We start from the raw sequence: 57,671 nt of genomic DNA, 5'->3' as shown, positions 1-57,671 counted from the left end.
TAAGATAAACCATTGGATTTCTGTCGTACAAATTAAAATAAACCGCTTTTGTAGCTCCAGCAGTCTGCATCGTTATCTGCATCAATTTCTTAATAAGATTATCCAAAACAATCTCTTTGGAAATAACATTATAAGCTTTGAATATAATTTCCCGATCTAAGGCAAGATTTTGTTCCAATACCTTTTTTTCAACGCTTTCGTTTAGGAAACATAGGTGAAGTCGGCTCGAAAAACGACTTTTTAAATCAGACACTTTAGACAATGCTCCCCATTTGGAATATAAATTGATCGCGTATCCTAAGTAATGATTTCCAAGGGAAAAATTTCCAACTTGATAATGAAACTCTGCGGCCATTTCGCTCGATAAGGCCTGAAATGAAATAAAACCTGATTCTTGAAAAAGTTTAATCGCTCTTTCATAACCTACAATCGTATCGTAAATTTTTCCGCGTGTTCTTTTTTTTTCTGCACTAAGAAGTTCAAGAAGTCCCATAAAATTTTCTGGACAATCTTTACTCCATTTGTTAAAGTAAGAAAATATAATATTCAGTTTTCTTAAATATTTAACTCTTTGAAAAAAACTAAATTCATGAAAATTAGCTAAAATGACAATTCCATAATAAAACCAGTATTCGGCAAAAGGAATCAAACCAAAAGCGTTCCGAATCAACTTTTCACACTTTACAGCAAATATCATAGCTTTTTGATATTTTCCTGAAAAATAATAAAGTTTAGTAAGATCATGATAATAATAGGAAAGCGCAGTGTAATTTTTATCTTCCGCTATTTTTTTTTCAAAATCTTGGTATTGAAATTCAGAATCCTCCAGAGAATCGTAAGAAAAAGTTTTTCCAGCAAGCGCTTTGATAAACTGATGAGAACTTTTTGAAATTACAGACGCGAAATCGTCTCTTGTAATCTTAAAATATTTTTCCGCATTATCTATATCCGTTAAAAGTTCGTTTATAGAATACGAAGCAAAAATTTTTTTCTGGATCTTAGCTTGAAGACTAAAACCGGCAAAAAAAACATCCCCGTTTTGTAAAGCTCCTTTATGAACTTCGTCTAACAGATCTATATCGAAAGAAATATGTCTTATCCAATGACAGATATAGGCAGAATATACGTATTTCACTTTCCACTTAACAAGATCGAACGGAATTTTTTTGTTTAGATCCATTGCAAGTTTAGAATACCGCACCGCTTGATTCAAATCCTTTAGAACCTGATTAACTATCATACCGTAACCGCTGTACACAATTGCGCTACTTTTAGAGACTCCCTTTGTTAAAGATATATTAAATATTTTTAATACAATAAGAGCAAATAAATTTTGATCGTATGTAAAAGCCGAAGGACCCAGCTCAGCAAAAAGATCTATCAAAGCCTCATATTCAGGTTCTAAGTTTTTCTTTACACAAATAAGTTCCAGATCGGACTTTTTTATAGATAAAATTATAGAAATTAATAATTCTTTAAAAAGCGCCAAAACAACTCTACACCAAAAGGAAGGAATATAAATTTTAAACCGCCTCATTCCGCGTAAACCCGCTAAAACCGCCTCTTCTATCCTATTCATTTTAGAATACAAACGCACCAGAATTGTCTCTTTACGAACATATTGTAAATCTGTTATATTTTTATTTCCTAATAATATCAAAAGAGATTCTACCCTTTCGTAATTACCTAAAAGATATTCTGTTTCAGCAGTTTCTAAAATTACGTCCGCATATAATTCAAAATTTTCGACGGAAGCCTTCTTATCCAAAAAATTCAAGGCAAAATTCAAATATTGAAGAGAACTTTCGTATGATCCTGAATTTTTAGCTTGAAGACCCGCTTGATAATTTAAAATTGTAAGATTATTTTTTATAGATTCTTCTTTGATCGTATCAATTGTATAATTAAGATGTTCTACAATTTGAAAAAGAATTTTGTCTTTTGATTGTGGTCCATAAATTGTAAGTAAGGTTATTCCTATGTGTTGGTGAATTTCCTTTCGTTTCGATTCTTCTAATAAATCATAAACAGCTTGTTGAATTTTATCGTGTGAAAAACTAAAAATTCGTTCCGAAAATAAACTTTCTTCAAAAAGAAAATGATTCTGACTAAAATAAATATTTAAAAAACCTTCCCTTACGGCTGACCAAAGTAATTGATCTAATTTTAAAGTATCAAAAAAACTTAATTTAGATAAAAACTCTAAAGTAAATTTTTTTCCTAAACAAGAACATACACCCAAAAGTTCCTGAAGCTCTGGAGAAAGTGCTTTAATCCTAACACAAAGTAGATCTACTACATTCTCCGAAATTGAAAGCCTTTCTATCTTTTCAAGATCCCATTTCCAAAGTCTAGATTTGAATTGATATGTGATGAAACGTTTTTTTTGGCAAATTCCGAGAAATTGTATAATCGCCAAAGGATTTCCAGACGTTTTTTTAAAAAAAATAGAAGTTACAGATTTCAACTGTTCTTCCCGTCCAGGAACCAAATCCTGAATGAGTCTATAAACGTTTTTTTCATCTAAGAAACCAAGCTTAATTCGTTTTATTTTGACCTTGCTGTTCTCGATATTTTTTAATACACTGGAAAAAGAATTTGAAAGCCCGGCTTCATCAGATCTAAAAGATAGAATACATAAGAAGTTTTTAATTTTCGAATGTACTAAAATGCTTTCTATAAATCTGAGAGTTGCAGAATCAGCCCATTGTAAATCGTCTAAACAAAGAACGAACGGCCTACTTATTTCAGTAAGGACTTTAATAAAATTACTGAGTGTATGGTAAAAACGATTCTGATTTTCATCTGTAGGAAGTTTGGGCAACTCTGGCTGAGAGCCCAAAATAAATTCTAACTCCGGAAACTGATTTAAAAGAATTTTTCCATTATTTCCTATATGTTGAGAAATTAGTTCTTTAAACTCTTGAATTTCTTTTTCATCTTTGGAAAGTAAAATCGAAACTAAATCCTGTAAAGAATGAATCAATCCTCCAAACGGCATTGAGGTTTCGTATTGATTGAATTTTCCTTGGACAAAAATCCCACCCCTATCTGAAATACTTTTTAAAAAGGATTTTAACAGCGCAGACTTTCCTGAACCTGAACAACCAGTAATAAAAACAACTCTAGTTTCTCCTTGAAACGCTTTATCCAAAGAGGATTTTAAAACGAAAATCTCTTTTTCTCTTCCATATAAATTATAAGAATCTAATATAATTTCAGGGTTATCTTTTGAACCGGGAACAAATTCAGAATTGATTTTTCTATTTTGAAAATCTTTAAAACAAAGTTCTAGATCATATATCAATCCTTGAATAGACGCATAACGTAGATCGGAATCTTTTTCGAGCAATTTTGAAACGATAATAGAAATTGAAACAGGAAAATCATTTCTAATTGTATGAATAGGAACAGGTTTTCTAGTAAGATGAGAGTGTAAAATTTCGTTTTTATCTTTAGATACAAATGGAGCAGCTCCAATTGCCATCTCGTAGAAAATAATTCCCAAAGAATAAAAATCAGTCCGAAGATCCAAAACGCGAGAAATTCTGCCGGTCAATTCAGGTGCTATATAAGGAAGAATCTCAAAGGGTAGATTAGGCGTGTTAGAAGGAGAAACCTCCTTACCCGAAAAAGTAGCGGATGAAAAATCCGCAATCCTTATCATCCCAGTATTTGTTTGAATCCAAATATTCCCCGGACGTAATGCTTTGTGTAAAATTCTTTTTTCATGGATTTCTTGAAGTGCAAAAGAGATTTCTAAAGCGATTTCGAAAAACTTTTGAACGGAATCTATTCCATTAGGAAAAAGTCCCACAAATGGAATTAAATTACAATCCTCTAATACAAGAATCGGAACGCCCCCATGTCGTATTAATTCAAGAGAATTTTGAGTTTTTGATCCTTTTACAAAATTTGAAATTCTAAAATCGTGATAGATCCCTTGAACATCCGTCATAGTTGGATTTTTTTGAGAAATTGTTTTGATAAGAACTTTTTTCCCAAATCTTTGATCAAATGCCCTATATATTATAAATTTATAATCTTCAGAAAAAAAATCTAACGTTTCAAAACCGGGAATTTTCATTCTTCCTATTTAAAAAAATACGAGTTCAAAATAAAAACCTGAAAGTATAAAATAAGAAGCAACAAATTTAAATAAAGTATATTTATGCTTTTTGATAAATACGTTGACTTATTACCTAAGTGTTTTAAATTAAAAATATTCAATTTTTATAAAATATAGACAATAAACCGAATTATAGTTGATTACCCCTTTAAGAAAACTTAGGGTCGAATGATTTAAAATACTTAGAGAAAACATCTAGCTGCTTCGATGCCACTTACGACAGTACTTTCTACACATCCGGCGTTTAACACCGAATTTTTAATCCAATCCCCAGTGATCACAAGATTAGAATATCCGTTTTTTCCGGCTGAAAGCCTGTATTTTGTAGAACCTTTTACAGATAAAACATATCTTTCCGTTGGCTGAATATTTAGACGAAGATATTGGGATTCGATTTTTTCTACCCCCTTTTTGCTCTTATCCGAATTCAACAATAAATCCCAATTGAATCCGTAAACTTGTGTAGAATTAGGCCAAAGATTTTTCGCATTCTCTTCTAAAAATTGAACAACTCTTTTTTTTAATTCTTCCATTTGCTTTGGTATATCTGGATCGACTAAAGGATCGATAGGGGTAATTCCCAAAGGAGAAGGTCCACAAAAATAGGCAATATGATTAGGTGAAAGAGAATCAGACCAAGATTCCCTGCTGATCAAATGACTCATATCACACCAAGTATCAAAAGGTTCCACATATGATCCCAACACAGGAGGTTCGTTTTTCCAATACTTCCATCCTAGACCTGCAATATCAGGATACATCCAAAGTTGAAACGCATCCGTTAGACACGTTTGAACCGATCCTATCATTTGATTCCAATTGGAACTTTCTTCTAAAATTTTTGTACACAAAAACGGAATGGCGCCAATAGAAATTCCAAATACAACTCGATCAAAATCTTTTCCATATTCCAAAACGATTTCTTCTTTGTCCGGCCATTCAGACCAATAATTTTCTAGATCTATATAATATTTTTTTAATTCTTTTCCTTCTAGAATCTGATCATAAAGAGGCTCACTCGGCCAACAAGCAAGTCCCTTTACATCAATTAAAGGAAAATATTCATCTTTTTTTAAGTTCACCTGTTTGCCAATTTTTACGGTTTGAATCCAGGATTGCCCATCCGAACTTCCTGGAATCAATTCCTTCACTTTATGAAAAAATTTGATTTGAACTCCGCGTTGTTTCAATACTTCATATATAGGAGTAAAAATCACGTCTCCCATTCCAGCTTGCATTCTATATGCAACGGCGCCTTTATAGGTGAATAACATTCTCAAAGCGCCCTTAAGAGCCGTTCCGGCGGCAAAAGTATATTGACTTCTTCCCGCAAACACAAGACCGTAAATCCCTTGCACGATCGCAGAATTGATCGTAAGTTCACTCGCTCCATGAAGTTTTAACCATTCTCTATAATCAAAGTCGTCTATACTTTCAAAACCATTTTTAAAAACCTTGTCTTGAATCATTCCTTTAATATTAGTAAAACTGAAATCGACCAGAATCCAAAACCTTCTTACTTCCGTATTCGATTTAATTTTTTTCTCTATCTTTATCCAAAGGCCACCAACAAATTGATCTATAAGTTTTAGAAGACGATCATGCGGAAAATCTTCATTCAATTGATCCAAAAGTTTTTTTAAAGTGAGAATGATTTTTCCAATCACGTCCAAACTCACCTCTTCTGCGGAGTTTTCAGACCACTTTAAAATTTCCTTCCAAATTTTATAATCATCCTCACATTCATTTTCGGGAAAAATATACTGCTTACGATTATTATAATATTCATTTAAATAGTCTAAAATCATCGAAGGATAAACTGAGGGGTCCGGAAGTTTAGTCGTATCACCTGGAATCTGATCGTTCATTGGAAAATGGAATGGCCAGGGTTGATAACTGCCGTTAACGAATTCTTCAAGTACAAAAAAATTGGCCGGTTTAAAGGCCTCTTCCCAAGTAGACAATGGACTGGTAAGAGGTCTTGAAAGTTCTTCGTAACATTTCCTGATCAATTGAAAAGCGTGATCGTAAAATCCAAACCAAATATGTAATCCGTGTTCTTCAATCCGATTAAATACGTCTTGATTTCTGCCACTTGCACCTTTCCCGCCCAATCTCCAACCCAATTGGTAAATTATAATATCATAATGTTCTTTCCAATTTGGTTTAGAAGTAATCTCGTAAGCGGTAACGAGAGATCCTAATCCTCCGCCGAGTATAATTACTTTTTCTTTTTTATTCTTCATAAACACACCTAATAATGATTAAATGATATTTTAAAATTTTATTATTACTCACAAATTGTCTCAAAACCAGTTCCACCTAAGTATGATATTCTCCTTGAAATAAAATTCTAGGTGTTTTGATGAATAATTCTTCCTAAAGAAAAATCAAAATCAAAATCGCACCAAATTCCAAATTGAATCGGTATCGAAGTACTTTTTAAACCGAAGTCTGAAACAAAAGGAAAGTATGGATTACTTAAAACATCTAAAATGTAATTCCCTTCCAAATACCCGCCTTTACGAAAACAAGTAACATTGCTACTCGCTTCTATAATTGCTTGATAACAGGCCAATGTAGGATCAGCCGCATCTCTAAATTGTTTTAAAAAAACCATTATAATTTCTGAATGAAATAAATTATCCCAGAGATTGACCGTAATATTAGCGTTAGGAATTTTGATTTTAGAAGGATCATCGAAAAGGGTTTCAGCAAAATAATTTCCGAGTTTAGAAAATTCGTCGTATGATTCCTTTGTTCTAGATTCCCCAGGAGGACAACTAAGAGTAAGTATTCTTTGAGAAATAGCCTGACGGCCTTTACCACGAGGAGTAATCGCATCCACAGAAAAGTATTCTGGAGGAACTTTAAGAGAAGGAATTTGGAATTGGCCTTGAATTTTATGAAAACCATAAATTTCTCTTCCAGTTGCCATAGCGGTAGAAATGTCCACAAAGAGATAGGGTTGATAAAAACGGATTCCATGAGCTTCTTTTTCAAAAAGGGGAATCCAAAAACCTACGTCCGTTTCCTCTACCCAACCACAATCATTACCCGGAACAAGATACCGTTGCCTTGCAAATACTAAAAACAAATAATCGCTAAATGCGTGATAGTGCGCCCTTCCACTTACAGGAACATTTAGTTCCCGATCCGCAATCGATTGAAGTGCATTCCAATTTCCTTGTATACAAAAAGCATAAAATTCAACTTGTTTCATCTGATAAGGAGGAGGAAGCTCTTGTTCCCCTCCTCGTGTTATATAATCCATCTTCTATTTTTCCTTTTTGAGGCTTAAGATTTTCTGAAATTATTATGCAATGTAAATAACAAAAATTAATTTAATCCGAAGTTTATTTTTTATTCATCATTAATTTAAAAATGAAAACAAAAAATGTATTTAGATATTTACAATTTTTATCATAAATAAAAACAAATACACATCTCCAAAGGAACGTTAACGTCACTTAGGTGACACTTTAAACAACTTAATTATTCAAAAATAATAAATATATTTTAATATTATATAATTTATTAAAATTATAATTCAATTATACTAACACTCAAAATAACTTATTTAAGGCCATACAACCGAACGCTCAAATCTTCACTTCCGAATAAAAATTCGCAGTATCTTATTATGTAAGGACTTGTGAGATAACAAAATTTTGAATAGAACATGCGCTTGGTGATAAAAAATTCTTTTCTTAAAAAGTGATAAAATATCAGAAGTAAGACTTTAAATCGGTTTCATAAATATTATTTTACATTTTATTAATTTCGAAATCGATTTGTTACGTAAGTTTTGTCTTGAATTTTTTTCTATTTCAAGAATAAACGATTTTCAAGTTTGCTTTAATATTTACGTACAAAAAATATATGCAAAAATCATTTTATATAAACGATTTTATGTTCATATACGTTTTAATAAAACTATTCATTTCTACAAAATAGAGCGCCTAGATGTTGCGCCACTTCAAATAAGTTCGATAGAATTTAATGTGAAAGCGTAAGAAACCCAGCAGAACACTCTCTTAAACTTAGAGTCTCACCTTATGGGCGTTAAACAGATCCAGTTCTATAATAAATTGTAACTAAAGACAATATATCGCATTATGCTTCTTTCATGCAATTTATTGACTGGAGTTAAAAACGGGTTCGAATTCGCCTGGTTTTTTTTCTCTGAATTCACAGGATTGATGTGTAAATTATTAGATTGGGTTATTTATTATGTAGTCATAACTTTATAAATGAGTTTTTAGATTGAATTTCTACTAAACTTTTAAATCAATTCTCTGAAAATTTATCCCCTAGACATCCAGTTACTTAGCCGTAAAACTAAAGAGTTTATAGTTTTATATTCTTGACTTTAAAAAGTGGACCATTTTATGATGAATCGCTTTTTGCGAACCTGTTTCTCCTGATAAATTGCGGCCCATTCGCGCTCAAGCGAATAACTACCGTTTGTCGATTGAACCGTTTCGCTTAACATTTATACAGTATGTTGTCAACAGGTTCGCGATAATTATGTCTAAAAAGTCTAATAAAGCTTTCCCTAATGCATCAATTAGGGCCTGTGGTACCGCTGTTTCTTCCTTGGTTTAAAAAGGAAGTGGATTGAAACACAATTTAGTACTGCAAACGTATTCCCTTGCGTAAAAGTTTCTTCCTTGGTTTAAAAAGGAAGTGGATTGAAACAAAACCGATTTCCATCGTAACACCGTTTCCAGAAGTTTCTTCCTTGGTTTAAAAAGGAAGTGGATTGAAACTCGTTTTGATACGTCCGAAATTGGTAATTCTACGTTTCTTCCTTGGTTTAAAAAGGAAGTGGATTGAAACTAAGAATCCATAAAATAAACGTAAAGGATCCGGGTTTCTTCCTTGGTTTAAAAAGGAAGTGGATTGAAACTAATGTGATTCGATTACTCATCTAAAAAGACAGTAGTTTCTTCCTTGGTTTAAAAAGGAAGTGGATTGAAACAGTTACATTTAAAACCAAAGAAGGAGCCGTAAATTGTTTCTTCCTTGGTTTAAAAAGGAAGTGGATTGAAACCTTAGCGATTCTGACGGCGAGATCGATCTCGAATTGTTTCTTCCTTGGTTTAAAAAGGAAGTGGATTGAAACTTTGAGATGAGTTTCGTTTAAAATTTCCAGAATTTATCTGTAAAAATCATGGCTTACTTTAAACTTCTGTATTCAAAAGCTGGAAAGAATACTTTAGAAAATCAAGATATAATTGATTACAAACTATTTTAAAAAACCCTAGAATAATCTACATTTTAAGTAAAGATAAAGTATTTTCGAGATGGCTTTTACTAGTTCCTACAAAATTAGATACTCATAAATGTTATGATAAAGTGTCGGTTAATGTGTTTTCGGTTAAATCCAATGCGAAAGCGATTGAGGCGGGATCAACAAATTGAATTCAGGATTAAATTTTGTTTTCGAGCGAACCCTCAATTTGTTGATCGGAGCTGAAAGCGCGGTCCGGCAGAGCCGGATTCGCCCCGGTTTTCTTTCTCTGAATTTCACACTATTGAAGTGTAAAAGATTGAGTATTTTATTATATAGTTCTGAGTAGTATTTCTAAAAATTCTGTTTTACCATTTAGCCCTCTGAACACAGAGCAAAGTGAGAATTATGAATTTCTCTTATTGACTTAAGAGTTTCTTTCTTTATCTTTAAAAAAGAACTTCAGACGAACAACATGAAATTTTTTATCAGTTCCGAAATCGACGGACGTTTTAATCAAAACGTTCCAGACAAATTCCGCCGAATTAGAAAAAGTGTAGAATCGATTCTAAACAAACATTTCTTAGACAAGGACTACGGAGCCAACATTCAATCCATTGGCGTAATTCCTATAATAATCCGTACAGATCTTAAAGAATTTTACAAAGAACGTAGACTCTATCAGAAAAAACAAAAATCTGTAGACTACAGACTTTATATTGATTTTGAAAATTTCGAAAAAGCGAATGACAAGACTGCGATCAATCTTTTAGTTCAAAACATTTTAGTAGTTGTTCAAGATCTGGGGCGAAAAGTTAGTTCTTTTGATGCGACAAGTGTAGAAAACGAGATTAGAAATTTATTTCCGCCCATATAACATCTATTAGCGTTTTTATTTTAAAGTTTTTAGTGTCTAAGTCAAGTCTCCTTGTTTTTTAAAATCCGAGTTTGTAATAGTTCCCACATCGGCTTGATACCAAATAACTACTTATTTCCTAAATTTGCGGGAACTGCAGCATTCCGGAAAATTTATCCATAAAGCTCTGATTTGCAAAAATCCCCACAAATTACGTCTCTTAAAGAAATGGATTGATTTTTAAATGTAAATTTTACTACGCCAACGATCATCAAAAGCAGATATTAAAACAATCAAAAATAAATAATTTATAATTCCTGAATATATAAAAATACTAATCTTACTTCAAGCTTAAACTAAACGTATCAAAAACATTCATTTAGATTTTACTATAAAAACACAATGATTTGTATTTAACCATCCGTTTTAGGTAATTTATTATCTATAACAACCGGTTCCTTATCAACAACCGTGATACCATTTTTTTTATCCACCGTTCCACCTTCCACCATCACTTGTAAAGAGCGAAGTCCCGGTTTGCCACTGGATAACCATTTTTGAAAGTTAGAAATTTTTTGGACACAATAATGAAAACCTCGATCCGTAGAAATCTCTGAACCGGGAGACCAAGGAAATAAATCTTTACGTACCGAAATCGTTCTTACCACAAGAGAATTTTCTGCAATTGGAAGATTGAGAATTGAATTTTTAAAATCTTGAGGATAAGCGAAATATTCTTCCGCATTACTAAAATAAATGACCCCTACCTTGTGACCTATCTTTTTTAAAGTGCTCCCAATACCGGTTAACGTAACATTTCCTAAAAGATTCCCTCGAACTGGTAAAATTTTTCCTTCAATAGCCAACTTTCGAATATAAGAATATTGTTCATCGTCTGTCTGAAACATCTTATAATTATATTTCTTAGAAAGCATCAAATTGGTTCTATGGCGTTTTCGAATAAATGGAGCTGCTTGTTTATAAACCTTTTTGTAAACTTCCGGATCCGAAAAAGAAACCTGGATCAATTCAAGCGCTTCTTTTTCACCCTCTTTTCCCCAAAGACGAATAAAATCTTCTTTTTTGTCACCTTTTTGTAGAAAAAGAATCGTGATCGTATTTGCGTGAACTACGATCTGAGTAAAATCCATAAGATAAATAAAATCCGACTTAGCCCAAGCAGCAATCGTAAGATTTTGTTCAGAACCAACTCCAACATAAACATTTCTTAAATTTTGAACGTGAGGAATAAGAAGATCTAAACGATCTTCATTAGAAACCGTAGTGTCGCCCACGTCCCACTTGGTGGGAACGAGAGTTTCTTGAGGAGTTTCTTTAAGTTTAGAAATTATATCTTCTCCATTTAAAGAACCATTTTGATTTTCTTGAACTTTTTTAGATCCAGAACAAAACAAAAAAACGAAAGAAAAAAACATAAGAACAACATAAATTCCTAATTTAGAATAATTAAACATATTATTTATTTACATCCTTTGCACAGCGAAACCCAAAATGGTGATATTCTGGAAAATTTTCTGGAATATGAGATCTTCTTTTAGAACCTCTCGCATAACGAGCGGGCCACCACCAAGAACCACTTTTTAAAACCTTTTTCTTATAACCGGGACAAACTTCCTTTCCGTCACAAGGACCTTTCGGATCTTTTCCTCTACAAAAATCGCCACAAGTCTTAAAGGAAGTGGAATACCAATCCGCAGTCCATTCCCAAGAATTTCCTGCCATATCATACAATCCGTAAACTCCGGGAGCCCTTGTGCCTACGTTTGCAGTCGGCATTAAATGAGGTTTTTCAGTCTTTTTAGAAACACATCCTTTAATGTCCCCTACTTCAATGATCGCCCTTTCACAAGTTGCCGGTTCATTTCCCCAGGGATACAAATTTCCGTCGGGTCCTCTGGCAGCCTTTTCCCACTCTGCTTCCGTTGGAAGTCTTTTACCAGCCCATTCACAAAACTCTTTAGCAGTATACCAACTAATCCCTGTTACAGGTTGTTTAGGACCTAAGTAAGGTTTACCATAACGTGGACCAATATAATTACACTTTCCAGTTTTTAAACATTCTTGGCATTTACCTGCATTTTTACACTTATCAAATTCTTCGTTCGTGACTTCGTATATATCCATATAAAAGTCACTTACATAAACCTTTTCTTCTGGTTTTTCGTCTGCGTCGTAAACATTACTTCCGCGGATAAATTCTCCGGCGGGAATACATTTCATTCCTGAAATTTCTTTTCCTCCACAAGGCGAAGAATCCGCAGACAACTTACACATCCATCCACAGTAGGCGATCGAAATCATCGCCGACCAAAAAAGAAAATTTTGAATTTTCGATTTCATATAAGGTCCTAACCACAAAGATATAAAACTTAAAAAAAATCTTTTAGAATGAGGATAGACTGAAAAATGAAACGGACAAATCAATCAAGTATTTAAAAAAATCTCTGGATTCTGAAAGCGATAAGAACAAACTAGTTCCGATATTTTATAAAGAATGAAATCGTATCTTCCTTCAAGCGCCGTATTTACAATCTGCATCTGTCTGTTTTTATTTGTTTCCTGTGCCGTTTTTTTTCGCAAAAAAATTCCCAATTCTCCTTTAAACGACCCAAGAAAGATGTTACTCGTTCGGATCGATCCGGGACGGCTGGGAGAATTTAAAGAAAAAACCGAAGGAAAGTATAAGATCAGTTATCAGGAATCGGATTCTTATTATTCTGTAATTAATAAACAAGACATAGATAAATTCGGACCCGGAATCTCCGTCGTCAAACAATACTTTCCATTTAAATATTATTCCGGAAATTATCAGGAATTGATCAACGAAAGATTTACAGGCCTTGAAGACCTAAAAAAAGGATATAAGGATAATATATTAAATATTCATTATTTACTTGGAATCTCAAATTTATATTCAGAACAGGCTAGAGTAGAGGTGATCGGCAAAACCGCCAGAGGAAGAGAAATCCCGGCCTTACTTCTTACAAACGTAACCGTTCCGGACGAGGAAAAAATTTCCGTACTTTTCAACTGTGCTCATCACGCAAACGAAGTTATCTCTATCGAACACTGTTACGATATAATCTATTCCATACTATCCAGACCAAAGAAATATAAGGAAATTCTAAATAGGATGAAAATCTGGATTGTACCGATCGTAAATCCAGACGGAGCCAGAAATTTTTGGCACGTATCTAACCTGATGGGAAGAAAAAATGGTTATCCGGGTTCCGGACCGGTTAACGATAAATTAAACCCCGGAGTAGATATCAATCGCAACTATCCGTTTTATTGGGGCAAAATCGGAGGAGGATATTCTTCCTCCAATCCATCTAACTACTTTTATAGAGGCCCCTCGCCTGGATCCGAATCTGAAACAAAAGCTATGATAGAACTTGCAAATCGAGAAAGGTTTGCGGCGTCCATTAGCTATCATGCATATGCAAATTGTCTGTTAGTCCCATATTCGATTGATTCTTTAAATAATCCTGAACCAGATATGGCAAAGGAATTAGGAAAAAAAATTGCAGCCTCGGTGACTAGCTTAAATCCAGAAAAGGAATTCGAAGCAAGAAAAAATATCTACCCAATAGACGGAGTCGATCAGGATTACTTTTACTTTGTGCACGGAACTCTCGCTTATCTATTGGAAACCACTCATCTAAACCCTGAATATAAGGAAGTGGAAAAGGTAAACGCATCACTGAGAAAAGCTTGGAACCTATTATTAAACGAAGTATTAGAAGGAAAAAAGATTTTTCTAAAAATTACGGATGAATTAGGAACACCATTGGAGGCAAAGGTAGAAATCGAAAGGGTAAAATACTTTCAGGAAGAAATTCGAGTTTCGAATCCGATCAACGGTTTTTACTTTCAATTATTTCCAGATCGAAAGGAAACCAAAATTAAAATTTCGAAAGAAGGTTACGAATCGGCAGAAATACAAACCAGACCAAACGGCAGTTGGGAACCTCTAAAAATCATACTTAAGAAAAATAGAATATAATGTTTCTCATAAGACACGAAATCTATCTAATCCTCTGCACTTTGATATGGGGAGGAACGTTTACAATGACTATTTTCGGCCTGAGAGACACTTCACCTTCTATATTTCTGGGACTTCGTTTTGGGATCGCAAGTATGATCTTTTTACCGTTCGCTTGGAAAGAATTTAGAAAAGGTAAAATTTGGTATCCAGGGGCATTTTTACTTGGAATGTTTTTATATCTCGGATTTGCATGCGAAACCGTAGGGCTTAAAACTACAACCGCAACCAAGTCCTCTTTTTTAATAGGAACGTTAGTTGTAATCACTCCAATTTTTGAAGCAATTTTAAAAAAAAGAATGCCCGGAAAAGGAAATCTTTTAGGTGCTTTGGTCGTTTTTACCGGAATATGTTTGATATTTGCCGGAGAAATCGGAATGGAAGGCACTCTAACAATAGCGAGCGGCGACTGGATCACGTTAGGCGGAGCGATTTTCTTTTCGTTGTATATCATACAAATGGACCGAGTAAGTGCACAAATACCAATTCGAATATCTGTATTTTATCAGTCCTTTGTGGCGGGATTTTTCGCATTGATTTCTATGATTCTACTACATTTTATTGGAATTGAAAAAGTTAGATTGAACCCAAGTACAAGATTAATTCCAGGAGTATTATACAACGCGCTTTTGGCTTCCGTATTAACTACGTTTTTACAAACCAAATTTCAACGTTATGTGTCACCCACTCGAGTGGGAATTATTTTCTCTTTGGAACCAGTTTTTTCGTCTATTATCGCCTTTTTATTGTTAGGTGAAAAATCAGGACCAGTACGAATCGTAGGATGTACGATCGTATTTTTAGGACTCGTTCTTGCGGAATCTGTCGGAAAAGATCAAAATTTGTTAATGGAAAACACAAATCAACATTAGAGTTGTTGAAAAATTCCATAATTCAGATCAAAAAACTGCTTTAATTTACCGTTTCCATGAAACAGAAACTGATTGAGAATTAATTTTTCAACAACTCTATTAGATGGTGAATTCAGTACAAGAAAAATTTTTTAAAGGTATGAGTTCCTACAATTTCAGACTTTATCCGTAAAATCATAATTTGCAGTAATTCCCACAATTTAGAAATCGACTTACAAAGCTCAAATTTCAACTTTTTCAAAAAAAAATGAATCATGGGTCATTCACATTACTGAACACATACCTATTAAAGTTGTTCCTGCGATCTTAAACTTTGCAGTAGTTTCTAGAATTTAAGAAAATCTGAATATTTTGTATATAAAATAAATAGAGTAGCTATTACAAATTTCAACGATAACGCTTATAAATTTAGCCAAGAATCTCAATTAGTTATTCCGACAAATTACCTCATTCAAAAAAACTGATTTATAAAAATTTAAAATTTTTTTGTAAGTAAAATAAAAGCCAAAAATCAAAATAAATCTCAAAAAAATACTTTAGAAATATTTAAACTACTGTTTTATATAAATGCCCAAGTATTTTATATACAAAATCTCCTTACTACTCCTACGTATAAGAATAGTATTAAAAGTCCCAGATCGATTATACCAAAAATGTGGCTTTTTCAAAAAATTACATTTAACTCAGATTTACTACTCGGACGCATAAATAGAATACTTAGATTAGATTGTTTCAATAATTTGAATGTTTTAGCCATGCTCTAAAATAGAGCAAATCCCGCATTTGCGTTATTTTTTAAATAACTCTATTTTTTCCCAAAATTCGACCGTTAATAACTTAGTATCATTTTTATGCTTCCGAATGATAACTAATGTGAGTTCGACGTAAGAAAATTATGGCTAATCCAGCTTTGCCGGACCGGGCTTTCAACTCCAGTTAATCAATTGTATGAAAGAAACTTAATTTAGTATTTCGTCTTTAGTTTCAATATAGAATGAGATTCATAAAAGCGAGACACTGAGTTTGAGAGAGCGTTCTGTTGAGTTCCCCCGCATGATCCCTTTCGCGTGATGCTAAATTCACGTTAACTATAAAAAAATCTTAATAAAACACAGTCCTATCGTCATGATTCAAAATTCGGTCTAACAATTAAAAGAAAAACGAAACAAATTATAATAAAATAAGTCGCAAAATTATAATTTTATTTTATTCTTAAATACTAAATAGCTCAAGCTATCTAAAAACAAATCTTCATCCGAACATTATAAAATAATTTCCCAAATCTAAAAAAGAAATCATCTCTTAGGTTCCAAAATACAAGAACCGATTACCAATCTATCTTTGAAGTTGTGAACTCTTCAAAAAACGAAAATTGAAATTTATCTCTAAAATAATCATCCCACTTAGCAGATACAATTCTTTTAAAACAGAATTCAACTATTAACATTCTATTCAAAAAAACAAAAAGCGGAAGTTAAAATATGTCAAAAATGTGTTTTTAGGCGATTTTATTTAATATTCTCATTCATGAATTGTGTGCAAAATAAAATACAATAGTTCATAAATTCAATTTATTAAATTTTATATCCACTATATCAAATATTTCTTGCAAACGAAATCTTCCATCCTTCAAGGTATCCAAAAAGGCCTTTTCCAGACTCACACTTTAAAGTAATATCTGGAAAACATTCGGAGGCAAAAAATCTATGGCAGCCAAAACTTTTTCTAAACCCAAAATAAAAAAAGAAAAAACCTCAACCAAAAACATTTCCAAAAAACAAACAAAACCAAAAACCGCGTCTTCTTTAATTGAATTATCAAAAAGTTTTTTCGATCCAGAAAATCCACTTCCTGTAATTTATCAACCAAACTCTACAACACAAAAAAGCAAACAAACTCTAATCCAGTGGATTAAGACCAACAAACGCGCGTTAACTGATGATCTCAAACAATATGGGGCTATCCTTTTTAGAGGATTTGAAGTGACCTCTCCCCAAGACTTTGAAGAAGTAATTCTAAACGTAGATTCCAATCTAAAAAATAATTATCTTGGAACGTCTCCCCGCAATCAGGTAACAAAGTATACATTCACTGCAACGGAACTCCCACCTGCCTATCCTATTATGCAACACGCAGAGATGAGCTTTTTAGATTCTCCACCTAAAAAACTTTTTTTCTACTGTGGAAAAGCTCCTGGAAAGTTTGGAGAAACACCTATCACCGATCTTAGAAAAGTACTAAAAGAAATTCCAACTCATATACGAGAAAAATTTGAAAAAGAAAAAATACGATATTCCAGAGTTTACGATGGACCCTCCAGCCAATCCCGTTTCCAATTTTGGAAAACTAAACGTTGGGACGAAATGTTCCAAACAAAAGATAAAAACGAAGTCGAAAAAATTTCTAAAAAGCAAAACTTTAAAGTAGAATGGTTTGGCGAAGACGACCTAAGACTTGTAAATACTACATTAGCAATTCGTAAACATCCTGAATTCAACACATTGGCATGGCACAATCATTCTCAAGTGTTTCATATAGACGCTGCTCGTAAGGAATACTGGAAAATATTTGCACGTCAAAAAACGATCCGAGGATTTTTAGTAGCAATTACTCTCGAAATCCTTACGTTTATCAAAAAAATAACCACTCCAAAAGAATACTTAGATACACATTGCACTTACGGAAAGGGGCAAGAAATTTCAAGTGCTGAACTAAAACAGATTCAAAATGCGTTTTGGAACAATATCTCTCTATTTTCCTGGCAGAACGGAGACATCTTGGTAATAGACAACTATTCAATTTCCCACGGAAGGCATCCATTTACCGGACCCAGGAAAATTTTTGTAGCCTGGGCGGATTAAAAAATGCAGGAACTAGATTTCGTTCGGATTCATTTTAATGAAAGTAATTTAGCTTTTTTGAATCTACTTTTAGGGTTGATTATGTATGGAATTGCTTTAGAACTTAGATTTGAAGACTTTAAACTGTTAGTTGATAAACCCAGATCTTCCATCACCGGAATACTATCTCAATTTGTACTGTTTCCGTTTGCCACTTATTTACTCCTTTGGATTTTAAAACCTTCTCCCGGAATCGCACTCGGAATGCTTTTAGTAGCGGCCTGTCCAGGAGGTAATATTTCAAACTTTATCACCCTTCTTGCAAAAGGTAATACCGCCCTTTCCATTTCGCTTACCGCGTTTTCATCTGCGCTTGCTATCTTTATAACTCCGTTTAATTTTTTCTTTTGGGGAAATTTATATCCTCCCGTACAAACGACGTTAAAAACAATATCCCTAGACCCCTGGGACGTATTCAAAGCAATCTTAATGATTTTAGTAATCCCGATCTTACTGGGTCTTTTGACAAAAAAATTTCTACCAAAAACAACCGCAAAAATCGTAAAACCGATCAGAATATTTTCAGCTATTATCTTTGCTGCATTTTTATTAATTGCACTTTTTGCAAACTTTCAAATATTTTTGAACGTAATTCATAAAGTATTCCTTTATGTTTTTCTAATGAACTCGGTTGGATTTTTATTGGGATATTATTTCTCAAAGTTGATGCGTTTGGACGAAAGGGATTCCCGTTGTATTTCTATAGAAACTGGAATTCAAAATTCAGGACTAGGTCTTGTTTTGATCTTCGCGTTTTTTGAAGGTCAGGGAAGTATGGCGATCATAGCCGCAACCTGGGGAATTTGGCACGCAATCGCAGGAGTAACTCTGGCTTGGTTTTGGTCTAAAAAAACTTCTATTATAAAAACTTAAAGATAGAGTTCTGAAATTTTAGGACGGACTTTAGATTTCGAAAAAAAACGATTTTCGTTCAACTTCCCTTTTCTAATTTCTTTTTGTTTTTCTTTGGGTAGATGTAAGATAGTTTTACACTCTAACGTACAACATCCTTCGAACTTTTCGGAACAAGATGGACACTGAATAAAAAGAACATGGCAACCGGGATTTTCACAGTTTACGTGACGATCACACTTTGTGCCACATTGATGACAAGAAGAAATAACTTCGTTTCCGATGGTCTCTTGAAGTCTACCGTCAAATACAAAGTTCTTACCTTTAAATTTAGATTTAAGACCTTTTTGAGAAACTTCATGAGCATAAGAAATAATCCCTCCATGAAGTTGATTGACGTCCTTGTATCCGTGATGTCTAAGCCAGGCGCTTGCTTTTTCACAACGAATTCCCCCGGTGCAATACATTAGAATTTTATGATTTTCTTTTCCGTTTAATAACTCCAACAAAATTCTAAGTTCCTCACGAAACGTGTCCGACTGGGGAAGAATTGCATTTTCAAAATGACCAATTTCACTTTCGTAATGATTTCTTACGTCTACAACGATAGAATTTTTATCTTCCATCTGAAGATTAAATTCCTCAGCAGAAAGATGTTTTCCAACGTTAGTCACATCAAAGGCATTGTCATCCAACCCGTCGGCTACAATTTTCTTTTTAATCTTTAAATCGAGCTTAAAAAAAGATTTGGAATCGTCTTCCACCGCAATTTTAAGCGGCATATCTTTAAATTGATTTCTAGAATCTAAATTTTTTCTAAAAAAATCCAGATTGTGAGAAGGAATGGATAGTTGCGCATTAATTCCTTCTCTTGCGATATAAATTCTTCCCAGAACTCCGAGTATTTCCCATTCGGCGTAAAGTTGGTCTCTAAGTTGTTGAACGTTTTCTAAAATCACATAACGATAAAAAGAAAGAGTCGTTCTGGAAAAATTTTCTTCTTCAAGACGTTTACGAAGAATCTCTTTTCCATAGATATTATGAAGCGGACGTTTTTTTGCTTCAATCTTTTCCGGGAAATCACTCTGATTTGCCATACATTCTTAACTCTGAAATTAAGACTTATCTTGACAAGCGTTTCTTCTCCGTTCCTAGGCCTTTACATTCGTTTTGGTCTCAAAAACCAAAGCGCACAAATCCTAGATAATTTTTCATCGATTTTGATAACTACTTAGAATTATATAATAGATTACCTAAAATTCTACCTCTAAATGAAAATCAGACTTAAGATTCATATTACTCTATTGCTCATAATTATATAATAAAGTACCTAATATTTTGCATGAAACCAGTGTTTTATGATAAAATTAACGGTACTCAATTTTATAGAGATCAGTAATGTATAAACTTTTAATTTTACCATTCGGGACTATATAATAAATTCTCAATATTTTGTACTAAAAACAGTGTTCTGAAATCAACGGCACTCAGTTTCATAACATACACTACTCAGAATTATAGAATAAAGAACCCAATAGTTTAACATTTCAATATAGAATTGCTAAAAAATGAATTCTCCATCCATCTCTGTTTCATGAAACAACCAACAATTGAAGCAGTTTTGTTAACACCCACTTTCAACAACTCTAATGTAAATTCTACGTAAAAAAAACCAGGTCGAATCCGGCGTCGCCGGACCGCGCTTTCAGCTCCAGTCAATAAATTGCATAAAAGAAACATAATATAATATTCAGTCTTTAGTTTCAATTTAATTATAGAACGCGATCTGTCGAAAGATCCATGGAGAGTGAGACGCTGAGTTTGAGAGAGCGTTCTGTTGGTTTCTCTACGCTTCAATCGCTTTCGCATCGGATTCTATCAAATTTACGTAAAACTGCACTTTGGGATAAACATTAGATACTCGAGACGAGTAAAACAGGCTTTGTAATAGAAATTTACGGTAACTAATTATAGGGATCAGTACAAATTTGTCTTTGGAATATATACGAAGTCACATAAAAATGTCTCAAAAGTTAAAGTATAACCTCCCTCAAAAAAATAATACATCCCTAGATAGACTTTCATTACAATTGCAATTAAATTTTTGAATGAGGGGATTTGTCGGAACAAATTACAGTTTAGAATAAAATACCTTTTGGAATCGTTTTGTAAAAAAACTTTTTGATAAACGCAGTAGTTCCCACATTTTCAAAGGGAATTCTATAAAATATAAAATGAACTTTGAATTCGATTAAAAGATACAAAAATTCAATATTCAGTAATACCTTTGCCTTTAGAATTCATAAAGGTTCCTGAATATTGATTTTGTCAAATTTCCATTGATCCAATTTAGAACATCGCACTCATTTTCAAGTTATCAAATGAGTTCTTTGTTTCTACTTTTAAAAAACATTTCGGTCCCATAAGACAGAAAAAAAATGATTGTAACTAAAACGTAAAATAACAAGAACTTTGGAATAAAAACTTTTTCATAAACATTTACACTCTAAATCACGTGAGTTCAGCATAAGGAATTTATTTTTCTGAAAAAGATTCCTAAAATGTGGGAACTCATACAAAAAATAAATGTTTAAAAATTTGTAATGTGACTTAATTTGAGGGAACTACTGCAAATCGCGATTTTATGAACAAATTCTAAAATTGTAAAAACTCACATTTTTAGAAAATCCTTTCTCATTTTCTCCACGAATTTACGTTAAATATCTTTCCAAAAAATTAAAGGAGCCAATCCGAAAATCTTTCCAATCAAAATTCCTTAATTTATATATATGAATTCAAAGTAAAATCCATTCGAATCTAATCTTCAAAATTTATCTGAATAGTCCCAAATAAATTTTTAATTTCTCTTAATTCAGACCGTCTTTATAACGTTTCAGAATAATTATAAATTAAAAATAATTAATACTTTTCTAATGCAATTTAATTTCGTTTAACAAAATTTGACACAAAAATTACACCATCAGTCCATTCTCATTTTATAAACTATTCATGATTTCACGGCATCAGGATCCTCCTTTATTTCATTTTATATCCTGAAAAGACTTTTAGTTAAGTAGATAGTAACTTCTATTTAAAACTGATTTCCTCCAATCTTAAGAGAAAAATCCTTCGATTTGGTTTGAGATATGAGAATTCGTCTTATATTTTTAGGAAATAAAATATTTATTTTGATCGTCTTGACTTAACAAATGGTTTTTTAAATCTCCAAATTATCTTAGGTCAAAAGAATCATTAGAGGTGAGAGTAGAATGGATTTTTTTCCGGATCTGAATTTTCTTGATTATTTAATTTTTCTAAAGGAAGCATTAAATCGGTATTTAGAATATCTTTACTCTGCAAGCATAGTAATCAGTTTTCTAACCGGTCTTTCTGGTTTTTACAAAGCAACTAAAAGTCGTTTAAACCTTGTTCGAGGAATTTTTTTAATGAGCGCTTGCTTTTTAATTATCGGACACGGCAAAGCTTTTACATTTATGACTTCGGATCCAAATGGAATCTTAAATCTCGAAAAGCGCATCTTTTTCTCCTACTACTATGGATTTGCGGTTTGTGCTTCTTTATCTTCCACTTTCTACGTCATGTATCTTTTTGGTGCCTTACAAAATCCTCTACGTCTAAGCCTATATAGTTTTCTTTCTTTTCCAGTAATCTTTCTCATTTCTTTAATGATAGAAGACTTAATCTCAATCGTTTACTTTGGAAAATTGGTTCTTTTTACCTTACAATTTTCCGCTGGGATTTTTAATCTTCAATATGTAATTAAGAATAAGATGAAAAAAATCTATCTCAATTACCCGATTCAAAACTTTACACTTTGTACAGCGCTTATAGTACATTCAATTGGAATGTGGTTAGGTGTTCAGAACTTGATGATTCTTGCACTTTCTTTTACAGGATTTTTCATTATTTATTTTTTCATACTGGAATACAATCATCCTGAATTTTGGAAGGTGAGTTTTTCCAGCGAGCTGATAGAAATTAAATCGGAAGATAGTAAAACACAAACTCTACAAACCAGTCCTAAAAATTTAGTCGAACGTTTGGACATTTCTCGTATCGAAGAGAAAATTCAAAAATTTGTGGAAGATAGAGAATATTTGGACGAAGAAATTCGTTTGTCCGATTTTTCAGCTTATATCGGGCTTTCACTTCATCAAGCTTCTTATTATTTGAACAATTATAAAGATCTCAGCTTTACAGATTTTTTAAGTTTTCATAGATTAGAAGAAGCAAAACGTATGATTGAACAAAGACCGGATATTAATCTTTTAGAAGTAGCTTTAGCGAGTGGTTTCAATTCTCCTTCTTCTTTTAGAAGAGCTTGTCTAAAATTTACCGGCAAACCTCCAAAAGAATTTAGAAATTATGTACTTCATCATCAAATGACTCCTTCTATGGCCTTGGAATTCCAAAATCAATTAGGATAATTTTTTCAAAAAAAATTCGTAGTGTTCTAAACTGTATAACTTTGAACAAAAACCTTTATGAAATAAATTTAACATTTAAAGATGATTATCTTTAAATGTTAAAAAGAATTCTCTTAAAAAATTCCCACTTACTTTACTACTCGAACGCATAAAAAATAATACTTATGCTTCCTTCAAAAAATCAACAAATCTGGGTTAGATGCCAGCGCTTTCACATCTTTTGCAAAATTGATTGTTACTGATCTCTATAAAATTGAGTACCGTTAATTCTATTACAAAACGCTGATTCTATGTAAAATATTAGGCACTTTATTATATAGTATGAGTAATCTTTAATCTGTTTTTTTTATATGTCCGAGCAGCATATAAAAAATAATTTTTATTATAAAGTTCTATTTAAACACAAAATGTTGAGGACCTGATTAACGTAAGTTCGGCCATAATTCATTTTTCTGAAAAAATTCGGAATCTAAACTTTACAGAGATCAATTCCTAAAATGTAGGAACTCTCACAATTTTCTGAAATTTTGCAGCCCCTCTAAAAATGTAAGGCTCTGAATTTACAGATCAACGCCTAACTTATACTTTTAGAAAATTCTTTCTCATTTTCTTACGCCAAACTCACGTTAAATTTGAAATCAAATGATAATCTTCAATAGAATTTGTTAAAAAATGAATCTCCATCAATTTCTGTTTCATGGAAATATAGATTAAAGCAGTTTTGTTGATTTGAACTATCGAATTTTTCAACAACTCTAATATTTAGGCCGAACTCACTTTAAATACTTAGATTTGTTCCAAAATTTATGTTATTCTAGATCCAAACATACTTTGAACCAGATCTTTCACAAAGTTCCAACAAAAAGAATTGCAAACGTCCCCGCCTCTTCAAAATGGAAACCGAAATACTTAAATTTACTAAACAGCTGTTCATGAAATCGTCAAAAAACGAAATAAGCAGCGAGGTAGAACAATGTCAAACGCTTATGTAATCGATGCAGTCAGAACTCCAAGAGGAAAAGGTAAAAAAAGAGGGTCACTTGCTAGTATTCACCCACAAGAACTTTCTGCTGTCACCTTAAACGCAATTCAGGAAAGAAACGGAATCAAACCTGAAATTGTAGAAGAAGTAGTAATGGGATGTGTATCTCAAGTAGACGATCAAGCAGCTTGTATTGCACGTTATGCGGTCATGTCAGCTCTTTGGCCGAACTCTGTTCCTGGTTACACCGTAAACCGTTTTTGTGGCTCTGGTTTACAAGCGGTAAACAACGCAGCAAATCACGTTCAATCCGGTTCTATGCAAATCGCTCTGGGTGGAGGAGTCGAATCCATGTCCAGAGTCAAAATGGGAGCCGACATGAATGGAAGAGATTTTAATATAGGAAATCCGAATATTCAAAAACACTATAACTTAGTTCCACAAGGAATCTCTGCGGATCTAATTGCTACTAAGTTCGGAATCTCTCGCGAAGAAGCGGATCGTTTTGCAGAATCCTCCCAGATCAAAGCAGACAAAGCGGTTAAAGAAGGTTATTTTAAAAAATCGATCATTCCTGTAAAAACAGAAGACGGAACCATAGTAGATACGGATGAAAATCCTAGAATCGAATCTACATTTGAATGGCTTTCGGATCTGGCTCCCGTTTTTAAAACGATCGGAGAAAAAGAACTAGATGCAATTGCTCTTAAATCTTATCCGGAAATTCCAAAAATCAATCATATCCATACGTTAGGCAATTCTTCCGGTATTGTAGACGGAGCCGCTTCCGTTCTTCTTGCTTCCGATGAAGGAATTAAAAAATACGGTTTAAAACCTCGTGCAAGAATTGCCGCTATGGCTTCTACCGGTGAAGATCCTACGATTATGTTAACGGGACCTGTTTCTGCTTCTAAAAAAGCGTTGGCGATGGCAGGCCTCAAACCGGAAGATATAGACCTCTGGGAAATTAACGAAGCATTTGCTTCGGTAGTTCTTTATACCCAAAGATCCCTTGGAATTCCTCTCGAAAAAATCAACGTCAACGGAGGCTCCATTTCTCTCGGACACCCTCTCGGAGCGACAGGCGCAATCCTTCTTGGTACCGCGTTAGATGAGCTTGAAAGAAGACAAAAACGTTATGCGTTGATTACTCTTTGTATCGGTGGTGGTATGGGAATTGCTACAATCATCGAAAGAATATAAAAACTTTCTACTTCATCCGGGCTTTTTCTTTTTGCCCGGATGTTTTTGTCGTCTTTTAAATTTTTTCCTACCGCATAAAACAAATTTTCGAAAAGGGATTCTATTCAATTGGTTATTAGAATTGAATGTTCTTCGTTTTTAGGTTTTGAGACAGACTCAAAATCCAATCTGTTATTAAATCAGAAGATCACATTCAATTTTAGTTGTATTTTACACTGAAAAGTTCGTTCTAACTCAATTCTTATCTTAAAAGATTTTCTCTTAAAAATCAACGGATAGAATTTTCCTCTAAATTAGTAACTGATTCTATATTTCGAAAAACCTCTATAAAAATAGAGTCATTGAAAAATGAATTTCCCCATCAGCTTCTGTTTTATGGAAACAGTCAATTGAAGCAGTTTTGTTAATCTCCACTTTCAACTCTAATGAGTTTTCAAAGTCTCAAAATTTTAATTTTAGGAAGGTATTGGATTTTAAAATTCTTACCTTTGGATTTTGTAAGAAACCTTTCCATCCATATTTGCATTTTATATTGAATGTTTATTGAGTAATTTGTTAGTAAAACTTAAATAAAATGTAAGAACTTTTATTTTTTTACAGTGCTCCGACCAAAGTTAAAATCTAAAAATAAGATTTTTACTCAACCACTCAAGAAATTGAATATAAATTTTCTTTATAACAGGTGTTCAGAATTTTTTCAAAAAATATAACAACTGATATAAAAAAGAAATTCATTTTTATTTTCCTTTGTAGAATTTTGGGAACTTTTCAACCTTTTTACGAAATCCTGTTTGACACTAATCCATGAACTTCTAAAGTTCCCACTGTGTCCGGAATTCAGGAACCAAATACAAATCTTGCCGGAAACACATCAAATTCCAATTGAATCATGAGTAAGGAGTTATCAATGGTCCGTAACATAAGTAAGGCGTTGCTTATTCTAGCCGTAGTATTTTCTTCGGCTGCAAGCCTAAGTGCAAAAACATATGCAATCGTAGGATTCGGGTTACAGTTAGACCTGGGTCAATTAGGAGGAACCATCACTAAAGACGGTTTGGACGCTGCAAGTTATTATGGTCCGGTCCGATCAACAGACACTTGTGCGGTAGGCCCTAATGATCCTACTTGTGTTCAAAATCCAGGAAAGCCTACGGGTGAAGGAAATTATGTAGGAATTGCACCTAGAAAGGCTATCCCTGCTGAAAATAAACTGATCACTCTCGATAGAACTACTGGCGGATTTATCAATGCAAGAAGTACAAAAGGAGCCATGGTCGGAGGAAACCTAATGGTAGGTTACGAGTCCGATTTTGGTAAGTATTTTTTCTGGAGAGTTGCTGCGGAATATACTCAAAAAATTTCCGGTGGTATTACAAAGGCAGATATTGCTGGTTATAGCATTGTAGATATGACTTGGGGATTTAGTTCTATCGTCATTCCTGCAACCGTTGGTATTAAATTAAATGTTACTGAAGATGCTGCAGTGTATATGGGAGCCGGTTTGAATTACTTCAACGGTGGATGGAGTTTAAACGGATCCAACAACCTCAAAGGAGGTCATGATATTTTAGCCGCAGCTGGAGCGGGAAGTGTTGCGAACCTGATTGCAGACGGAACCGATCCGGTCACTACTCGTGAGCACGTTCGTTTTAGAACTTCTGGAATTGCCCCTAACTTTTTAATTGGAACTCAAGCTAGAGTAACCGATAAAGGACACATTTTCATTGAATTAGAAACGATCATGTCTGCTGCTTATTCAGTTGGTAAAACTCAATCGTTAGGTGGAGCTGCAAACCTTTCTCCTTTTCCTGCATATCCGATCGTTGTCGGTGGACAAATCTACAGATTCGGTTATAAACACGAACTCTAAGATTTTTTATCTATAACATTTCGTTTGTAAAAAAAAGGCTCTCTAATGAGAGCCTTTTTTATTCTCTTATCAAAGAGATTGATTTTAAAAAGATTATCTTAAAATAACGTGAGTTTACGTAAGGAATTCATTTTTCTGAAAAAAGCTGGAATCTGAACTTTACTGATCAATTTCTAAAATGTGAGAACTCATATACAAAAAGTAGATGTTTAAAAATTTGTAATGTAACTTAATTTGTAGGAACTACCGCAAATCGCAATTTTACAAACAAATTATAAAACTCACATTTTTGGAAAACCCTTTCTCATTTTCTTACGTTGAACTCACGTTAAAATACGCGCCCTGAGACTCAAGCGTCTAACTTCTATGATCGCTCGAAAGATATTTTGGAATAGGCTTTTTTTATTTATGCCTTTGGTATTTTAGGTATTTCTAATAGTTGAAATTCGCCTTCCAAAGATTTTAAAAATTCAACTAAATCTTTTTTTTCTTCTTCGGTAATTATAGATTCTTTTAAAAGCGAATCATTTGTTCTTTCATTTACGAAATGATTTACTACGTCTTCTAAATTTGTAAATTCTCCGTTATGCATGAATTTGTTTTTCTTGCTAACATCTCTAAGACTTGGAGTTCTCACTTTTTGAACGACTCCACTCAAACCAGTAGTATGTTTTTCGGAATCCGAAAAGTTCGGTCCGTTATGACACTGAGAACATTTCGCCTTGTTCATAAATACGTCTAATCCTCTTTTTTGAGACGGGGAAAGCGCGGAATCTTCTCCCATCACATAACGATCAAATTTAGAATTTTTAGATAGAATCGTCCTTTCAAATGCTGAAATCGCTTTTACGATTCGATCCATAGTTATTCCAGGAGAACCAAAAGATTTTTCAAAAAGTTCCCTGTATGCTTGAACACGATTGAGTCTGACTACGATCGTTTTTTCGTCTTTGAGCATTACCGCCGTATGAATTCTTTCTTTTACGACATCTTCCAAATCACTTGCCTGAGAATCCATAAACACGTCCCTATACAAGCCTACGTTTGTAAAAGAAGAAGCCGGAGAATTATGAATTTTATTTTTAGGTAGAGAATTTTTTTCCAAATCCCGTATTTCCACCGAATGACAAATTGCGCAGTTCGTATCCTCTTTGAGTGAAAGTCGTTTATCGAAATAAAGCAGTTTTCCCAATTCTACTTTGTCTTTATTATATGGATTGTTATTGGGATGAATTACGTTTTTTACGACAAAACTTTCTAATTCTATTTTTTGATCCGGTTCTTTACAACCGCTTAAAAATAGAATCGAGATAAAAGTGAAAATGGACAAAATCCTATTCATTTGGACCATCCTGAGTCAATGGTTTGAATGTGAACCTATGCTGTCAATTCGAATTTAAAACAATTTTAATTACACATTCAATATTGAAAAACCAGTAAGTTCGGCATAAGAATAAGAGATTCGTTTTATAAAAATAAAGACTTGATTTTTCCATAAAAATAAACGTGGGAACTCCCACGGATAGAATCACAAAAAATGAATGTTTAAAAATTTATTATACGAACTTAATCTGTGGGAACTACTGCAAACCAGTTAAACTTTGAAAATTGTGTAACTAACTATGAAATACCAAAAGAATCATCGTCCAATCAAGCTTCTGCACAAAACTACTGTTTTGCGACCAGCATCAAAATTTAAATCCCATTTTAGCGTGAGTCCGGCTGAAAAAAACTTTTTTTAAAGTATGAGTTCCTAGAATTTTAGAATTTGTTCGTAAAACCGTGATTTGTAATAGTTCCCAACTTGAATACGACAGGTTCAATTGTTATAAACTTCTATTTTTTAAATTGTGGTAGTTCCCACAATTCACGTCTCTTTTTATTTTTTTACGATTTTAAATCATACTTTTCCGAACGGAATTTTGCAGCAGTTCCCACATTTAAGGAATTGATCTATTCCAACTTTACACAGAACTCACGTTAAGAGCTTGTCCAAAAACCTAAACACCGACAGGTGTTTGCTTTGTTTCATAAAATATGGGAGCTACTACGAAAATTGAACTAGATTAGTACTGCTTGAAAGTTCCCAAAGTACCAAATGAGACAAAATCTGTGGGAACTACTGTAGTTTATTAAAATTTTCTAAAGAATGATCGCGTAAAATTCTTTGGGTTTTGGGACAGGCTCTAAATAGGAAAAGAAATTGAGCTACCTATTCTGTAGTCGCAAATGATTCATCATAACCACAAACAAAATAAAAAAGGCGCTCGATGATAACACCGAACGCCTAATCTCTGATCCAAACTTTTGAACTTTCGTTTCGATCCGAAATTCAATTTTTTCAAATTGCTCCCAATCGAAAGATACTTTCAAAAATTCTAATTTTCTTATTTAGCGGATGCTGCCTCACGAATTACATAAGCGGCTATCTCATTTTTCTGAATCTGAGTTGTTCCTTCAAAGATACAAAGAATTTTTGCGTCTCTCATTAATTTTTCGACCGGATATTCTTTTGTATAACCGTATCCTCCGAAAATTTGAACCGCATCTAAAGCACATTTCATTGCAGTTTCAGATGCGTGAGCTTTTGCAATTGCAGAATATTTCGGAAGTCTTGGATCTTCAGCATCAGACATTCTAGCTGCAAGATAAGTAACTTGGCGGGAAGTTTCCAGACCAATAGACATATCGGCAAGCATATGTTGAACCGCTTGGAAGCTGGAAATCTTAGATCCGAATTGCTCTCTTTGTCTTGCGTATTTGGAAGCGTAATCGAGAGCCGCTTGAGCGACACCTACACCCATAGCCGCAACATAAGGACGAGAAGCGTTCAATGTTTGAAGCGCATAAATAAATCCTAAATTCTCTTTTCCGATCATATTCGCTTCTTCTACTGCACAATCTTCAAAGATGATCTGACGAGTATCGGAAGCACGGATTCCTAACTTATCTTCTTTTTTACCAACGGTTAATCCGGGAGTGTCTCTCTTTACGTAAAAACAACTTACACCTCTGGTTCCTCTTCCTTTATCGGTATAGGCAAATACTGTATAAGCACCTGCGCTACCTCCACCTGTGATCCACTGTTTAGTTCCGTTTATGACCCATTTGTCACCTTTCTTTACGGCAGTAGTACTCATACCAGGAACGTCTGATCCTGCACCAGGCTCAGAAAGACAGAAAGATACTCCGTATTCTCCATCGACCACAGGTTGTAGCCACTTTTTCTTTTGCTCGTGAGAAGCGCCTTTTAGAATTGGAAGAATTCCGAGACCCGTATAACCAAAACAAAGAGATATTCCAAGACATCCTCTGGAAAGTTCTTCAGTTACAAGACACTGCTCAACAGAACCGAGCCCCCAACCACCATATTCTTCGGGGATGGTTAAACCGTTAACTCCTAGTTCTTTTCGCATACGATTGATGAGTTCTTCTGGATGTTTATTTTCTTCGTCCCAGTGGATAGCAACTTCATGAGTAATTTCTTTTTTCACGAAATTGCGAATCTGGTCTCTGATCTCGAGCTGTTGTTCGGTAAATTCCTGGTACATCGGTTTTGCCCTTCTTATCTTAAGAGAATATTCTAATCCTACTTTTTTTTTTACAGTGATTAGATCAAACCAAAATATAAAAGAAAAAACCGATGATCTGTTTGTTTTTTATTTTTTTTATTCATTCTATGTTTAAAATTTTCCAGACCCTCACAAAATCTTTTTAAAACTAATTTGTTTTTAAATTTCAAAGAACGAACGTTCTGTTCACAATTTATAGAATGTCTATAGTTGAGAAAATATTTCTTGTCTTCAATTGTTTCTCGATGAAATTCAAATCACTTTTTCCTTTTTCATCGTTTCTATTTCTTCCACGGTATACCCTAAAGTTCGGTAGATAGACTCATTATGTTCCCCGTGGCTCGGAGGGTCCAAACGATATGTTACAGGAGTTTCGGAAAATGAAAAAGGAGCTCCGAACTGAAAATAATCTCCGTAATCGGGATGTTTTTTTTTCATAACCATTCCACTTTCTTGGAATACCGGGTCCTTAATTACCTCCTCTATTGTTTTTACAGGAGTTAAACAAGAATCCTCATTTTCAAAAAGAACATTCAAATCTTCGAATGTTTTTGTAGAAAAATAGGTAGTAAGTATTTCCTTCCATTTTAGAAAGTTTTTTTCTTCTGCTGGGAATTCTTCCAAATGTTTATCCAACCCGGACTGCCGTAAAAAAGTTTTAAAAAACATATCTTCAAGAGCGCCTAATGCTACCCAACGACCTTCCTTGGTTTGATAAACATTATAATTCGGTAATTTACCAGAAAGTAATTCATTTCCTCCTTCTGGATTTTTTCCGGTGGCTCCGTAAATCCCTCCATACAAGGATAAAAACTGCAATGACGAATCCATCATGGAGACGGAAATTTTTTGTCCCTTTCCCGTTTTTTCTCTTGCATACAAAGCCGCCAAAATTGAAGAAAGAGCAGTCATAGTCCCCCCTCCTATATCCGCAAGTTGGTATCCTGGAATCTGAGGTGTTTTTCCGGTCTGTGAAAGTACTCCAGAGAGCGAGAGATAATTTACGTCGTGTCCCGCAAAATTTCTATATTTCCCTTCCGTTCCATATCCATAAATTCCGCAATAAATCAATTTAGGAAAACGTTCCTTTAAATCGTCATATCCATATCCCATTTTGGCAAGTCCATCCGGCCTAAATCCTTCCAAAAGTACATCAGCATTTTCTAATAATTTAAAAAGTATCTCTCTAGATTTTTCTTTTTTTAGGTTGAGAGTGATCGCTTTTTTATTTCGATTGAGCATCAAATATAAAGAGGGAGCTCCATTCACTTTTTTAAACATCACCCTAGTTGCATCCATCGCCCTGGGATTTTCTACTTTTATTACTTCGGCGCCCATATCCCCCAAATACATAGAACATAATGGACCAGGTAACAATAAACTTAAATCGATTACTTTGATTCCTGAAAGTGGACCTTGATTCATTGACTTACGACCTCTCTTCTCCCATTCAGATGAAAAGATCTATTTGAGATACCTTTTTTTATATTCAGTATTTCCGCGCTGCAATTCAGGCTTAAACCTAACAACTCTTTACCGATCCCTATAAAATTGAGTGCCCGTAAATGTTGTGATAAAGCGTCGATTAACGCGAGTTCGGCATAATTCAATTCGAAAGCGATTGAGACCGGGAAACTTCAGCAAAATGCTCTTTCAAACTAAAGCGTCTCGTTCGACAAATCGCATTCTATAACAAATTGAATTCAAGAAAAGATTTTGTTCTCTCAATTTGTTGATCTAAACCGAAAGCGTGGTCCGGATTCGCGAATCTTTCTTACACAGAATTTACATGATTGATGTGTGGAATATTATAGTTGTTGAATATTTTATTCTCCGCTGTTTCTGTTTTATGGAAACGGTCGTTTTGTTAATCGCCACTTTGAAATTTTTCAATAACTTATTGCATTAAGTACTTTATCATATAATTCTGAGCAATAAACACAACTTCTATATTTTCGTAAAAACCCACTGTAGTTTTCTATAAAAAAATTCATTCTAATTCTTAAAAAGGTAATTATGTTCTATAGAATTTTGATTTTCATTTTAGTATTGATTTCTTGTTCCCCTTCTTCTGTTTATAATCCTAGCATTTTTATGAGTCAGGCTTGGATTGAAAACACAATCTTGGACTGTATCCTTAAGGAATGTTATCTTTGTTCTCTTAAAATTACAAACAAACCTATTGTTAGTTTGTTTGCCGGTACCGGTGCTGCAGTAAGCGTAGATGGTACAACTTCCACAGCTTCTTTCAAAACTCCTTTTGGTTTAGAAGTAGATACTTCTGGAAATATTTTTGTGAGCGATCAGATGGCCAACCTGATTCGTAAAATTGATCCCTCTGGAAACGTAAAAACCCTTTCTACAAACTTACCTTTAGAAGATCCTTCCGGCATTAAGTTCGATCCGTTTACCGGAGACAAATACGTTTCCTGCAAAGACAGTTCTCAAATTTATAAGATAGATTCTATGGAACAATTTTCCTTGTTTGCTGGAAGTTCTTCCGGATCGAGCAGTCTTCAAAACGGAGATAGACTCAACTCCTTGTTTAACGGTCCTTTTTTTATGGATATAGATCCTGAAAGAAACTTATACGTGGGGGAGTTGGGCAATCATACAATCCGAAAGATTGATCTAAACTCTGGAAATGTGAGCACTCTTTCCGGAGGAATTTCGGGTTATTTGGACGGAGATTTAGCTTCGGCTCGTTTTAAATCTCCATTAGGAATTGCTTATGATCATAAAACAGATAGTTTACTGGCTGCAGACATTCAAGATCATAGAATTAGAAAAATAGATCTCAAAACTTCTACCGTATCCACTCTTTTGGGAAACGGAGTTGGGGCGGACGTGGATGGGAACGGAACAAACGCTTCATTTTTCGGCCCTGCTTTTATTTCTCTAGATAACAGCGGTTATATGTTTGTATCAGACGCAAATTCAAATAGAATCCGTATCGTAGATCCTTTTCTTAACGTTTCTACGATTGCCCACACATTTATGTCGATCGGCGTAGTTAAAGTAGATTGTTTGAATCAAAGACTACTTGTTGCTGATTCTAGTGCAAATCAGATTTTTCAAGTTAAGTTTGAATGATTTACAACTTTTTGAGAACATTGTTATATAATATTTTTCTTATACAATTGATTGACTATTGCATTTTGAATCTTAAAAAGTAATTTAAGATTTTGTTTCGAACATATTTGCGGCGCATAACCATACCCCTACGATTATCAAGATAATTCCCGCCCATTGTGGCCAGGTCAATCTTTCCTTAAACGCAATAGAAGATACGATCAACACCAGAATAAAACCAGCGCTTGTAAATACCGGATAAGCTAGTGATAATTTTAATCCCTTGCCCAATACAAAACGATACCCCAATAATGCGAAGCCAAAGGATGCCAATCCTCCAATAAACATTGGATTTAAAATTACTTGTAGTATCCCATCCGGTTTTTCTGATACGTCTTTCAAAGAGCTTGCCTTTATTAGAATATTGGCAAGTGCGTTAAATACAAGTGCTACTATAAATACGACTAAAACTTGAATTTGCATATTGTGTTTCCGGTTTTGGCTTTACGAAAACCAGTCCACCGAAGGATTTGGAAAGATCAAGGTCAAATCTTTTATTATGTTAAGAAAAACGTTTCACTTTCGAGGACTTAATCTTTCCTATATAGATACCAATTCTAAATCCAAACCTACAATCCTCATCTGTCACGCAAATGGATACAGCGCGTTGACTTATAAATTTTATATCGAGTCTTTACAAAATTCACACAGAGTAATTGCACTGGATTTTGCAGGTCACGGAAAGTCAGATTCTACTTTGAATTTTAAGAACTGGTATTTTTTTAGAGATCAGGTTCTTTCTCTGATTGAAACCGAAAATCTTAATAACGTCATTGGAATCGGACATTCTTTAGGAGGCGCAAGTCTTCTTTTAGCGTCGTATCACTCTCCTAATAAATTTAAGAAGGTAATCGCTCACGATCCGGTTGCATTAAATTTTTTACAAATTACGTATTCCCGTATTTTTCATAACCCTCTGGCTCAAGTAGCGATCAAACGTAGAAGAGAATTTAAAAATCTTGATACCGTCCGTAAAATTTACAAAAGAACTCCTTCTTTCTCGCGTTGGGACGACGGGATTTACGATGATTATATTCAAAGTTGTTTTCGATTAGGCGCCAATGAGGAAGCACTCCTCTATTGTCTTCCAGAAGTGGAAGCAAAAATTTTTGACTCGGTAAGTTATCGTAGTTTATTTCAATTTAGGAAAATTAAAACAGAAACGCATATCACGATTCCCGATCCACACGAAGTTTGTTCTCCAAATACAGCAAAAAAAATCATTTCCGGTAATGATCGATCTTCCTTAGAAATCTGGCCGAAAACTACTCATTTCTTTCCGTTTGAAGAAAAACAAAAAACTTTAGATAGAATTTTACGCGTTCTTGGTTAACGTGAGCAGGGGCGTAATAAAATCAGTGCAAATCCGGCTTGCCACAGGCAGCCGGACCGGGCTCTCAGCTCTGATCAATAAATTGCATGCAGTAAATATTATATACTAATATTCTTTAATTTCAATATAGAACGCGATCCATAGAGAGCGTTCTGCTGAGTTCAACGCGATCTGTCGAACGACCTGCAAAGCGATGCATTGAGTTCAGGGAGTTGAGATACTGAGTTTGAGAGCGTTCTGCTTTAGTTTCCTCGCATCGATATCCCTTTCGCGTAAATTTACGTTAGTTAACGTGAGTTCGGCGTAAGGTGGGAAAAAAGAGAAAGATCTTGTACTCAAAAGCGCCAGATCCATATTGAACCAAACTTTCAGCAAAAAGGAGTTCAATATGGATCTGACATCAATATTTTGTGCAATAGACGATTATTGTACACAACAAAAAATAAATTGGAACGGGAAAATATTGAGTCCCGTGGCAGGAAAAAGAAATCGTAAATTTCAGCTCAGCCTGAGTGAGGTAGCAACAATCGTAGTTTATTTTCATCTTTCTCATTATAGAGAATTTAAAAATTTTTATTTGATAGAAATAAAAAAGAATCTGAAATCCGAATTCCCAAAAGCGGTAAGTTACAATCGTTTCGTTGAACTGATGCCTAACGTGTTAGCTGTTATAGCTTCCTTTCTATCCAACACTTGTATGGGAAAATGTTCCGGAATATCGTTCATTGATTCTACAATTCTCAAAGTATGCGACAACAGAAGAATTCATTCTCATAAAGTATTTAAAAACATTGCACAACGAGGGAAATCAAGCACAGGCTGGTTTTACGGCTTTAAATTACATTTAATCGTAAATGATCAAGGTGAAATATTATCATTTATGGTCACTCCTGGAAACGTCGACGACAGAAACTCGAAAGTGATTTTCCCACTTGTTAAACAGATTTACGATAAACTTTTCGGAGATAGAGGATACATCAGTCAATCTCTATTTGAAAGTCTTTATGAAAAGGGAATTCAACTCATTACAAAACTTAAAAAGAATATGAAAAATAAATTAATGCCCTTGGTTGATAAAATTCTTCTAAGAAAAAGAGCTATCATTGAATCGGTTAACGATGAACTTAAAAATATCTGCCAAATTCAACATACTAGACATCGGAGTTTTTGCAATTGGGCCGTTAATCTTTTAAGTGGTTTAGTTGCATTTTCATTCTTTCCAAAAAAACCGTCTTTGAATTTGAGATCTAAAGACAATTTACAACTTTTAATCTCTCCTTAGACCGAATTCACGTTAGTTAACTTGAGCTCTATGTAAGATTCGTTTTATAAAAACCTGATTTTTACATAAAAAATAAATAGAGTTTTTGAAAAATTAATTTTCTACCTGTTTCTATTTCATGGAAACGGTCGATTAAAAAAGTTTTATTAAATTGAACTATGGAATTTTTCAACAACTCTAATGTTTAAAAATTTGTAATGCGACTTAATCTGTGGGAACTATCACGAATCGTAGATTTGCAGTAGTTCCCACGTTTGAATACGGCAGGTTCAATTGTTATAAACTTCTATTTTATAAATTGTGGTAGTTCCCACATTTAAAAATCAATCTGCAAAGTTCAGATTTAAACTTTTTTCAGAATCATAGTTATCTTATGTCAAACTCAAGTTAGTTAATTAATTTTTTCAAATATAACTTTTTACGTTCTTGAACCATCTTTTGAAAATTGGCTGTAGAATCTAAATTCCTATGAGTTCCCACATTTTATTTTTCGCGGAGAAATTAGGTTTTATAAACCGTCTGGATTTGATTCTGAAACCGGGGAATGTCGGAACTAAGACCCAATTGTTTTTTTACAAACAAAATTCTAAAATACTCTCTACATTTCCAATCCACGATTTCATTTTCTGCTTGATCTTATTAATACTGATTTATCATTAGCAGTCATATACATACGATGCTCCTACAAGGTCTCAAATCCGGATTTCTCTCCATCTTACTCACAGTTTTTGTGAGTTCGGGCCTTCATATCCATATAGAGCAAGAAATTCAAAAATTTTCCGGAGTCTACTTTTCTACAAATAAGGATACAAAACAAATCGTCTCTTGTCCGATCTGTCAGTTCCAAAGGGAATCAAATTCTTTTTGGAATCCAGATTTTTTAAACGGAAACCTACTTTCAGTTTCTCTCAAAAAAATTAGAATCTCATTTGAAATTTTCATCCTACCTTTCGATTTCCATCAAAATCAATTCGGACGCGCACCTCCTTTTTCACTCCCAATTTCTTAAATTAATTTTTTTCATTTTTTGATCTGAATGGACTTTTGTCCGGGAGTTTTTTTTGAAAAATCATTTATATTATTATTTTAGAATATTTTTATTTTCGATACTTCTTTTTCCAGTTTCTATTTTTGCATTAGACGTAACACTTACAGGTATCGTAAAAGACAAATACGGAAATCCTATTTCCAATGTACGAATTATAGTCCAAGAATCCAGAAAAATCGCGATTACGAATGACAAAGGAGAATTCGTTTTAAATCACGTTCCTCCTGGAAAATATACGTTAGTCGCAATTTCAAGGGATCATCAATCCGAAACTATTTCAATTACAGTCGGCGAAAAAGATGAAAAGATTCAATTTATTCTTTTAGAAAGTTCCTTGGACCAATCTGCGATCAACGTCACAGCTAAATCCACAAATTCGGACTTTTTAACCGCTCCACAACCAACCACAGTTTTGTCGGGTAGACAACTGGATCGTCAAAGAGGGGAAACTGCGATGTCTGCGGTCAACAATACTCCAGGAGTTTCCAATCTTACGACGGGAGCGGGAACTTCTAAACCAATTATACGAGGTCTTACCGGACAAAGGGTTTTAGTTATGACCGACGGTATTCGTCAGGAAGAACAACAATTTGGCGACGACCATACAGTAGAATTAGATTCTTTTAATATTCAAAAAATTGAAATAATTAGAGGTCCTGGTAGTCTACTATACGGCTCAGACGCCCTTGGGGGGGTAGTAAATGTTATCCGAGACAAAGCGCCTCTTTCTGGCGAAGGAACTCCTAAAATGGCCGGTATTTTTAATTCTAACAGTTATTCCAACAACAAACAGGACGCGGGTAACTTTGCAGTTTACGGAAACCTAAACGGTTTCGGTTATCGTGCCAGTTCTAATTCCAGAAAAGCGGGTAGAATTACTACTCCGAACGGAACTCTTCGTAATACAGGAATGATGGAAAAAAATCAGAGTGCGTCTATTGGTTTGAACGGGGATTGGGGTAATTTTTATCTGGATTCTTTTCGAAGAGAACAAACCCAAGACCTCTTGGATAATCCGAACGAAAATCCTGGGGCAACGGTTTCTCAAAAACTTCTTCATGAAAAATCTCATCTACATTCTTTTTTTATTTTCTCCGTTGGAAACCTGGAACTTGATTTTTCCTATCAGAGAAACAATCGAAGAGAAATTGAATCTAAAAATAAACTTCTACCAATCCAAAATGTTCTTTTAGATGAAAACACGGACATTTTAGATAAATCTTTTCAGTTCTATCAAGTTACTTCCAGAGAAAAGTATCAGGGGTTAAACCTTTTCTTAGATACCGCCACAGCGGACGCCAAATTTCATCACAAACCTATATTCAATTTTTTGAAAGGGACCTTCGGAGTGTCTGGTCTGGAACAAAAAAATAGAACAACTGGTACTGAACCGTTGATTCCTTCCTATAGTATTATAAATGTTGCAGGTTATTTTTTAGAAGAACTCAAACTGGGCTCTTTAACTTTCAGTGCTGGAATTAGAGGTGATAAACGATCCGTCGACATTCGAAATAACCAAACTCTCAGTGTATCCGAGCAAACTAAAAATTACTATATGACGACCGGTTCCACCGGTTTTGTTTGGAGAATCGATAAATCCCTTTCAGCCGTTTTTAATTACGGACGCGGTTTTAGGGCCCCTACCCCCTTTGAACTTTTCTCGCACGGAGTCCACGAAGGATTCGGTAAGTTTGAAATTGGGAATAATTATCTGAAACCTGAATATTCAAATAATCTGGATTTCTCTCTAAGATTTGCTTCTTCTAAAATTCAAACCGAGATTAGCGTTTTTCAAAATCATATTCAAAATTTCATATATGCAGCAAGTATAGCTGAAATAGACTTGGATTCAGGTTTACCTAAATACAAGTATAAACAAGGGAACGCGGTTTTAAAAGGAGGAGAATTTTCTTTTCAAGCAGAACTTTTTCGTAAACTCATTTTTTCAGGAGGAATCGATATTGTTTATTCTATAAATCAAAATGATACTCATCCCCTTCCTAGAACTACTCCCAACCGAGCCCGAGCCGGTCTTAGATGGACAGAAAATTCTATTTTAGGCCTAAAAAATTTCTACTTCTCAATCAACGGTAGATTTTACGACTCTCAGTATAGAATCGATCCTAAAGAAACTCCCACAAAAAGTTATAATCTTATGGACGTAGGTCTCGGTTTTGAACTTCCTCATTTCGGAGACGGCTCCTCCAAACCCACTTTAGACTTTAGTGTTCAAAACGTATTCAATGTTTCTTATGTAGATCATCTCAGCAGATACAAGGACTACGCTCTTAACCCTGGTTTGAACGCAGTTTTAAAAATTTCTTTTCCATTCACTGCAATTCAGTAGGAGATTATTTATGAAAAAGTACATTTTAATATTCTTAATCGTTTCGATTCTTTTTTGTCAAAATGAAGAGAAAAAAGTAAACCAGGATCTGATGATTCGTTTGCTTGCAAACACTTTTAACGAAACCCGTTCGGATTGTGTCTATTGCACAGATACTCAGGCCTTTCAAGGAAACTGTTCCTGCTTTTCGAACATTCCTGTTTTGAGTTGTCAAGGTTATTCTTCGGGTCGTCAAAAATCAAATTCGATCCGGATTTCCTGCGAGAACTTGACTTCGAAAGGAATTTGGTTTGAAGATTCAGGGGCCAAATCCTGCTCTTTTTTATCTTGTCCACCGGAAGCGTATAGGGCAGCGTTTACTCCTGACGGTTTTTAAATATACTAACGTGAGTACCAATACGAAGGAGATTATTATGTTACGACCGTAACATTGAGTTTAAATTCCAAGGGAAAAAAACATATCCCGCAAAACAGTGATTTTGTGTAAAAATTTGATTGAAGGATGATTCTTTTTAAATTTCATAGAAACTCCCCTCATATAATTCAAGTAATAATTGTTCTCAAATTTTCAATATAAAGTTTTTAAATGAACCAATAACCCGTACGTATTTTAAAAGTTTATAAAAACGTTCTTATATAAGTATAAAAAGAAAATCTAATTTTTCTCGATCCAAGAATAGGCAAATTGCTACTCGGACATATAAAAAGATACTATGCCGCATTTGTTTCAAAACTTAGAATGTGAGAAACTCTAGGTTTGGCGCAATTTCGAAAGGACTTCTAGATCTTTAAAAAATTACCGTTAACTTTTAGACCATTTTCATGCGCCCAAGTAGCAAGATTGAAAAGTGAACTAATTCTTATTTTTTACTTAAAATTTCTTGCATCTAAATTCTACATAAATAGGATCTTTCGAAAATATAGTATTCGTTGATATTCTAATTAATTTCACGAATGATTCTACTGATAACTCTATAATAAAGTACTTAATATTTTGCACCTAAACGGTGCTTTTACGATAAAAATTTGTAGTACTCTATTATAGAATTCTTAAGTAAAACGTAAAGGAAAGGTCAAATGAAATCGAACGTCAGAGTTTGTGTGATAGGTGCTGGACCAAGCGGAATTGCCGCCGGAAAGAATTGTGTCGAATACGGTTTGGACGTAGTAGTTTTCGAAAAAAATGATAAAGTCGGCGGAAACTGGGTTTTCAACGCCAAAACCGGTCATTCGAGCGTCTACGAAAATACTCATATTATCAGTTCTAAAGTTTGGTCCGAATATGAAGACTTTCCAATGCCCGAAGACTATCCCGAATATCCAAACCACAAACAACTTCAAACTTACTTTGAATCTTATGCAAAACATTTCGGAGTCTATAAGAAAATTCGATTTCATCATACCATTCAAAAAATTACCAGAACGTCTAACGAGGAATGGAAAGTAGAATATACGAATGCTTCTAAAAAAAAGAAAGTAGAACTTTTTGATATACTCATGGTTGCAAACGGACATCACTGGGATCCTAAATATCCAGAATATGAAGGTAAGTTTACCGGCAAATTTTTACATTCTCACGATTTCAAAGGTGTTACAAACGAATGGAAAGGAAAAGATATTTTAGTTATCGGAGCCGGGAACTCGGCTTGTGACGTTGCAGTCGAATCCGCAAGAGTCGCCAATAGCGTAAAGTTATCGATGAGAAGTCCTCAATGGTTTTTTCCGAAATTTCTTTTTGGTATGCCTTCCGACGTGTTTGCGGCAAAAACTCCAAGTTGGATTCCATCCATCATAAAACAATTTGCTCTTAGTAAGTTAATTTATATATTACAAGGTTCTTATAGAAACTACGGCCTTCCAGAAAATAAAAACTTGGCTCTCAGTCATCATCCAACTTTAAATTCGGATCTTCTGGATTTTATCCGTCACGGTAGAATCAACCCTCGCCCTGCGATTAAAAAATTACACGGCAAAGAAGTAGAATTTATAGACGGAACCAGAGAACGTTTCGACATCATCTGCGCTTGCACCGGTTTTTGGACTACGTTTCCTTTTTTTGATAAATCTTTGATCGATTTTCAACACGTTGAAAAAATTCCTCTCTTTCGTAAGATGATACATAACGATTATCAAAATTTGTATTTTATCGGTTTGTTTCAACCGGTGGGTTGTATCTGGCCGATGGCAGATTATCAAGCCAAACTAGCTTGTTTGGAAATTTTAGGAAAATACAAACGTCCAAAAGATCTTAAGGCAGCAATTCAACACGAAATTGATCATCCTCACTTTACGTTTGAAGGAGGGCAAAGGCACGCTGTGGAAGTAGACTATCACTCTTTTCGTAAAGAACTCAGGTTAGAACTTCTAAAAGCGGGGGTAGATATTGGAAAACCTCCCGGCGGAAACAAATCTCTCTATAAAAAATTTTCAAAAGCCGCGAGTTAATCCATAATTATTGAGTAGAGCTCAAAAACAGTTTGTATCTGTATAGACTATAATAATAAAAGAATATTAGAAAACAATAAATTATAGTTTCTACAGACTCTGGCTCGCACGTTTTATTGAAGTTTCAAAAATAATTGATTCTAAAGTTTTTGAGATAGACTCAAAACAAAATCTTGCAATTAATTTTAAATTTCAATACAAACCTTTCCAAAATGTTTTCCTGCTTTCAAACTTTCAAAAGCTTTAGGAGCCTCTTCAAAAGAATAGACGTGATCCACTACCGGTTTTATTCCATTTGCATCGATCGCGCGGTTCATATCTTCAAAATTTCTTTTACTCCCTACAATGATTCCCTGAATGCGAATCCCTTGCATCAAAATCGGGAACAGAGACAAATTATTACTTTCTCCTCCCGCTAAAACCCCTATCAATGCAATCGTTCCCCAAGGTTTTGTACTAGAAATTGATTTTTGTAAAGTTCCCGCACCTCCCACTTCTATGACAAGATCGGCACCTTTCATTTCTGTGATTTTACGAATCTCTCTGTCCCAATTTGTTTTTTCGTTGTAGTTGATGACTTCGTCCGCACCTAATTCTTTTACTTTTGCTAATTTCTCTTCGCTTGAAGATGTAGCAATGACTCTACATCCCATCATTTTAGCAAATTGTAATGCAAATATAGAAACACCTCCAGTTCCTTGAACAACTACCGTAGCTCCCGGTTGTATATTTCCGTGAGTTACAATCGCGGTGTAGGCAGTCAAAGCAGCACAAGGAAGTGTAGAGGCTTCTGCAAAAGAAAGATTTTCAGGCATTGGAACCAGGCCTTCTTCCCTAAAAATTCTATATTCGCAGAGTGTTCCGTCTAACGGACCTCCTAGAGTATTTTTTAACATATCTTTTTCCGGAGCGCCGTCAAACCAAGTCTGAGCGAAATTTGCACATACCTTATCCCCTGTTTTCCAACGAGTAACTCCCGGACCAACTTGAACCACCTCTCCCGCTCCGTCAGAAAGAGGTATCAAAGGTAGTTTTTGTTTAGGATTGTATCTACCTATCGCCATTAAATAATCTCTATAATTTAAAGAAGCGGCTCTAAAACGAACGAGTATTTCTCCATGTGTCGGAACCGGATCGGGACGTTCTGAAATTTTTAAATTTTCCAAACCAAATTGGTTTTGGATTTCATAAACTCTCATAAATTCGTTTTATCCTTGTTAGGTGACTTATTCATTTTAATTGAATTTGAAAATCTTTATCTTTGAATTTTATAGATGTTTTCAAAAGTTTTCTGTTGATAACGTCGAAAATTAAATCGATCAAATCCTTTCTCTGATCAATCCTTCTCCCGATTTTAGAGAAAGAATTCTATAACGCAAAAAAGTATTACACGTAGCTTCTTCCGTATAACGAACTAAATCGTAATCGGGTCTAGGAGAACGAAAAAAATTAGAATGTACAAGTCTTTCCGAAATTTCTTTTTGAATATGAGCTCTCGCTTCGGTTCTTCTTAAATATTCGGAAGGTATGATTACTTCGTTTTTATAGGACAAAATATTGCCCCGATAAATGGCGACCGTAACCCGTATTCGGTATGTTTCTACTGGTTTCGAAAAAGGAAATTCCATGATTGATTTATTTCCGAAAGATGTGTTTGTACTATCGGATTGAGAAGACTCAAAATCAATTCGTCTCTTAAAAATACGTGAAAGAAATTTACAAAGTTTGACGGTTCTTTCAAAAGTATACGGAACAACCTCGTTTTTTATAAAGAATTCGTAAAAGTATCGGTTTTTCTTTGTTTTGGAATCAGTTTTACTCTGGTAAAAAGGAGAATGACGAGGTTATAATTCTCTATAAAATTGTCTTAAGTAAGAGGGGGCATTCTAAACTAGAATGAATTTTAGATACAACCACACACCTTTCGGTTATCAAAGAAGAAAAACAAAAGTTGTTAAAGTAGGAGACGTCCCAGTCGGAGGAAATAATCCGATTGCGATCCAATCTATGATTAACACAGATACGACCGATACAAAAGGTTCCGTAAAACAAATTCTGGAACTGGAACGGGCCGGCTGTGAAATCGTAAGACTAACCGTTCCGTCTCAGGCGGATGCAGACAATCTTCCTTTCATTCGACAAGAACTAAAAAAAGCGGGCAGTAAGGTCCCTCTCGTTGCGGACATTCATTTTACTCCTAGCGTTGCTATGAAAGCAGTCGAGTATGTGGAAAAAGTGAGAATCAACCCTGGCAATTTTGCAGATAAGAAAAAATTCGCAATCAGAGATTATACGGACTCTGAATACAAAGAAGAATTGGAAAGAATTTCGGAAGTATTTTCTCCTCTCGTTTTACGTTGTAAAGAATTAGGAGTTTCTATGAGAATCGGAACCAATCACGGTTCTCTTTCCGATCGGATCATGAACCGATACGGCGATACTCCTCAGGGTATGGTTGAATCCGCAATCGAATTTATTCGTATCGCAGAAAGTTTAGGATATTATGATATTATTGTAAGTATGAAAGCTTCAAATCCTCAAGTGATGGTTCAAGCCTATAGAATGCTCGCTTCCAGATTTGACGAGTTGAAAATGGACTACCCTTTACATTTAGGAGTTACCGAAGCGGGAGACGGTAAAGATGGAAGAATCAAGTCCGCCATCGGAATCGGTTCTCTTTTAGAAGACGGTCTAGGAGATACGATCCGGGTCTCTCTTACAGAAGATCCAGTCCTAGAAGTGCCAGTTGCAAAACTTCTCGCAGACAAATTTAATAAAAAAATCCCAAATCCAAATTCCGCAAAGGGTTATTCCGAATTTAGAAATCCTTTTTCTTATAATCGATTTTACAGCAGCGAAATCAAAATTGCTCAGTTCGAAGCAGGAGAAAACCATCCGGTTCGTGTGGAGACGGTTTTACCTTTTGAAAATTCCAACTCATTTTTAGAGAACGTTGCAAAACTCTATCAGTATGGTAAACCTCTTTCGATCGAGCCCGAAAGTATTTTAGTAGATTCTCCTTTGCCCGATCAATTGAAAGAAATTTCTGAAGCAGCCACGACCTTGTCTATTCCGGTGGGAATTCTTTTTTCCAAAAACGTTTCTTTAAACGAAAAACTTCAAAAAGAACTTCTTCGTTTTCCTAAGATTGTATTTGATCCGTTTCTTCAATTTCAGGACGGAGAAAAGATGTTATCTTTTCTAAAAGAAAGACAGAACGCTGGGCTTTTTTCGGAAATTCACACGAGCGGCGATAAGATCGATTCTCTCATAGGACTTCCGGATACGTTATCCGAAACAGGAATCAAAAACGTTTTATTTTCTCTGAATTCTAAAGAAATTTTATACGACTATAGAAAATTAGGAAACATTCTAAGTCGTTTTGAATTTCCAATTCTTCTTCACGGTTTTTTTTCCAACCCGGAAGAAGCTTTATACGATTCCGCGATCGGCATCGGCGGTCTTCTGATAGACGGTATCGGAGATCTGATCCGAATCTCCACTCCCCAAATTAAAGACATCGAAGAAATATTTCAACTTTCTTATGATCTTTTACAAGGTACCAGACTTCGTTTAACAAAAACGGAATATATTTCCTGTCCTTCTTGTGGTAGAACCCTTTTTGATCTTCAGGAAACTACTGCCAGAATTAAATCCAGAACCGGTCATCTCAAAGGAGTCAAAATTGCAGTCATGGGCTGTATTGTGAACGGTCCCGGCGAAATGGCGGACGCGGATTTCGGTTACGTGGGCGCCGGTCCGGGCAAAGTTCATCTCTATCGAGGAAAAGAAATCGTTCTAAAAAACGTTCCCAGTGAAATCGCGGATGAAAGATTAGTACAACTTATCAAAGACAACGGACTTTGGCAGGATCTTTCCAATGATTAGGATTTTATAATTTTATGTTTTTTAATCTGGCGGCTTTTTCATTTTTTATTTGTCAAGACTTTATTTAAAACTTGGTCCGACAAACTATTGAATGTGAGTCCGATTTTAAAGATAAGTCTGTAAAACCCGGATTTGTGTTAGTTCCCACAAATTTAAAGTTAGTCTGTAAAATCCGGATTTGTGTTAGTTCCCACAAATTTAAAGTTAGTCTGTAAAATTCAGATTGTGAGAGTTCCCACAAATTTAAAATAAATCTGTAAAACCCGGATTTGTGAGAGTTCCCACAAATTCAAATAAGTCTGTAAAATCCGGATTTGTGAGAGTTCCCACAAATTCAAATAAGTCTGTAAAATCCGGATTTGTGAGAGTTCCCACAAATTCAAATAAGTCTGTAAAACCCGGATTTGTGAGAGTTCCCACAAATTCAGTTTTACAGAGGTTCATTTACAACATTAGAATATTCCATTTAACAAATAATGTAGGAACTAACACAATTATGAAAAAAATTTACTGATCTTAGAAAATTGAGCACTGTAAATGTAGTGACAAAGCGTAAATCAACGAGTGTTAGGTACAAATGCGAAAGGGATCGATGAATGAACTTAGCACAACGCTTCCTATGAGGCGCGTTGTAAGGTCAAGTTATTGGTATTTTATAAAAACTGAATTTGGTTCTGAAATTTCACAATAACTTAACCAGAGCGGAGAGCCCGGTCCGGCAACGCCGGATTCGCCCTTATTTTATTATACAAAATTCACCGGATTAGGGTTGTGAAAAATAAATTTTCCATCTCTATCTCATGGAAACGATCGATTGAAGTGTAAACGATTGGATTAAGAGCTTGTCCCAAAATCTGTCGAGCGAACATAGAAGCGAGACGCTTTAGTTTCACAAAATCTGTGGGAACTACTGCAGTTTATTAAAATTTTCTAAAGAATGATCGCATAAAATTCTTTGGGTTTTGGGACAGGCTCTTTTTTGAAAATTTGATTTTAGGATTTTATAAACGTTCTTTTAAAGTAATTATAAATTCAGACTATCACCTAACACTGAATAATTGAAACTTAGAATTGTATGAAAATTTATCCGTGACAGTTGAGTTTGTTTCGAATAATAGAACATTCTTTTTTTCTTTTTCCTACAATCAAATGTCCTTCTGCACTATCTCCGTCGTCGTAAAACCTTCCACTAAAAACGGCTCCGTTTGAAAATCGATACGTTCCAGTCCCTACTTTTTTATCGTTTTGGAAATATCCGGAATACAAATCCCCGTCTTTGTATTGAATCTTTCCAAATCCATGTCGCTTATCATTTTTGAAAGTTCCGGAATATACTTCTCCTGTATCGTATACATATATACCTTTTCCACTTTTACAATTTCCATTTTTACATCCGGGAGCAGCTCCAAGATAAGTGGAAATGGATTTAGTTTCTTCCCGATTCGGTTCTGAGTCTGCGACTTCTTCTGCGTATTTCTTAGGTTGGCCTAATGCGTCTTCTTGGAAAAATTTTCTTTCCTTTAAATCCGGTTCCAACTCTAGTTCTTTATTTTTTTTCTGTAAGTTCGAAGTTTTAACGTTTTCTTTTTTAGTAGTTCCTTTGTTTTTTTTTCCACAATCTAAAAACACAAAAAACAAAAGTAAAACAACTCCTAACGCGAAGATTATTTTTCGATCGATTCCGAAAAGTACCATCGCCTCCTCCTTGTTTTTATATCGGAATTCGGCTTCGGTTTCAAAAGGTTTGTATTTTAATATTTGTTTAAGAAAGACTTACTTAAGAATTTTTCTTCAATTGAATTACACTGATTTCGGAAGGCGCTCCAAGTCGTATCGGCGGTCCCCAATATCCGGTTCCACGACTCACATAGATCCAAGTATCCTTATGTTTATGAAGTCCGGCCACAAACTTCTGCGCCAAATAGATGAGTAGATTACCTGGAAAATATTGTCCTCCGTGAGTATGTCCAGACAGCTGTAGATCAAATCCGGCTTCCGCCCCTTCAAAGACGCTATTAGGTTGATGCGCGAGTAATATTTTATAATCCGTTTTTTCCCCGCCCTTCATAGCACGATACGGATCCGTTTTGTGTTCCTCAAGAATCGTTCCAGCCTTTAAATCAGTAACTCCTGCAAGAGTCAGACTAGCTTTACCGTGTTCTAAAATTTTATTTTCGTTTAATAATACTCGGATTCCGTGTTTTTCCAATTCTCGGATCCAAGAAAGTACACCCGAATAATATTCGTGGTTTCCGGTTACAAAGAAGGTTCCGTGTTTAGATTTTAGGTTTGCAAGAGGTGTGATATGATGTCCTAGTTTACTTACAGGCCCGTCTACCAAATCTCCGGTAATCGCAACCAAGTCCGGTTCTAGTTCATTGATTCTTTTTACTACGGATTCTAAAAAACTTTTTTTAATCGTAGGCCCTATGTGAACGTCAGAAATCTGAACAATCCTAAATCCGTCTAAGGACGTATGTAGATTATTCGCTACTACTTCTACCAAAATCACTTTTAGCTTTTTATGCGCCTGATAAAATCCGATTCCGGTCAATCCTCCCGCAAGTCCAAGAACCGAAAAACTTAAGATTCTATTTAGAAATTCTTTCCTTTGTATCAATTCTTCAGTTTCACTTTCTATTGTACTCTGGTTCGGAAAAAATTTTGTAAGTCCATAAAAGGACACGGTAGTAATGTCTTTTAATAATACCAAACTGAATAAGATCGTAAAAAAACCGAGCCCAGTAAATGCAAGATAAGAAAACGCTGTTTGAATTCCTTCTCGTTTAGAAGTCAGACTGATATAATAACTCACTGGGATACTTAAGGTGAACAATACAATCAGAGTCCAGCCGAGCCAAGAAATCCATCCTTGATTACTTAAATTTGGAATTAAACGAAAGCCTGTATACGTATAACCCAATCCTATAATGAGTGTAAATACCGTAAGAAAAATAAGAAAACGAGAGATTTGATTTTCCATGATTTTATATAAGACCTAAAAAATTTCCCAAAGTTTCTTATTGAATTTAATTTCTTTCGATACAAACCTTTTTAATTTCGTTTTCTTTTAAATCTCCCAAACCCTTGACGATCTTTCTGCTCACTCCAGTCTTGACGCAAATATCTATGCCTCAGACCGTTTTGGAATTTCAAAAACTAAAAAGTATTTTAAACGTAAGTACGATCTTAACTGCAAATTTAGATCTTTACCAACTTTTACCTTTGATTATGCTTTATTCCAAGGATCTTTTAGAAGCAGAGGCAAGTTCTTTATTTCTTTTAGACGAGACTGGAGAATTTTTATACTGCGAAGTAGCTCTCGGTGAAAAAGGAGAAATCATTCAAAAATATGGACGTCTAAATTTAGGCGAAGGAATTGCTGGTTGGGTCGCCAAAGAGAAAAAAACAATCATCTTAGAAGACGCTTATTCAGATTCTAGATTCAATCCTTCTTGGGATCAAAAATCCGGGTATAGAACGCGTTCCTTAGTATGTGTTCCTTTGTTTGTGGAAAACAAAATTATCGGAACACTTGAAATTCTAAACAAAACGCAAAACCGTTCTTTTGATTCTTCTGATTTAAATTATCTTACTTCTCTTTCCGAAGTGGCCGCGATCGCAATACAAAACGCAAAGATACACGAGAATCTTAAAAAAAGAATTTTAGAACTTTCTATTCTTTATGAATTTGAAAAACGAATTGCTTCCGAAAAAAGTATTTACGAATTAGGTAATTGGGTATTACAAAGAATATTAGAATTTTTAGAAGCAAAAACCGGAACCATCTATCTTGCGGATCACACAGACCAGACCCTGAGAATTTTAGCTGCAAAAGGAATTCCAGAAGAAGCAGTCCAAACCATTACGGTTTCTTTTGGGGAAGGTGTTGCTGGTTGGGTCGCCAAAGAGAAAAAAAGTCTTCTCATCCATAACTTGGAAGAAGACAATCGTTACAATAAGAACGCAAAATATAAGTTCGAAGCAAATTCTCTTATCTCTTCTCCTTTAATTTACAGAAACGAACTTTTAGGAGTCATTAGTGTTAATAGTAAAAACTCTGGTTTTGCGTTTCATCAAAACGATTTGGAAATGTTGGATGCAATTGCCAACAGACTTGCGCTCACGATTAAAAACGCGGATCTATTTCATAGAGTTATAAATTCGGATCGTGAATTACAAAGAGCCAGAGAAGTCATGTCTAAGTTCATTCCGACTGCAATTCCTTATATTAAAAATTTGGAAGTTAGCACACAATACATTCCCTATTCGAACGTAGGTGGGGATTTTTATAATATATTTAGATTAGATCCGGAACGAACTGGGTTTTTAATTGCGGATGTTTCTGGTCATGGTCTTTCTGCTTCTGTAATTGCCGCGATGATGAACACGATCATTTCCACTTACGATAAAGAAATTCTTTCCAGTCCTTCTCAATTTTTTACCGAACTCAATCACGCTCTTTATAATAAGATGGTCGGAAATTTCGTGACCGCATTTTACTGTGTGATTGACACCGATCAAAATACGATTCTTTATTCCAACGCAGGTCACAATCATCCTTTACTTTTACAAAACTCCACGGACAATCTAATTCCTTTAGAAACGAAAGGTAAATTGATCGGAGTGATTCCAGATCTTTTTTTCGAGGAGAATTGGATTGATTTCGGCCTCGGTAACAGGCTTGTATTGTATACAGACGGCATTTCGGAACATTATTCCGAAGATAGAACCAAACGTTATAACGAAGAATTGATTTCTCGTTCGATTTATAGATCTGTTTCTAAAACTTCCGAAGAAACTGCGGCTCAAATCATTTCGGATTGTATCGAATTTTGCAACCGTTCTAAGTTTGATGACGACGTTACCCTTCTTGTAATTGATCGACTAAGGTAAAAACGTGAGAGTTCCCACAATTATTGAATTTTAATGTTCAATCTTAAAAACGTGAGAGTTCCCACAATTGTTGAATTTTAATGTTCAATCTTGAAAACGTGAGAGTTCCCACAATTGTTGAATTTTACTGTTCAATCTTAAAATCGTGAGAGTTCCCACAATTGTTGAATTTTACTGTTCAATCTTAAAATCGTGAGAGTTCCCACAATTGTTGAATTTTACTGTTCAATCTTAAAATCGTGAGAGTTCCCACAATTTCTGAATTCTACTGTTCAATCTTGAAAACGTGAGAGTTCCCACAATTGTTGAATTCTACTGTTCAATCTTGAATACGTGAGAGTTCCCACAAATCCATAGAAATTTATAATTTCATTCTTAAGTTGTTGTGTTTTATTTTTTTTACAATCAAAGATCGTATCAGGAGCCAAAGATGAATTTGCTTAAACAAACGGTAACTCTCAACAACGGAATTTCTATGCCTATTTTAGGACTTGGAGTTTGGAAAACCAAATCTGGCAAAGAATGCAAAGAAGCGGTTTTAAACGCTTTAGAAGCAGGTTACCGTCATATCGATACGGCCAGAATTTATGACAATGAAGAAGATGTGGGCCAAGCGATTCAAGAAAGCGGAATTCCAAGAAAAGAAATTTTTATCACTACAAAACTTTGGAATGCAGATCAAGGGCCGGATAAAACCAGAAAGGCGCTCGAAAACAGTCTTGATAAATTAGGAATCGATTTTGTGGATCTTTATCTCATTCATTTTCCAGTAACTTCTAAAAGAATGGATTCTTGGAAAGAATTAGAAAAAGTATATCATGATAAACTCTGTAAAGCAATCGGAGTTAGTAACTATACGATCGCTCATCTTACAGAATTATTGAAAGACTCTCAAATCACTCCCGCAGTCAATCAGGTGGAATTTCATCCGTTTTTGAATCAAATTCATTTATTAGAATATTGTAAAAAACATAAAATCCAACTCGAAGCGTATAGCCCGCTTGCACACGGTCAAAAAATAGAAGATCCTACAATTTCTAAAATTGCGCAAAAATACGGTAAAACTCCGGCTCAGGTTTTGATTCGATGGGCAATAGAACAAAAAATTGTAGTCATTCCTAAATCCATAAAAAAGGAAAGAATTATCGAAAATTCCAAAGTTTTTGATTTTGCAATTTCCCAAGAAGACATGAAAATTTTCAATTCATTGGACGAAAACTTCAGAACCTGCTGGGACCCTTCGGAAGTTGTCTAACGTGAATTCGGCGTAAAGAATTCATTTTTCTGAAAAAAGTTGGGATCTGAACTGTATCGATCAATTCCTAAAATGTGGGAACTACTATAAAATATGAACTGCTCGAAAGTTCACAAATGAGACTTAATTTGTAGGAACACTACTACACTTTATTAAAAATTTCTAAAGAATGATTGCGTAAAATTCTTTGAGGTTTGGGGACAAGTTCTTATTGAAAAATGAACTCTCCATTTGTCTTTGTTTTACCGAACGATCAATTGAGATAGTTTTGTTAATCGGCCACTATGAAATTTTTAAACAACTCTATCGATCAATTCCTGAAATGTGGAAACTCATACTGTTTAAAAATTTGTAATGTAACTTAATTTGTAGGAATTACCGCAAACCGCAATTTTACGAACCAATTCTTAAATTGTTAGAAACTCACACCATTTCTCATTTTCTTATGTCGAACTCAGATTGTTGAATCATTTTAAAAGTCTGGATGTAGTTACGACCCAAATTCGACTACAAGCTATCTCAAAAATACTTTATCTTTGCTTAAAATGCTGAATTCTAAGATATTTTTGAGATAGCTTGTAATAGTTCCCGCATTTTCCAAATATGAACGTAGTTACGACCTTTAAAGTAAAACCAAAATCGTAACAGAGATCCGACTTTTCAAATAGAATACAGACCACATTTAGAATGACCCTTATATCGTATCTGAAATTTTGGTTTTCAAATGATAAAAGTTTCCGGCCTAAACAAGGCATTTACAACCAAAGTTCTTTTTGACGATTTAAATCTAAGTATCAATCGAGGAGAAAAAGTCGGACTTGTAGGTCGCAACGGACACGGAAAGTCCACTCTTTTTCAAATGATACTTGGAAACGTAGAAGCAGATTCAGGAACAATTTCCATACCTAAGGGATATAAAATCGGACATCTGCAACAGCACCTTCATTTTACAAAACCAACTGTATTAGAAGAATGTTCTCTTGGACTTCCCGAGGGAGAAGAATACGAGACCTGGAAGGTTGAAAAAATTCTTTCCGGTCTAGGATTTTCCGAACAAGACATGGAAAAAAATCCAAACGATTTTTCGGGAGGTTATCAGATTCGAATGAATCTTGCAAAACTTCTAGTCTCTTCGCCCGATATGCTAATGTTAGACGAACCGAACAATTATCTAGATATAGTAACAATCCGTTGGCTCGAAGAGTTTTTAAGAGAATGGGAAGGAGAAATCATATTAGTAACTCATGATAGAGGATTTATGGACGCAGTAGTCACTCATACGATCGCGATTCATAGAACCAAAGCGATTAAGGTTCAAGGTGACACAGATAAACTTTATAATCAGATCAATCAATCTGAAGAAATTTACGAAAAAACACGTTTGAACGAAGCCAAAAAACGTAAACAAGAAGAGATATTCATCGCAAAATTTAAAGCAAAAGCGAGTTTTGCCAGCCGAGCCCAATCCAGAGTCAAAAAATTAGAAAAACAAGGCGAAATGAAAGCCTTAGAAAAAATTGAAGACTTAGAGTTATATTTCAACAGCGCTCCATTTAACACAAATCAAATGTTGTCTGCAGAAAATATTTCCTTTTCCTATAACGGCAAGGAGCCGTTTCTAATAGAAAATTTTTCTATCAGCGTAGGCATCAGAGAAAGAATTTGTATCATCGGTAAAAATGGAAAAGGGAAATCCACACTTCTCAAAATTCTAGCGGGTGAATTAGAAACCTCTCAAGGGACGATCAAAAAACATCCAGTTTTAAAAGAAGGATATTTCGGTCAGACCAACAAACTGAATCTAAACGAAAACTTTACAGTGGTGGAAGAAATTATGAGTTCCGACTCTTCCTGTAACGAATGGAAGGCTAGAACGATCGCCGGTGGTTTGATGTTTTCTGAAGACCAAGCTTTGAAAAAAATAAAAGTACTTTCTGGAGGTGAAAAAAGCAGAGTTCTTCTCGGCAAAATATTAGTGACTCCTTGTCATCTACTATATCTGGACGAACCCACAAATCACCTGGATATGCAGTCTTGCGATTCTTTGATAGAAGCCATAGCTGAATTTGAAGGTTCTATCATTATGGTGACTCATGACGAATTACATCTTCGCGCGGTCGCCACAAAATTGATCGTATTTGACAACGACTCAATTCGAATTTTCGACGGCTCGTATGATGATTTTCTAAATGACGTAGGTTGGTCCAACGAACATTATTAAAATAGAATATTCTTAAATTAAATAAATATTTGTATAGCCCTATAAACTCTATTCCCAATGGGCTAAATAAAGGACCAATCAATTTACAATTTATATTGGTTTTTAGTTTCATCTTTATCCTACCCACGCCAGAAGTCAAAGAGATTCAAAAGCAATTATAAGGCTAAAACAAAAATATGATCAAACGATCCCAGATTGAGTTACTTCGTGAGAATTCTGTCTTTCCGATTGTCAAATTGGAAAGAGGCCCTCAAATTAAACCGATAGAATATAAAGATCGATTTATATATTTCACAACTGATCCATATCAAATTTAGTACAGTAACATTTTTATTACGAAATCCTGTTTCAGTGTAAAATATCTGAGATTTTATAGTTATGAGCAAACCCATTCTTTACAAATTTTTAAAATATAGTTTAGTGTTTTATAATTTTATTGTATTTCCAAGGACCATAGTCTTGCGTCCAACATTTTGTTTTATATCTGAACCACAAATGAACCGTTAAAGAAATAAAAAATGCAGTTATCAAAATAGGCCAGAGATATTCTGAATCTTTTAACAAATATAAAAGATAAAACATCAAAGAATATTTTAACATTCGAAACCAAAGTGGTTGCCCCGCTTTCGAAAATGCAACTTCCAATTCTCTTTTGAATATTTTTGAAAGTCCCACTGATTCCTCCACAATCTACCACTCAAAGATTATGCTAAAAGATAATCAGTAATTCAAGTCCATTTCCAAATGTTGTTTATTTTACTCGAAACTACAAAATAAAGAGCCTAATCCCGTAAATTCAGAAAAAGAAAATCAGAGCGTTGCCGGACCAGGTGTCAATCAATTGCATAAAAGAAACGTAATACAATATTACATCTTTAGTTTCAATATAGAACGCGATCCATAGTGAGCGTTCTACTGAGTTTAACGCGATCTGTTGAGCGACCTACAGAAGCGATGCATTGAGTTTCCAGAAGTGAGATACTGAGTTTGAGAGAGCGTGGCTTGAGTTCCCCGCATCGATCCCTTTCGCATTGAATTTTATCGAACTACGAAAAACGGCGCTTTGAAATAAACGTTTAGATACTCGATTTTATAGGAATCATTAATAAGTCTTTTTCAAATTCGATAGAACAAAAAAAGTAATAACAATTCAAAAAAATAAGGTAAAATAAAGAAAGATGATTTTCGCGTTAGAATTTTGTTTAGAAAATCCTAAAACAATTTTTTCCGTTATTCCAAATGACTTTGAAATCTTTCGAGAAAACTTTCTTTTCTTAAAAGAAAAGAAATTGCAACTTACTTTGGATTTCATCCAAGTTCTTTGAATGTATTAAAAAAATAACCGACTCAGCAGTTCAAAACGGTTGTCTAAAAACGTTTCAAAACTTATATTCAATTCCCGTCTTTCAAAAAGTTTTCCATCACTTACCCATAATCAACGAATTCATAATTCAATTTTTATTATATTAGAGTTGTTGAAAAATTGGTAAAATTCTTGTACCGATACCTGAAGATACAGCTCTATGGGTAATGATATCGAAAGAAAAAGTTTTAAAGAATCCTAGAATGTCGCAAGCCTTGCTTGGTATCTCCCATCAAGAATTCAAAACACTTTGTGTTCCATTTGGCCTTGCGTATTTATCTTTGAAAGAAGAAATAAAACATAATTTTACCAAAGGTAGAAAATCAATCTTACAGGATATAGAAGAGAATTTATTTTTTATTCTTTTTTATATCAAAACTTATCAGACTTACGACGTCTTGGGAACGGTATTTAAAATGGATAGGACTACTGCTTGTAAGTTGGTAAAGCTTTTGGCGGAAGTTTTATTTCTTTCACTTGGTTCAATGAATACTCTTCCCACAAATGAAATTTCCGATCTCAAAAGTAAGTTAAAGAAGTTAAAAAAACTGAAGTATGTAATCATAGATGGAACAGAAAGGCCAACGGATAAGGATTTACAGAAAGAATTCTACTCTGGAAAAAAGAAAAGACATACGATTAAAAACTTAATTTTGACAAATAAAGATAAAACAATCTTATTCTTATCGAACACGATATCTGGTAAAACGCACGATCTTAAAGTTGCGGAGAACTTCTGCGATTCCTAAAGATGTGGCATGTGTCCTTGACTCCGGTTTTAAAGGAATTGAAAAGACATCAAAAAAAGTGAATATTATCAAACCGAAAAATAAACTTACCGCCGCACAAAAAACAAAGAATACAAGAATGAGTAAAAAAGCATTTTCTACGAAAATGCTTTTGCTGGTATTAAAAGTTTAGAATTACCTCATTAGATGTTTTAGAAAAGATTTTAAACATCTCGTTTTTGTTATTGGGAATGATTACATGTAATAGTTAGAAGTTGATCTTACACTCCTTGAAACTAACGAGAGAACTCAACATCTCACTCCCTACGAGTAGTTCGATGGGAAAAAGATATGACAACAGCACAAAAGATAATCAAAAACAAGATGGGCCTTTTGAAGTTAGTCGAGACCTTGGGGAACGTATCCAAAGCCTGCAATGTGATGGGCTATTCACGAGATAGCTTCTATCGTTTTCAAGAATTATACGAGAAACTCGAGGATCTGAATAGACGTAAACGAATCCTAAAAATCGTATCGAATTGGAAAAAGAAGAAGCGGTCAAGAAGATGGCGATCGACTTTCCTGCGTATGGTCAGCAGAGAGCATGCAATGAATTGAAAAAATAAGGGATCATAGTTGGTCCTGCGACTGTTCGGAGTGTATGGGTTCGTCACGATTTGGAAACCTTCTCCAAAAGACTGAAGGCTTTAGAAGCATTCATGGCTCAAGGTAATTCTCCCGTATTAA

At 34.5% G+C, this 57,671-nt stretch carries 36 protein-coding genes, 3 pseudogenes and 1 CRISPR repeat array (1 of these 40 running past the window's edge); of the genes and pseudogenes, 22 read left to right on the top strand and 17 right to left on the bottom strand.

Going from position 1 to position 57,671, the window contains the following annotated elements; genetic code table 11:
- The 3 genes from LEP1GSC059_RS10665 to LEP1GSC059_RS10655 all read right to left on the bottom strand — a co-directional run.
- A protein-coding gene (locus tag LEP1GSC059_RS10665; RefSeq protein WP_020980779.1) for a trifunctional serine/threonine-protein kinase/ATP-binding protein/SpoIIE family protein phosphatase crosses the window boundary here: on the bottom strand, window positions 1-4,087 show its 5' portion. 1,118 nt of this gene lie to the left of the window's left edge; only the first 4,087 of its 5,205 coding nucleotides appear in the window; it begins with the start codon at window positions 4,085-4,087; the stop codon falls past the left edge of the window.
- A gap of 224 nt (window positions 4,088-4,311) precedes the next feature.
- Window positions 4,312-6,375, bottom strand: coding sequence for an NAD(P)-binding protein (locus tag LEP1GSC059_RS10660; RefSeq protein ID WP_017215682.1), 2,064 nt, complete (start codon window positions 6,373-6,375; stop codon window positions 4,312-4,314).
- A 107-nt stretch (window positions 6,376-6,482) separates the two neighbouring features.
- Window positions 6,483-7,403, bottom strand: coding sequence for a hypothetical protein (locus LEP1GSC059_RS10655; protein WP_017215681.1), 921 nt, complete (start codon window positions 7,401-7,403; stop codon window positions 6,483-6,485).
- 1,316 nt (window positions 7,404-8,719) lie between these two features.
- Window positions 8,720-9,257: a CRISPR direct-repeat array (repeat unit 37 nt; unit sequence GTTTCTTCCTTGGTTTAAAAAGGAAGTGGATTGAAAC).
- Window positions 9,258-9,840: 583 nt separating this feature from the next.
- Between LEP1GSC059_RS10655 and LEP1GSC059_RS10650 the strand changes: the two genes are divergently transcribed.
- Complete coding sequence (locus tag LEP1GSC059_RS10650) at window positions 9,841-10,242, top strand: Imm44 family immunity protein (protein WP_017215680.1); 402 nt, start codon at window positions 9,841-9,843, stop codon at window positions 10,240-10,242.
- Window positions 10,243-10,634: 392 nt separating this feature from the next.
- Here the strand turns inward: LEP1GSC059_RS10650 and LEP1GSC059_RS10645 are convergent, their stop codons facing one another.
- Together LEP1GSC059_RS10645 and LEP1GSC059_RS10640 are read right to left on the bottom strand one after the other, a co-directional pair.
- Window positions 10,635-11,696 carry an LIC_10091 family lipoprotein gene (locus LEP1GSC059_RS10645; protein WP_017215679.1) on the bottom strand — a complete coding sequence of 354 codons (1,062 nt, stop codon included), beginning with the start codon at window positions 11,694-11,696 and terminating at the stop codon, window positions 10,635-10,637.
- A 1-nt stretch (window position 11,697) separates the two neighbouring features.
- Complete coding sequence (locus tag LEP1GSC059_RS10640) at window positions 11,698-12,666, bottom strand: formylglycine-generating enzyme family protein (protein ID WP_017215678.1); 969 nt, start codon at window positions 12,664-12,666, stop codon at window positions 11,698-11,700.
- 70 nt (window positions 12,667-12,736) lie between these two features.
- Here LEP1GSC059_RS10640 and LEP1GSC059_RS10630 point away from each other — a divergent pair, with 70 nt between their 5' ends.
- The 4 genes from LEP1GSC059_RS10630 to LEP1GSC059_RS10615 all read left to right on the top strand — a co-directional run bounded on the left by LEP1GSC059_RS10630 (window position 12,737) and on the right by LEP1GSC059_RS10615 (window position 18,932).
- Window positions 12,737-14,248: a M14 family zinc carboxypeptidase gene (locus LEP1GSC059_RS10630; protein WP_020980756.1), complete on the top strand. Its 1,512-nt coding sequence runs from the start codon at window positions 12,737-12,739 to the stop codon at window positions 14,246-14,248.
- Window positions 14,248-15,159 carry a DMT family transporter gene (locus tag LEP1GSC059_RS10625; RefSeq protein ID WP_017215675.1) on the top strand — a complete coding sequence of 304 codons (912 nt, stop codon included), beginning with the start codon at window positions 14,248-14,250 and terminating at the stop codon, window positions 15,157-15,159. The genes LEP1GSC059_RS10630 and LEP1GSC059_RS10625 overlap by 1 nt, the downstream gene beginning before the upstream one ends.
- 1,706 nt (window positions 15,160-16,865) lie before the next feature.
- Window positions 16,866-18,020, top strand: coding sequence for a TauD/TfdA family dioxygenase (locus LEP1GSC059_RS10620; protein ID WP_002177967.1), 1,155 nt, complete (start codon window positions 16,866-16,868; stop codon window positions 18,018-18,020).
- Between the two features lie 3 nt (window positions 18,021-18,023).
- Entirely contained in the window at window positions 18,024-18,932 is a 909-nt protein-coding gene (locus tag LEP1GSC059_RS10615; protein WP_017215674.1) for a bile acid:sodium symporter family protein, read from the top strand.
- On the opposite strand, the gene trhO is transcribed toward LEP1GSC059_RS10615, so the two are convergent.
- Entirely contained in the window at window positions 18,929-20,008 is a 1,080-nt protein-coding gene (gene trhO / locus LEP1GSC059_RS10610) for an oxygen-dependent tRNA uridine(34) hydroxylase TrhO (RefSeq protein ID WP_017215673.1), read from the bottom strand. The two genes, LEP1GSC059_RS10615 and trhO, sit on opposite strands and share 4 nt — an antisense overlap.
- 2,172 nt (window positions 20,009-22,180) lie before the next feature.
- On the opposite strand from trhO, the gene LEP1GSC059_RS10605 reads away from it, so the two are divergent.
- The 3 genes from LEP1GSC059_RS10605 to LEP1GSC059_RS10595 all read left to right on the top strand — a co-directional run bounded on the left by LEP1GSC059_RS10605 (window position 22,181) and on the right by LEP1GSC059_RS10595 (window position 27,414).
- Window positions 22,181-23,359 (top strand): AraC family transcriptional regulator, encoded by a 1,179-nt coding sequence (locus tag LEP1GSC059_RS10605; RefSeq protein ID WP_017215671.1) that lies wholly within the window; start codon window positions 22,181-22,183, stop codon window positions 23,357-23,359.
- A gap of 973 nt (window positions 23,360-24,332) precedes the next feature.
- Window positions 24,333-25,544 carry an acetyl-CoA C-acetyltransferase gene (locus tag LEP1GSC059_RS10600; protein WP_002177837.1) on the top strand — a complete coding sequence of 404 codons (1,212 nt, stop codon included), beginning with the start codon at window positions 24,333-24,335 and terminating at the stop codon, window positions 25,542-25,544.
- Between the two features lie 907 nt (window positions 25,545-26,451).
- The gene (locus LEP1GSC059_RS10595; protein ID WP_002178035.1) at window positions 26,452-27,414 is read left to right on the top strand and encodes a porin OmpL1; all 963 of its coding nucleotides are present in this window, start codon (window positions 26,452-26,454) and stop codon (window positions 27,412-27,414) included.
- Window positions 27,415-27,820: 406 nt separating this feature from the next.
- On the opposite strand, the gene LEP1GSC059_RS10590 is transcribed toward LEP1GSC059_RS10595, so the two are convergent.
- From LEP1GSC059_RS10590 to LEP1GSC059_RS10580, 3 genes are all read right to left on the bottom strand, one after another.
- Window positions 27,821-28,756, bottom strand: a complete 936-nt coding sequence (locus LEP1GSC059_RS10590; protein ID WP_017215668.1) for a cytochrome-c peroxidase — start codon at window positions 28,754-28,756, stop codon at window positions 27,821-27,823.
- Window positions 28,757-29,801: 1,045 nt separating this feature from the next.
- Entirely contained in the window at window positions 29,802-30,965 is a 1,164-nt protein-coding gene (locus tag LEP1GSC059_RS10585; protein WP_002152868.1) for an acyl-CoA dehydrogenase family protein, read from the bottom strand.
- Window positions 30,966-31,238: 273 nt separating this feature from the next.
- Window positions 31,239-32,339 (bottom strand): CaiB/BaiF CoA transferase family protein, encoded by a 1,101-nt coding sequence (locus LEP1GSC059_RS10580; RefSeq protein WP_337587748.1) that lies wholly within the window; start codon window positions 32,337-32,339, stop codon window positions 31,239-31,241.
- 663 nt (window positions 32,340-33,002) lie between these two features.
- On the opposite strand from LEP1GSC059_RS10580, the gene LEP1GSC059_RS10575 reads away from it, so the two are divergent.
- Window positions 33,003-34,079, top strand: a complete 1,077-nt coding sequence (locus LEP1GSC059_RS10575; protein ID WP_002177986.1) for an NHL domain-containing protein — start codon at window positions 33,003-33,005, stop codon at window positions 34,077-34,079.
- An 84-nt stretch (window positions 34,080-34,163) separates the two neighbouring features.
- Here the strand turns inward: LEP1GSC059_RS10575 and LEP1GSC059_RS10570 are convergent, their stop codons facing one another.
- On the bottom strand, window positions 34,164-34,541 hold the full coding sequence (locus tag LEP1GSC059_RS10570) for a DMT family transporter (RefSeq protein ID WP_002177943.1): 378 nt from the start codon (window positions 34,539-34,541) through the stop codon (window positions 34,164-34,166).
- Window positions 34,542-34,617: 76 nt separating this feature from the next.
- Between LEP1GSC059_RS10570 and LEP1GSC059_RS10565 the strand changes: the two genes are divergently transcribed.
- The 6 genes from LEP1GSC059_RS10565 to LEP1GSC059_RS10540 all read left to right on the top strand — a co-directional run bounded on the left by LEP1GSC059_RS10565 (window position 34,618) and on the right by LEP1GSC059_RS10540 (window position 42,573).
- Window positions 34,618-35,451, top strand: coding sequence for an alpha/beta fold hydrolase (locus LEP1GSC059_RS10565; protein ID WP_020980764.1), 834 nt, complete (start codon window positions 34,618-34,620; stop codon window positions 35,449-35,451).
- A gap of 388 nt (window positions 35,452-35,839) precedes the next feature.
- Entirely contained in the window at window positions 35,840-36,733 is an 894-nt protein-coding gene (locus LEP1GSC059_RS10560) for an IS982 family transposase (protein ID WP_017213873.1), read from the top strand.
- A 676-nt stretch (window positions 36,734-37,409) separates the two neighbouring features.
- Window positions 37,410-37,742, top strand: a complete 333-nt coding sequence (locus LEP1GSC059_RS10555; protein ID WP_002177852.1) for an LIC10965 family protein — start codon at window positions 37,410-37,412, stop codon at window positions 37,740-37,742.
- A 52-nt stretch (window positions 37,743-37,794) separates the two neighbouring features.
- Window positions 37,795-40,128, top strand: coding sequence for a TonB-dependent receptor (locus LEP1GSC059_RS10550; RefSeq protein ID WP_017215665.1), 2,334 nt, complete (start codon window positions 37,795-37,797; stop codon window positions 40,126-40,128).
- Window positions 40,129-40,138: 10 nt separating this feature from the next.
- Entirely contained in the window at window positions 40,139-40,504 is a 366-nt protein-coding gene (locus tag LEP1GSC059_RS10545; protein WP_002177938.1) for a hypothetical protein, read from the top strand.
- Between the two features lie 701 nt (window positions 40,505-41,205).
- Window positions 41,206-42,573 carry a flavin-containing monooxygenase gene (locus LEP1GSC059_RS10540; RefSeq protein WP_020980775.1) on the top strand — a complete coding sequence of 456 codons (1,368 nt, stop codon included), beginning with the start codon at window positions 41,206-41,208 and terminating at the stop codon, window positions 42,571-42,573.
- Between the two features lie 185 nt (window positions 42,574-42,758).
- On the opposite strand, the gene LEP1GSC059_RS10535 is transcribed toward LEP1GSC059_RS10540, so the two are convergent.
- The 3 genes and pseudogenes from LEP1GSC059_RS10535 to LEP1GSC059_RS21830 form a co-directional block, all read right to left on the bottom strand.
- On the bottom strand, window positions 42,759-43,772 hold the full coding sequence (locus tag LEP1GSC059_RS10535; protein ID WP_017215664.1) for a zinc-dependent alcohol dehydrogenase family protein: 1,014 nt from the start codon (window positions 43,770-43,772) through the stop codon (window positions 42,759-42,761).
- Between the two features lie 120 nt (window positions 43,773-43,892).
- Entirely contained in the window at window positions 43,893-44,126 is a 234-nt protein-coding gene (locus LEP1GSC059_RS10530) for a hypothetical protein (protein ID WP_002177832.1), read from the bottom strand.
- Window positions 44,116-44,342 (bottom strand): annotated as a pseudogene (locus tag LEP1GSC059_RS21830) (hypothetical protein). The gene LEP1GSC059_RS10530 and the pseudogene LEP1GSC059_RS21830 overlap by 11 nt, the downstream one beginning before the upstream one ends.
- A gap of 127 nt (window positions 44,343-44,469) precedes the next feature.
- Here LEP1GSC059_RS21830 and ispG point away from each other — a divergent pair.
- The gene (gene ispG, locus LEP1GSC059_RS10525) at window positions 44,470-46,461 is read left to right on the top strand and encodes a (E)-4-hydroxy-3-methylbut-2-enyl-diphosphate synthase (protein WP_017215661.1); all 1,992 of its coding nucleotides are present in this window, start codon (window positions 44,470-44,472) and stop codon (window positions 46,459-46,461) included.
- 243 nt (window positions 46,462-46,704) lie between these two features.
- On the opposite strand, the gene LEP1GSC059_RS10520 is transcribed toward ispG, so the two are convergent.
- The 3 genes from LEP1GSC059_RS10520 to LEP1GSC059_RS10510 all read right to left on the bottom strand — a co-directional run bounded on the left by LEP1GSC059_RS10520 (window position 46,705) and on the right by LEP1GSC059_RS10510 (window position 49,444).
- On the bottom strand, window positions 46,705-46,905 hold the full coding sequence (locus LEP1GSC059_RS10520; RefSeq protein ID WP_017215660.1) for a hypothetical protein: 201 nt from the start codon (window positions 46,903-46,905) through the stop codon (window positions 46,705-46,707).
- A gap of 639 nt (window positions 46,906-47,544) precedes the next feature.
- On the bottom strand, window positions 47,545-48,156 hold the full coding sequence (locus tag LEP1GSC059_RS10515) for an MORN repeat-containing protein (protein WP_020980852.1): 612 nt from the start codon (window positions 48,154-48,156) through the stop codon (window positions 47,545-47,547).
- An 82-nt stretch (window positions 48,157-48,238) separates the two neighbouring features.
- Complete coding sequence (locus LEP1GSC059_RS10510) at window positions 48,239-49,444, bottom strand: metallophosphoesterase (protein WP_017215658.1); 1,206 nt, start codon at window positions 49,442-49,444, stop codon at window positions 48,239-48,241.
- Window positions 49,445-49,590: 146 nt separating this feature from the next.
- Between LEP1GSC059_RS10510 and LEP1GSC059_RS10505 the strand changes: the two genes are divergently transcribed.
- The 3 genes from LEP1GSC059_RS10505 to LEP1GSC059_RS10495 all read left to right on the top strand — a co-directional run bounded on the left by LEP1GSC059_RS10505 (window position 49,591) and on the right by LEP1GSC059_RS10495 (window position 54,833).
- Window positions 49,591-51,357, top strand: a complete 1,767-nt coding sequence (locus LEP1GSC059_RS10505; RefSeq protein WP_017215657.1) for a GAF domain-containing SpoIIE family protein phosphatase — start codon at window positions 49,591-49,593, stop codon at window positions 51,355-51,357.
- 430 nt (window positions 51,358-51,787) lie between these two features.
- Window positions 51,788-52,612, top strand: coding sequence for an aldo/keto reductase (locus tag LEP1GSC059_RS10500; RefSeq protein WP_017215656.1), 825 nt, complete (start codon window positions 51,788-51,790; stop codon window positions 52,610-52,612).
- A gap of 724 nt (window positions 52,613-53,336) precedes the next feature.
- Window positions 53,337-54,833: an ABC-F family ATP-binding cassette domain-containing protein gene (locus LEP1GSC059_RS10495; RefSeq protein ID WP_017215655.1), complete on the top strand. Its 1,497-nt coding sequence runs from the start codon at window positions 53,337-53,339 to the stop codon at window positions 54,831-54,833.
- 417 nt (window positions 54,834-55,250) lie between these two features.
- Here LEP1GSC059_RS10495 and LEP1GSC059_RS10490 read toward each other — a convergent pair whose 3' ends face one another.
- Window positions 55,251-55,478, bottom strand: a complete 228-nt coding sequence (locus LEP1GSC059_RS10490; RefSeq protein WP_051196105.1) for a hypothetical protein — start codon at window positions 55,476-55,478, stop codon at window positions 55,251-55,253.
- A gap of 533 nt (window positions 55,479-56,011) precedes the next feature.
- Between LEP1GSC059_RS10490 and LEP1GSC059_RS21825 the strand changes: the two are divergent.
- From LEP1GSC059_RS21825 to LEP1GSC059_RS10475, 3 genes and pseudogenes are all read left to right on the top strand, one after another.
- Window positions 56,012-56,300: pseudogene (locus LEP1GSC059_RS21825) on the top strand (hypothetical protein); the annotation flags it as partial.
- Window positions 56,301-56,363: 63 nt separating this feature from the next.
- Window positions 56,364-56,945, top strand: a complete 582-nt coding sequence (locus LEP1GSC059_RS24870) for a transposase family protein (protein ID WP_017215651.1) — start codon at window positions 56,364-56,366, stop codon at window positions 56,943-56,945.
- Between the two features lie 330 nt (window positions 56,946-57,275).
- Window positions 57,276-57,671, top strand: a pseudogene (locus LEP1GSC059_RS10475) (helix-turn-helix domain-containing protein); the annotation flags it as partial.

Source organism: Leptospira noguchii serovar Panama str. CZ214 (assembly GCF_000306255.2).
GTDB classification, from domain to species: domain Bacteria; phylum Spirochaetota; class Leptospiria; order Leptospirales; family Leptospiraceae; genus Leptospira; species Leptospira noguchii.
Note: the sequence above shows the minus strand (reverse complement) of the source record. Positions and strands in the feature narration are given on the sequence as shown.

Excerpts from the sequence above, each read along its gene's own strand:
- LEP1GSC059_RS10660 (WP_017215682.1), bottom strand. The coding sequence starts at position 6,375 with ATGAAGAATAAAAAAGAAAAAGTAATTATACTCGGCGGAGGATTAGGA.
- LEP1GSC059_RS10655 (WP_017215681.1), bottom strand. The coding sequence starts at position 7,403 with ATGGATTATATAACACGAGGAGGGGAACAAGAGCTTCCTCCTCCTTAT.
- LEP1GSC059_RS10650 (WP_017215680.1), top strand. The coding sequence starts at position 9,841 with ATGAAATTTTTTATCAGTTCCGAAATCGACGGACGTTTTAATCAAAAC.
- LEP1GSC059_RS10645 (WP_017215679.1), bottom strand. The coding sequence starts at position 11,696 with ATGTTTAATTATTCTAAATTAGGAATTTATGTTGTTCTTATGTTTTTT.
- LEP1GSC059_RS10630 (WP_020980756.1), top strand. The coding sequence starts at position 12,737 with ATGAAATCGTATCTTCCTTCAAGCGCCGTATTTACAATCTGCATCTGT.
- LEP1GSC059_RS10625 (WP_017215675.1), top strand. The coding sequence starts at position 14,248 with ATGTTTCTCATAAGACACGAAATCTATCTAATCCTCTGCACTTTGATA.
- LEP1GSC059_RS10620 (WP_002177967.1), top strand. The coding sequence starts at position 16,866 with ATGGCAGCCAAAACTTTTTCTAAACCCAAAATAAAAAAAGAAAAAACC.
- LEP1GSC059_RS10615 (WP_017215674.1), top strand. The coding sequence starts at position 18,024 with ATGCAGGAACTAGATTTCGTTCGGATTCATTTTAATGAAAGTAATTTA.
- trhO (WP_017215673.1), bottom strand. The coding sequence starts at position 20,008 with ATGGCAAATCAGAGTGATTTCCCGGAAAAGATTGAAGCAAAAAAACGT.
- LEP1GSC059_RS10605 (WP_017215671.1), top strand. The coding sequence starts at position 22,181 with ATGGATTTTTTTCCGGATCTGAATTTTCTTGATTATTTAATTTTTCTA.
- LEP1GSC059_RS10600 (WP_002177837.1), top strand. The coding sequence starts at position 24,333 with ATGTCAAACGCTTATGTAATCGATGCAGTCAGAACTCCAAGAGGAAAA.
- LEP1GSC059_RS10595 (WP_002178035.1), top strand. The coding sequence starts at position 26,452 with ATGGTCCGTAACATAAGTAAGGCGTTGCTTATTCTAGCCGTAGTATTT.
- LEP1GSC059_RS10590 (WP_017215668.1), bottom strand. The coding sequence starts at position 28,756 with ATGAATAGGATTTTGTCCATTTTCACTTTTATCTCGATTCTATTTTTA.
- LEP1GSC059_RS10585 (WP_002152868.1), bottom strand. The coding sequence starts at position 30,965 with ATGTACCAGGAATTTACCGAACAACAGCTCGAGATCAGAGACCAGATT.
- LEP1GSC059_RS10580 (WP_337587748.1), bottom strand. The coding sequence starts at position 32,339 with ATGTATTTGGGGGATATGGGCGCCGAAGTAATAAAAGTAGAAAATCCC.
- LEP1GSC059_RS10575 (WP_002177986.1), top strand. The coding sequence starts at position 33,003 with ATGTTCTATAGAATTTTGATTTTCATTTTAGTATTGATTTCTTGTTCC.
- LEP1GSC059_RS10570 (WP_002177943.1), bottom strand. The coding sequence starts at position 34,541 with ATGCAAATTCAAGTTTTAGTCGTATTTATAGTAGCACTTGTATTTAAC.
- LEP1GSC059_RS10565 (WP_020980764.1), top strand. The coding sequence starts at position 34,618 with ATGTTAAGAAAAACGTTTCACTTTCGAGGACTTAATCTTTCCTATATA.
- LEP1GSC059_RS10560 (WP_017213873.1), top strand. The coding sequence starts at position 35,840 with ATGGATCTGACATCAATATTTTGTGCAATAGACGATTATTGTACACAA.
- LEP1GSC059_RS10555 (WP_002177852.1), top strand. The coding sequence starts at position 37,410 with ATGCTCCTACAAGGTCTCAAATCCGGATTTCTCTCCATCTTACTCACA.
- LEP1GSC059_RS10545 (WP_002177938.1), top strand. The coding sequence starts at position 40,139 with ATGAAAAAGTACATTTTAATATTCTTAATCGTTTCGATTCTTTTTTGT.
- LEP1GSC059_RS10540 (WP_020980775.1), top strand. The coding sequence starts at position 41,206 with ATGAAATCGAACGTCAGAGTTTGTGTGATAGGTGCTGGACCAAGCGGA.
- LEP1GSC059_RS10535 (WP_017215664.1), bottom strand. The coding sequence starts at position 43,772 with ATGAGAGTTTATGAAATCCAAAACCAATTTGGTTTGGAAAATTTAAAA.
- ispG (WP_017215661.1), top strand. The coding sequence starts at position 44,470 with ATGAATTTTAGATACAACCACACACCTTTCGGTTATCAAAGAAGAAAA.
- LEP1GSC059_RS10520 (WP_017215660.1), bottom strand. The coding sequence starts at position 46,905 with ATGAACCTCTGTAAAACTGAATTTGTGGGAACTCTCACAAATCCGGGT.
- LEP1GSC059_RS10515 (WP_020980852.1), bottom strand. The coding sequence starts at position 48,156 with ATGGTACTTTTCGGAATCGATCGAAAAATAATCTTCGCGTTAGGAGTT.
- LEP1GSC059_RS10510 (WP_017215658.1), bottom strand. The coding sequence starts at position 49,444 with ATGGAAAATCAAATCTCTCGTTTTCTTATTTTTCTTACGGTATTTACA.
- LEP1GSC059_RS10505 (WP_017215657.1), top strand. The coding sequence starts at position 49,591 with ATGCCTCAGACCGTTTTGGAATTTCAAAAACTAAAAAGTATTTTAAAC.
- LEP1GSC059_RS10500 (WP_017215656.1), top strand. The coding sequence starts at position 51,788 with ATGAATTTGCTTAAACAAACGGTAACTCTCAACAACGGAATTTCTATG.
- LEP1GSC059_RS10495 (WP_017215655.1), top strand. The coding sequence starts at position 53,337 with ATGATAAAAGTTTCCGGCCTAAACAAGGCATTTACAACCAAAGTTCTT.
- LEP1GSC059_RS24870 (WP_017215651.1), top strand. The coding sequence starts at position 56,364 with ATGATATCGAAAGAAAAAGTTTTAAAGAATCCTAGAATGTCGCAAGCC.